Origin of the sequence: Bacillus sp. MRMR6 (genome assembly GCF_001940785.1) — a bacterium.
Lineage (GTDB): Bacteria > Bacillota > Bacilli > Bacillales > Cytobacillaceae > Neobacillus.
In genome coordinates this window covers 57,672-114,100 of sequence record NZ_MSLS01000001.1, presented here as the reverse complement: position 1 = coordinate 114,100, position 56,429 = coordinate 57,672, and the positions used below count along the sequence as shown (strand labels likewise).

Here is a 56,429-nt window from a genome sequence, read left to right as displayed (position 1 = left end):
ATCCCTCCCCACAACTTAGGCACGTTCAATTATTTAGATTCTTGCAAGACAAATAGATCCTTTTTCTCCATTAAAATGTCCATTAGCTGTTTTACTTGCACATCAGAAGAACCCTCAATCCTTTTTCCACCTTCTGGACGTGGAGGAGTGAACATCTTACCCACAATAGTTGGAGAACCTTTTAATCCAAGTTGAGTACGATCAACATTTTCTAGGTCACTTACCGCCCAAATGACTGGTTCATATCTAGCGGCCATAATCATATTTGGCATAGGCGAGTACTCAATGTCATTAATTTCCTTTTCGACTGTTAATAAGCAGGGTAATTCAGCTTGAATCAATTCATAGCCGTTGGATAATTTACGTTTAATTAATACTGTTTTTTCCTCCAAATTGATCTCAGGTACCTCTATTACATTTGTAACAGGAGGTATATCCATCCTTCTTGCAATTCCTGGACCAACCTGTCCAGTGTCCCCGTCTATGGCATGCTTACCACAAATCACCATATCCACAGGCTCCTCCTTGCTAATCCTTTCAAGCGCTTTGGCTAAAGCATAACTAGTCGCAAGTGTATCTGCACCAGCAAAGGCACGGTCAGAAATCAAATAGCCCCTGTCTGCCCCAATTTCAATACTCTTCTTAATAATAGCAGTAGCTTGAGGCGGTCCCATCGATAATACGGATATAGTTCCACCTGTCTTTTCTCTAATCCTTACTGCCTCCTGTACAGCGTGAGCATCATATGGATTTAAAATGGCTGGTGCGCTGCGACGGTCTAATGTGTTTGTTTTGGGATTAATCTTAATAATTTTTGTATCTGGTACTTGTTTGACACATACGACAATGTGCATGTAGGATTTTCCCTCCCCCATATTTTCTATCCGTGATTGAAAGCGTTTGCTGATTTGGTTATGAAAAATGCTTTTTATTACGATATATGACTCGCAACACAAGCATAGTACCAAACAAAGATAGTTTTCTGGATTTTTAATGATTAAATTTGATAATGAAGTAAAATCTAGAAGTAATTGTTGAAGGTAATTTGTTGGATTTCGTGAGGTATGCACTAATTTAACTATAAGAAATATTCAGATATAAACAATGACAATTATCACAGTTTGTCAAAATTTGCAGGGGATAGGTTCGTTTTCTTCCATTATGAAAGGTATGAGGTCTGAATGAATGAAGTATTTATAGGCAGTGTTCTTTCTGCATTAGCAACTGGAGCTGGTGCGTTGATCATTCTTTTCATCAAACAATCAGTCACACATCGATGGAAGGACATATTATTAGCTTTTAGTGCAGGTATTATGATGGCTGCCTCCATGATCGGTCTTATTCCTGAGGCATTAAAACTCGGAGGGTTTATTCCACTTGCAATCGGGATATGCTCTGGGGTCATGGTACTTACTTTATTGGAGAAAAATATTCCACATCTCGACTTAGAGCACAATCAGTATGGAATACAGTTTGATGAAAAAGCGATGCTAATCATTGCAGCAATCACACTGCACAATATTCCAGAGGGTTTATCAGTTGGCGTTAGTTATGCATCAGGCTCTGGTGATACCGGTAATATGATTGCACTGGCAATTGGGTTTCAAAATGCACCTGAAGGCCTTCTAGTTGCACTATTTTTAATCAATCAAAAAATCAGCAAGTTCAAGGCCTTCGTTGTGGCAACTTTGACAGGAGCAATAGAGATTGTCTCGTCATTAATTGGATTTTATTTAACATCATTTGTAAGAGGGCTTGTCCCATATGGGATATCGTTTGCAGCTGGTGCGATGTTATTCATCATTTATAAGGAATTAATTCCAGAAAGTCATGGTGATGGAAATGAGCGGGTTTCAACATATGCTTTTATTATTGGCTTACTTTTAATGATTTTCATTATTGAACTTTTCTAATCCTCTCTTAATTATGCTGTTAAACAAAAACCTTGGGCCAGATCATCACCATCTGGTTAAAGGCAAATCTAATTTCTTCCTTTGGCTCTGGAGATTGGCTTGAAACTTTATGATACTCATTTATCAGTACATCCAGCTCTTGGCTGTATTTAATGGTTTCTTCACTCGTAAAGCCTTTCTTATTTGCACAAGTTATCATTAGTTCCCTTTTCATTTTTATTGCTTCAAGCATCTCAGAAGGGACAGTCTCGTTCGTGTACACTTTTCTCCACCTACTCCTTACTCTTTTGCACTAAATCGTTAAAAATTTTGATTACTTGATGAATTATGACAAGAATTTATTGAAAAGTAAATACTTTCGCAAAAGTAGACAAAACAAGCATTTTCTTTGGTTTTTCGACATTTTTCTTCTTTACTTTTTAACATTTACGACAATTTCCTATATGATTGAAATAAAAAACTGGTTGGGATTAAAATATCCCCAACCAGTTTTTTATAGCTTTACTTCTTCTATTTCGTAAATAGGCACCCAGCCTTCAGTAGTTACAAAAATACGGATTGCGACTACTTTTCTATCTTCCTCGAGGGTAAAATAGTGTCTAGTATTTTCTGGTACTGAAATTAAATCACCTGGTTCTAAATGGACTTCAAAAAATTCTGCGTCTTTTCCTTGAATCACAAATACACCGTGACCACTTACAATAAAACGGACCTCGTCATCAGTATGGTGGTGTTCGTTTTTAAAGTTCGTTAATAGTGTGTCGAGGTTTGGTGTGTTTTCAGATAAAGAAATGACATCTTGGGCTTTATATCCGCGTCTTGTTGAAATATCTGCAATTTCTTTACTAAAGGTGTTAAGTATGTCATTTTTATCTTTATCAGATAATAGATATTTGTCTACTAATAACTGAGGTAGCTTAGAAATATCCCAATTTTCATAAATTACTTCCTGGCTCTCTAGGAAACTTCCTACTTCTTTTTGATCTTGAATTTTAGCTTCACTGCTTTGAAATGTAATGTATGCCACAGTAATCTCTCCCTCTTGGTATTTTTATACTACTTTAAATAATTGGTATGGTTTGTGTTCCAGTAAACGCAACTGATATTTAAATAAGAACTCTGAGGCCTCGAGAATCTTCTTAGCCTCAAAAGCCGTTTTCCCCCAAACGGTTATCCCATGATTACGGATAAGCACAGCTCCTGTATCACTTGAAATATGCTCTGAAAACTTATTTGCCAGAGTAGGGATATGAGCATAGTTTTTGATAATAGGAATTTTTAAAACTGCATCTTCTTCCCATTTATCAAAAGCTTTTATCAATTCTTGCCCTTTAAATGTTACCTCGCCTTGATCACCATAAATTTCTGAAATCACATTGTTATCAATTGTATGAACATGTAGGCTGCACCCTGCATTGGTATTTCGATATATTTCTACGTGCAGAAGTGTTTCAGCTGAAGGTTTTAGATGGGTTTCCTCCACTGCCCGCCCATATTCATCAACAAGCAGAAAATCCTCGTCTGTTCGCTTTCTCTTATCCTTGCCACTTGCCGTTACTAAGAATTGCAGTGGATGATCACTTACCTTAATGGCCAGATTACCACTGGTCCCCATAAACCAATCTCTTCCAGACAATTCATCCTTTACATCCGCTAATTCAAGCCATTTCTCTTTTAACATGACAGCTTCTTCACCTCTATCCGATTTTTTATAGCATCTATACAGTCATAAAATGTTGTAAAGCTTTTGTAAGATAATCCCCACTCTTCACATTTTTCCTCTAACATGTCTCTTGCCAGTACAAAGTCAGCCTGCTTTGCTGCCTCTAGGTCTGTAACGGAATCTCCAACGACAATATTGTCATACTCTTCATTCTGTGATAGTTCTCTTATAATGCTTGGCTTACAACAGCCACAATCATTCTTACATAAAGCATCACATCGATACGGCCATAGAATTTTTATATAATCTCCAGAAAAGTCGGCTTGATTACAATAAACCCCTGCAAATGGTCCGAATTTTTCAATTATTGGGACCACAAAGAAATCAATTCCTCCGCTTACAATGTATAGCGGGATCCCTTCATTCCGCAGATAGTCGACAAAATCCTCGAATCCTTCACGAATCCTCGCGTTGTCAACTGCAAACCGGGTAATTTCCTCTTTCATTTCACTTGGGAGCATAGCAAATAATTTGCCAACACCCTCATTAATTGAAATTTCACGAGAGAGAATTTGATCCTTAATTTCCTCCCAATTAGGAGGATTGAATTTTTTCATAATGGCAATTATATTATCTCTTTCCGTAATCGTCCCGTCAAAGTCACAATAGATAATTGGCGTTTTCATCTAGGCTCTCACCTCTGGATTTCCCCACAATTGGAGCGCCTTCATTAATTCAGGGTGGTTTTCTGCTCCTTCAGCCAAGCTTTTTCCTTGTAAAGTAACATCAATTGCTTGTCGGAACGCTAAACCTCCACCACGTGCACCATCTGGATGGCCGTGGATCCCACCGCCTGCATTAATAACAGAATCAATTCCAAAATCCCTCATTAACAATGGCACCATTCCAGGATGAATTCCTGCTGAGGGAACAGGGAAAGCACGATTTAGAAGATCTTCGGTTGTTAGTTCATTAGCAATTGAAAGTGTAATCAATTTTTCTAAGGCTACTGTTCCATAAGGCGATGGAAATAATGACAAATCTGCTCCAGCGTAGCGAAGAAGCTTTCCTAGTAACAAGGAATGAGAAATTCCATAATGGTTAGATGAAGTAAAAGCCCCACTGACGGCAGGATGAGCCATTAACGGCAGTGCTATTTCATCATCCTCACGTAACTCTTGCAATACATCAAGCCCATAGGCAAATACATTAAACAATAGTAGGTCTGCACCCAATTCTGCTGCTCTCCTGGCTTTATCCTTTAACTGAGAAGTTCTTCCTGATAAATTCACAGCATATAAAGTCCGGTGACCTGTTTGTTCATACACTTCTTCTAATACCTTTCGACCATCAATAATTCGTCTCTCAAACGGGGTTAATTCATTTTCAAATAGTATTTCGTCATCTTTTACAAAGTCTACTCCCCCGAGTGCCTGCTGCTTCAATTGCTCTGTTAAAAAAATAAGGTCCTTACCGAGAACGCCTTTAAAAATGCTCATCAACAATGGTCTATCATGAACGCCAAGTTTATTCCTAAGAGCTTCGATACCAAAGCGTGGTCCAGGAAATTGGCGTTTTAAGGAATCAGCAAACTGTAGGTCTAATAATTTTATTTTCCCATCTAAGGAAAGCTTTCCAAAGACTGTTGTTAGGATTGCTGGTAAATCTGTCGAGAAATTAACTGTAGGATAGGCTATTTGAATCAGCGCTTTGTCGTCTTGTTTAGCAGGGACTCCTTCAACCTGAACAACTCTCCCTTTATGTTTTAACAATTGACTTTGCTCAAGCTCTGGCAAGTTTGTCCAGGAACCAACTGTCAAGCCTAAGGCAATTTCCTCTGCTTTTTTCTCTGGATATTTTTCATCATGAATTAGATAGGTTGCAATGACTTCAGTCACAAATCTTCATCCTCTCAAGTCAAAACTAAAAAACCTCTCCTAATAAAAGAAGAGGTTAGCATCAAAAAAACTAACATCTTCTCATCTTTCAGCAATTAGCTGCAAGATTTAGCACCGTGCTTAACTTAATGGTTAAGTCGGTTGCCGGGCTTCATCGGGCTTTTCCCTCCACCTGCTCTTGATAAGAAAACGATTCGTAGTATTTACTTATTTGTACGTTGTTAAACTTATTTTGGATTATCCCAAGAAATTTATTTTTTGTCAACTTTATTTTTTAAAAATTTCCAACTTACTAATTCTTTCAACTGCTTCTGTTAATCTGTTCTCAGAGGTTAATAACCCTACCCTCACAAAACCTTCACCGTACTTACCGAAACCAATACCCGGAGCCACCATGATGTGAGCCTGCTCCAGAAGAATATTAGCAAATTGTTCAGAGTTATATCCTTCTGGAACTTTGAGCCATGCAAAAAAGGAACCCTTTGGAGCTGTGACCTTCCAGCCTAGTGATTGCAGTCCATCTATTAACACATTCCGCCTCCGCTCGTAAAGAGCATTTAACTCTCTTACGCAATCCTGTGATGATGTTAAAGCAGCTGCTGCAGCCTCTTGAATAGCTCCAAATAAACTAACATACATATGGTCTTGGAGCAATTCAATGGCAGAAATAACACTAGGATTACCGATCGCAAATCCAACCCGCCAACCGGCCATGTTGTAGGTCTTTGATAAGGTATATATTTCAATCCCTACCTCTTTAGCACCTTTCAGTTGTAAGAAACTTAGAGGTTTTTCCTCATCAAACCCAATAGCTCCATAGGCAAAATCATGAACGACACAAATATCATTCTCCTCAGCAAGTTTAATCGTTTCTTCGAAAAACTCTCTAGTTGCCGTGGCTCCTGTAGGATTGTTTGGGTAGTTTAGTAACATTAGTTTAGCCTTTTTGACGATCTCTTTGTCTAGTTCACTATAGTCTGGTAAGAAACCATTTTCTTCTTTTAATGGCATCGTTGCCATTTCGGCCTTTGCAAGAGCAACCCCTGACCAATAGTCTGGGTATCCCGGATCTGGTACAAGCATCAGATCGCCAGGATTCAGAAGACATTGGGGAATTTCAACTAAGCCTGCTTTACCCCCAAATAAAATTGCTACTTCCGCCTTAGCATCAATCTTAACCCCATACTGTTTGAGATAAAAATCTGCAGCTGCCTCTTTCAAATAGGCATGTCCTTGGAAAGGTGAATATTTATGATTAAGGGGACTCTCAGCGGCTTCCTGCAGCTTTGCCACAATATGTTCTGGTGTAGGCTGGTCTGGATTGCCTTGTCCTAAATTAATAACATCATATCCTTGTTCAATATATATTCCTACTTTTTTTACCAGTGAAGCAAAAAATTGTTTGGGAAGACTATTTAATAATTCTGACGGTGCAAATTGTTTCATCGCTCTCACCTGCTTTAATTAATTCATATTTTAGTTGAAATTCTAGTCACAAATGATATAACTTTTATAACAGCTTGTAAAGTTAAAATTCAGAAATTCCAAATGAGGTGAAGATTTTGAAATTAAAAATTGCCTGTCTCCAGATGGATATTGTCTTTGGTAAACCTGACAGGAACTATAAAACCGCAGAAAAACTTATTCAAGCTTCAATCCATGAGCAGCCAGACGTGATTGTTCTTCCTGAATTATGGACAACTGGATATGATCTGACACGCCTTGATGTCATCGCTGACCATGAAGCTAGTAAAACGATTCATTTCTTAAAGAAATTAGCTCAAAAGTATGGAGTCCACCTTGTTGGGGGTTCAGTTGCAAATCAAACAGAAAATGGTGTAAAAAATACATTGCTTATCATAAACAAAAAGGGAGAACTCATTCATCAATATAGCAAACTGCATCTCTTTAAACTAATGGATGAACACCTCTATTTAGAAGCGGGCACTGAAAAAGGATTATTCGAAATTGATAATCTTCCGTTTGCAGGAATGATTTGTTATGATATACGCTTTCCAGAATGGGTCCGTACTCATACCGCAGAGGGGGCAAAAGCATTATTTGTTGTTGCCGAATGGCCTGCAGCACGCCTGTCACACTGGCGGGCATTGCTTATTGCCAGAGCCATCGAAAATCAATGTTATGTAATTGCTTGTAATCGCTCTGGGAAAGACCCGAACAATCAGTTTGCAGGTCATTCCATGATTATTGACCCTTGGGGTGAAGTCATTTCCGAGGCTGGAGAGAATGAGGAGATTCTAACTGGTGTGATTGATTTAGATTTAGTTACACAAGTGCGTAAGCAAATTCCTATTTTCACAGATCGAAAACCAGAATTCTATAAATAGTTGCTGTAAATATAATTTTCAAAAAATATTGACAGCATCTTTCCCGCTTGTTATGATACTTTTCGAAATTAAAAAAATATAATGATTACTCTTATCACGAGCTGGCTGAGGGATTTGGCCCTTTGAAGCCCAGCAACCGACCAAGATGCCATTGAAAAATGGGGTGCATGAAGCACTAGGGATACCTCTTCTTGGCACGGTGCTAATTCCAACAGAAGGAGACCCTTTCTGAGAGATAAGAGGTGCGACAGACTATTTGTCTTCTAGCCTCTTTCAGAAAAGAAAGAGGCTTTTTAGTGTCATCATACACTAAAGCCTCGCAAATTAAGGAGGATTATCATGAGTCTATTAAATGCAACTACTTACCATCCATTAACTGAAAACTCAGCCGTTGAACTTGCCCTAAGTTTAAAACTTTTTTGTAACAACACCAAATTAAACTGCAAAGAAATCGGTGACGGAAATCTTAATCTAGTCTTTCATATCGTTGATGAAGCTACTAATAAGGGAATCATTATAAAGCAAGCACTTCCATATGCTAAAGTTGTTGGCGAAAGCTGGCCCCTTACGTTAAAAAGAGCTAAAATTGAAGCAGATGCATTAAAAGTCTTTGGTCATATAGTCCCAGATTACGTCCCAGAGGTATATTACACAGATGATGTGTTGGCTGTTACGGTTATGGAGGACCTTTCTCATTTAGCCATTGCAAGAAGCGGATTTATAAATGGCGAGACCTACCCTTTATTATCTAAGCATATCGGTGAATATCTAGCTAAAACATTATTTTTCACATCAGACTATGCACTAGGTCCTCAATTAAAAAAAGAACAGGCAGCAAAATTTATTAATCCTGAACTTTGCAATATAACGGAGGACCTTATTTTTACCGATCCCTATTATGATGCTGAAACAAATGATTTTGAGGAAAGTTTACGAAGTGAAGTCCAATCGATTTGGAATGATGGTGAATTAAAATATCAAATCTCTGTTTTGAAGAAAAGCTTCTTAACCGAAGCTGAAGTTCTTCTCCATGGAGATTTGCATACAGGCAGCATATTTGCAAGCAGCACGGAAACCAAAGTGATTGATCCTGAATTTGCTTTTTATGGTCCAGCCGGATTTGATATCGGTCAGGTATTTGCAAATCTGCTCTTCCAGGTAATTGCTTCTTCTGAAAAGAAAGAAATTTTTATCCATCATATACAAACGGTTTGGAATGTATTTGACGAACAGTTTACCGTCTTATGGGAAATTGCAAACAAAGATGATTTATCCAAATCTAGGCTGTTTCTCGACCACTTAAAGTCCAAATATTTCGAGGATGCTGTAGGCTTTGCAGGATGTGAATTAATCCGCCGAACAATCGGGCTGTCCCATGTGGCCGATTTAGACAAAATCGTAGACGACCAAACCCGAATCAACGCAAAACAAAATTCCCTTAAACTAGGTAAAACCTTAATCAAACAAAGAAAAGGAATTAACAGATTAGAAATATTGGTCGATACAGTCAAAAAAGCACTTCAATAAATGCTAGAAATTCTACACTTTCCATTGACAAAAGCAATCCATTTGGATTGCTTTTGTCATTCGATTTTCGCCCACATTTCGTGAGGATTTAACTCATATATCCCATTCTCACGAAACATATAATGATTAATAATAAACTCTCTCCTTATCGTTGCATAATCATCATGGAACTGTTTAATATACTCATTGATTTCCTTCTCCTGATATTTCTTTCCAACCTTCATCCCCTGAATTATATGCTCAAACACCATTAACTTCTTTTTCCGCTGTGCAGGGATATTCTTCAGTTTTCCTTCTTTGGTAAAAAAATTGTCAATAACCTTCTGCCTTTCTAAGCTTACCTTAACCATATTCTCCAGTTCCTCCTCTTTTTTATCCAGTAACTGTGTTAGAACCAGCGCCTGCTGCTTAATCATCGATTCATTCAGATAGAAATAAATCATATTTTTGTCCCGCCTTTCATAGACAACAGAAGCCTCACGCAATTTCTTTAAATGATGAGTTATAGTCGGTGGGGTTAGACCGAGCTTCCCCGCAATAGCCTGACCATGAAGTGGTCCTTTCGCCAACAGTGTAACAATTCGAACCCTCGTTGGATCCCCCATCGTTTTATAGAAAGTGACTAACCTGTCTAATTGCACCTTTTTCCGCCCCTTTAATTTGATATATATCTAATTAGATGTATATCAAATTATACAGTTAATGTCAAATAAAAAGTTAAGGCAAAGTGGTACTAACCACTTTGCCTCAACTTTTTATAAAAATGGACTTTCGTGCTTTGCTTTTAGTCGCTGCCATCTTTTCTCGACTTCTTCACAAAATTCATCTAATAAATGCAAGTTTTCTTCCCTCAGCAGGTGTTTCGTTTTACCCATATAATTTAACCAATCAGACAGAGGAATACGTTTATTCTTTGCTTCTGGATCGTATGTTATGGTCGTTACACCCTGCTCTATTTCATAAAGCGGGAAGAAACATGAGTTAACAGCAGCAGCTAAAATCGTTGAACCATACCGATCTTCAGACTTCCAGTTTAGCGGACAAGTAATAAGGATTTTGCCGTAAACCGTTCCTACATTTTGAGCATACCACTGTGCCTTAGCACCTTTCTTGATTAAATCCTGAGGGAACGCTTCTGCACCAGTAAAAACATAAGGAATATTGGTTGCCGCCATAATTTGTGCCGTATCCTTATGGTGGAACGTCTTGCCCTTTTGTGTTTTTCCAACACCAGAAGTACTGGTCATATGACCTAAAGGAGTAGAGTAAGACATCTGTGATCCAGTATTCATATAACCCTCGTTATCATACTCAAGCATTATTAGCTTGTGGCCACGAAGAGCAGTACCAATGGCTGACCCCATTCCTATATCCATACCGCCATCACCCGTTATCATAACAAATGTTGCCTCATCGGAGACTTCTATTTCGCCCCGTCTTTTTAGTTCTAAGAACGCTTCAAGAGTTCCTGAAAGAGTCGCGGCACCATTTTGAAACAGGTTATGAATCATCGTTTGTTTATGTGAGCTATGTGGATAAGAAGTAGTCGTTACATACGCACAGCCAGTCTGGAATAATGTAACGATATCCCCTTCAATCCCTTTAAAGAAAAGTTCCAAACCAGTAAAAATTCCACATCCCGGACATGCTCCATGTCCGGATGCAATTCGCTTCGGCTTAGTGGTAAGCGCACGAAGCGGCGGAATTTTTACTATTAACTTATTCGTTTCTTCATCCAGCTTGATATCAATCAAACCAGTCTTATAAACATCCCCATGCTGAGGTGTAATAACCGGTTTCAAGATGTTTTCTGGATTACCCGGTACATGACCGTAATAATCAAAAGTTTTTTCAGCATAGCCTTTTTCCAAAGCAGCAACCGTCATTTCGAAGAAGTTTGAAGCATCATCTGCATAAAAGTCCTTTCCTCCAAGTCCGAAGACACGACTTAGTACGATTGTCTGATTATGACGGTCCTCTTGAAGGGCAGATTTGACTTCATGTGTTAAGTTAGGGCCGTTTGCACCGTAAGAATCTGCACGTTCACCTACCAATAATGCTTTTACATTTTTAAGTGCCGCACGAATTTCCTTAGCTGGGAATGGACGGATGATATTAGGACTAATTACACCAGCCTTAACACCCTTTGCCCGTAGCTGATCGACAACATCCTTTGCAGATTCTGCAGCCGAATTTAATAAGAATAGTGCTACTTCGGCATCTTCCATTTTATACAGGTCCAATACAGGATATTCTCGACCCGAGATTCGAGCATATTCGATGGCCACTTCTCTAAAAACTCCCCCTGCCGCATAAATGGCTTCCGATTGCTGATAATGATTATTGATCAGGTCATCCCCATTCATATGTGCACCGATTGTTACCGGTTTCTTTGGATCTCTGGCAAAATGGTAATCTGTTGGACATTCCCCTACGAACTCTTGCACCACTTTCCGGTTCTTAAAAAATTCTACACGACGCTTTTGATGCGAGGTGAAAAATCCGTCGTAGGCAACAATAACGGGAAGACGCACCTTAGAATGTTCAGCAATTTTGAGTGCCAAAATATTCATATCGTAAACAGCTTGAGGTGTTCTTGCTGTAAGAATAACCCAGCCTGTATTTAGTGCATAATAAAGATCCGAGTGATCTCCTCTAATATCAAGCGGTCCACTGACAGAACGAGTCACAAGGTTCATAACCATTGGAAAACGTGTACCCGCTTGAACAGGAAGTTGTTCAATCATGTACAATAAACCGTTTGCACTTGTAGCATTAAAGACTCTTGCACCTGTTGCTGCTGCCCCGTAGCAAATAACCGCAGAACCGTGCTCGCCGTCGGCTGGTATTAAATGAATATCATGCTCTCCGCGAGCCTTCATTTGGTCTAAATACTGAGCTACTTCCGTTGAAGGAGTAATCGGAAAATACCCCATGATATGATAATTGATTTGTGCAGCTGCCATCGCTGCCATTTCATTGCCAGATTCAAAGGTGGATAGCTGCTCTGCAATGTTTTGACCTGTTAATTTTTCTTCTAAGGTTGCCATTAGAAACTACCTCCTTCTAAATAGGGAAAGTTTTGCTTCACACGGTTAGCATCTGCATAACCAATCATCTCTCTAAGCTCGCCTAGGGCCTCGGTAGGGCAAGCTTCGACGCATTTTAAACATCCTTTACAATACTGGTAATCAATACCGTTAAGGAACATTTGCTTTCTGCCCTTTTTATCTTCTCCCGCTTCCCAAACAAAGCAATAATCAGGACAGGCGTTATCACAAGCAGCACAGTTAATGCATTTTTCTTTATTGAACTGTGGCAGGAATCCTTGTCGTGACCCGCTAAGGTCTTTTAAAATACTATTGGCTTGTGTGGTGATTACGCCGCCAATTTCTTGAGTCTTATAACCCAAGAGAGGTAAAGGACGAATAAAGCCTTTGCCTGCTGCATCGCCAGGGACTTCATAGGTTTTAAATTGAACTTCATTGTAGCCTCGGTCAAATGTTCGGATATTTGGTTCTACAAGATGCGGATATTTTTTCTCAAACGTTTTCCGAATAATATTTCTCATTGCATCGGGATCTAAGAAATCACAGATTCGGAACATAGCACCCAGCATAGCAGTGTTTACTTTCGTCTTCTCCTCAACTGCTATCGTTAAAGCGTCAACAATTGCCAAGGTTCCATATTCAAGAAGCAAGTCCTTCTTTACATCATCAAATTCTCTCACTGTATTAACTAATACGATCCCATCTGCATGCAAACCACTAACAACATTTACCATTTTATATAACGCCTCATGAAAAACGGCAATAATATGCGGTTGTTCAATTGGACTATGATCCCTAATTTCTACTTCAGGATCACAGAAGCGGATAAAACTTTTAACGGGTGACCCCTTTTTTTCAGAGCCATAGGATGAGAAATTCGATCCGTTTAAACCTAGCCCTAACACACCGGCCTCAGCCAGCATCTTCCCTGCGAGATTTGCTCCAAGACCTCCAATAGATTCCAGGCGTATTTCAAAAAAACCAAGATCATTTTTCATTGGTAAAATTGACATTTGTTTCCTCCCCCACTTTCATTCCCATAATCAAATTGTTACAACTTTAAGAATTATTGTAGGGTAATTCTACATATTACGCTGTGACAAAAATCAAACATCCAAGAAAAATTTTTATAACACATTTGAATTAGTATAAAAAAGGTTCATTTAGAGCCTTTAGTTTCCACTTTTTGATATAATACAGATTACATCCTGTAATATAACAGGATTACAGGTTTATATTTACTGGTTCCATTAATGCTATCGAATTAATGGAAATTGGGATATAATATAATATTGTTTTTATTTTTTCAAAGGAGATTTCTTATGAAAGTAATTTGTAGTACTTTAAATGCGAAATATATCCATACCAATCTTGCTATCCGCTATTTAAGGGCATATGCGGCTCCAGAATTTAATGTCCAATTGAGGGAATACACGATTAAGGACCCGATCATGAATATTGTGACTGACTTGTATCAGCAAAAACCGACTGTTATTGGCTTTAGCTGCTATATTTGGAATATTGAAGAGACCATAAAAGTTGTTAATATGATAAAAAAGATTGATCCTTCTATCTTAATTGTTTTAGGGGGACCCGAAGTAACCTATGATACCACCGAGTGGATGGAAAAGGTTCAAAATGTCGATATCATTGTTATCGGCGAAGGTGAACAAACCTTCAAGCAGCTGCTGTCTGTAATTGAAGAAGGGGAGACAAGCTTTCAAAGTGTTCCTGGCATTGCTTATCGAGACAATGGACAGATAAAGGTTACAGCCCAAATGAACAAGCTTGATCTAAAAGAATTGGCTTCTCCATATCGATTTACAGAGGATCTGAGTGGATTAGGCAAGCGGGTTACTTATATCGAAACTAGCCGTGGCTGCCCCTTTAGCTGTCAATTCTGCCTCTCATCCATTGAAGTGGGTGTCCGCTATTTTGACCGTGAAAAAATAAAAGACGATATTCGTTATTTAATGGCTAACGGTGCTAAAACCATTAAATTTGTTGATCGGACTTTCAACATAAGCAGAAGCTATGCAATGGAAATGTTTCAATTTTTAATCGATGAACATCTTCCAGGGACTGTCTTTCAATTTGAAATAACTGCGGACATTATGAGGCCAGAGGTTATTGAATTCTTGAATAATGAGGCACCAAAGGGTCTGTTTCGATTTGAAATAGGAGTTCAATCAACAAATGATTTTACAAACGAACTTGTAATGCGTAAACAAAACTTTGCTAAGCTAACTCGCACCGTTACGATGGTGAAGGATGGTAACAAAATCGACCAGCATCTTGATTTAATTGCAGGATTACCTGAAGAGGATTACAACTCATTTAAAAAGACATTTAATGATGTTTTTGAGCTGCGTCCTGAGGAACTTCAGTTAGGATTTTTAAAAATGCTGCGGGGGACAGGTCTACGCCTACGTGCAGCAGACCATCAGTATGTATATATGGATCATTCACCATATGAAATATTAGGAAATAACGTTCTCTCCTTTGATGATATTGTCCGGATTAAACAAGTTGAAGATGTATTGGAAAAATATTGGAATGATCATAGAATGGATCATACAGTTGAGTACCTAGTAACAAATGTATTTCCGACACCTTTTGATTTCTTTCAGGAGTTTGGTTCATACTGGGATGAGCAGGGATGGTCTAGAATCGGGCATCAGCTTGAAGATTTATACCGCAGGCTATACTCGTTCCTTGAGAAACGGGCGACTGAGCATTTGGACATAATAGCTGGATTAATGAAATATGACTATCTGAAGGAACATAAATATAAACCAAGAAAGCCTTGGTGGAATGCAAGTTATGAAAAGAAAGACCGTATGCAGGTTTACAAACTAATAGCTGAACAACCTCAAATTTTAGGAGCAGCCTACACACCCTTAAAATTAGATGAGAAAGATCTTTTCAAACACACAATGCTTGAAGAAGTTTCATTTGATCTAAATGTTTATCTAAATACTGGCGAAGTTAAGGTCCAATCCACAAATATATTAGCATATTTTAACCCTGCTAATGAAGCGACACAGATTTTCCCATTTTCCCTAAATAAATAGCCGGCTAATTAGCCGGCTATTTTTCTTTAGATGATTTTTTCTTATCGCCTTTCGCCTGAAGGACCTCATAGAGCTTTACCCCGTTTACATCCCCAAATTCTATGCTGAATTCTACACGTGGAATCTCTTTTTTCTTTTTGTCTTCCATTACTGTCTTCCTTTTCTCCCCAACTTTGAATTACGGTTTGCTCCTTTTAATTCATCTTCTCCATGTGTGAATTCAGCTGAAAATTCACTTTCCTGAACATTCTTATGGGGCGTTTTTGAATATTTTTCAACAGCATTAAATTCCGCTTTACGTTTTGCCATCGTTTATTCCTCCCATCAATATGTGTTACATATATAGTGTTAAACAAAAGCAAAGAATACATCACTTCCTTATTTTTCATAAAATAAAAAAGCTTTATTGTAAAAGAATAAGGTAAAAAGAGGAGTGAGTTTCTAATGAAGGATAAGAAAAAAGCACAGGCTACACCGAAGGTAAGTATGGATGAAACGATGCCTCATCAAATTAATGCCCCCAGCTTCGAAGGGACTGGAATTAAAATGCAGGAACCCTTTATCAATGAGCATGGTGTAGTCATCGGAGACAGCTTGTACTCCTCCCCAAATTCTCCTTTAGAAAAATGGTCTGATGAAACGGACCCTGCAATAATGGCAGGTGACGAATGGGTTCACCCTACAAATGATATCGGCTGGAATACAGCAGAGAACCGAGAACTGCTTGAAAGTAAAAGAAAGCCCCAGGCATACCCATTTATGCACCCAACAAAGGATGTAAGTAAAGGAACAGATTAATTAAAAAAATTACTATGTCATCCAAAAACGAAAAAGATTACCACTTATGAAATTCATCTTATTTATAAACAATAATGATACAGAGAGTAAATCTCTGTAACGATTACAAGGAGTTGAAAATGATGGCAAACAGCAGTAATAAGTTATTGGTTCCTGGTATCGAGCAATATCTGGACCAGGTAAAATATGAAATTGCCCAGGAATTCGGTGTTACACTTGGCTCAGATACAGTTTCTCGTGCTAATGGCTCAGTGGGCGGAGAAATTACTAAACGACTAGTAAAGCAAGCTCAAGCACAAATGTCAGGCCAGTCTTCTGAACAATAACTTCATAACATGGAAAAAGTCCGATCTTTATGATCGGACTTTATTTATTTTTATTTTGTTGCTGAGATTGTTTATTAGTTGAATTGTTTTTTTCATTTGATTGTTTGTTTTTCTGTCCATTATTTTGCCTTAATGTTCCAGAAATATTTTCATCTGTCTTTTTCTGTTGTCCAGGGGCAAGCTTACTCTCTTCTCTGCTGTTTTGCTGGCTATTCTTTTCTACATTATTAGAGTTTTTATTATTAGGCTGACTATCCTCTGTTTCCTTCTTTAATTGACCTGGTGCTGACTCTTTACCTGGTAATGAAACAGAAGGGGTTGTCACTTTATTTGAAGGATTCTCGATTTCTAATTGCTTGGGTAATTCATTTGTTTCCCCATCTTGTAAAGACTTGTTCTTATCTTTATAGTACTGACCAATAGGTATGCCTAAGTCTCGTGCCGCCTGAACATCCTCTTCTGTTGCTATATACGTTTTGACTTCAACAGATTCAGTATTAGCCTTGATTTCTTCTATATTTGCCTGTAGTTTTGCCCCGAGTTTACTATTAAGGTCTTCAGTCTCAACAGTAGATATTACAATTGGTCCGTTGTTTGCTAAGCCCTTTTCTTTAAGCTTACTAACAATTAGAAGAGCCAAATCTGAGACATCGGTTTTTTCCCAGTCAGAAAGTTGAGAGATGAACTTATTTGTATCTTGATTAAAACCGTTGATTTCAACAACCTGCATTCGCTTGTTTAACCCAAGTTCAATACTGGAATTCGCATCTATTGACATGTAGGCATAGGCTTTATTGCTTTGATAAATTGGTATGATGGCACTCATACAAATAAAAAGAGCAATCATCGACACCCAAACTGACCTTTTAAATATAACACTTCTTAGTGAATAGGGAACTTTCCCACCCTGATGAGCATTAATAGGAAAAAAGTCAATCTCTTCACCGATTTGGTAGCTGTTACCATGCTTATGTGCACGTAAGAACTCTCCTTCAGAGGTTAATAACGTTAAATAAGAATTATTCATATCCATTATAATTCCCTTTTTCATATTTCGAGCACCCCCTTAAGATATTCTTTCATATACACATAATCACTAGATAGGATTAAGGCAATAGCAATAATATATTTCCTATTCCGTTCAATTGTTTTTCTACTTATATCTACCATTTTTTCTAACTCTTTTATTGGCAAACGTTTTTTTTCAAGCAATTTATTTTTTAATTCTGTATCTTCCACTAGTTTTCTAGCTACTAATATGGCATTTTCCCTCGCATCCGCATGCTTGGGAGAATTTTTTACAAGGTCACTAAAACTTAAGTCGAAGGAAGTTAATAATAGTTGAAAATGGATAATTTCTTCTCGTCGAAGTTCTTCATCGGATTTCTTCTTGAATTCCTCTAATGAAAGATCATTAATAATACCTATACCGACTGTATTTTCTTGAAGGGAGGAAAAGGTTAAATCCATGCTAATATGATTGTTTTTTGATTGCTTCCTTATATAATCAATAACTCTTCTTTTGATTAATACTTCTGAAAAGCTTAGCAGTGATTTCCCCTTTTCAGGAGAGTATTTTTCAATCGCTTCATTAAACGCTATAAGGCCGATGCTAAATTCATCATCTGTTTCGTAAATATATCTTTTACATACTGATGAAACAGTTTTCGCAATAAAGGGTTTATAGGCATCAATAGTTTCATTTAGTAGTGACCTGTTTCCCTGCTGTATTAGAATCACTGACTCTTCTAGAGTTCGTTTTTTACTTTTAGTCATAAACAATAAACCTAGCATTGCTTCACCTCTCTATTGACCCAATTATAACATACGAATGTTACCTTGGACTTTTTGGGGGTAATAGCATGCTAAAGAAAAAGCACCATTAATGGATATCACTTCCTGTGGAAGTATGAGAGGTCTATTCCAACTTTTTCATTAAAGAATTTCGTAATAACCAATACCCTTTTTGGGGGCATATTGAACTTTTTTTAAAAAGCAAAAAGGCTTCAAATTAATTGAATTAATTTGAAGCTTTCTTCCGTTTACTATCTTTCATTAAGGTCTTAATGAACAACTGGATAATAAAACCTGCGAGTAAACCGGGTATTAGGAAAATCATAGGCAAAAAAACTGGCCCAGGGTGAATATGCAAAATATTTACCTTAGGTGAAACCATTAAACCAACAGTTACAAAATATGCACCAAAAACAAACGGTAAATAGGAATGTTTCTCCTCTGCTGGCATTGCTGATCTGTAAGCATCCCACATGGCAAACATATAGACACAGGGATAAAACATAAGCCATTGGTAATCAATCACTCTTTCCGCCTTTTCAATCTCCCCTAAGAAACTGTACATAATTGCTGAATTAAATCGACTGTTAACATTAATAATAAACTCTAAAATTACAAACAAAAGCCCTTTAATATACTGGTGTATTAACAGCTGACTAAACCCAGGAAAAGCAACACTCCATAAAACTGCTTCTAATTTACCTAATTTTTTCATCTTTCAATCCCGCTTCTAGTGGCTTTTTTTATACTGATGAGGGTTACTCAACTTATTTTTACCAGTATTTTGCCAAAAAAACTAACAAGATTTAATTTTTTTCATTATAATATTCTAATTTGATAATTTGGATTATCCTTCTGTTTTAAATAAAATGCGGTCATCGGCCGAATTCCTTCCTTAAAATCTGGACAGCGAATTCCTGAGCCCTTTAAATCATTGGCTGCTAGTGTATTATCAAACTTACCCATCCAAGTAAAATAATCCAATGCCTCTTTTTCAACCCCGAGATACCTTCGTATAGGTTTAATTGATAAAAACCATTTCCCAAGTGTTAGAGATACTAGGACATAGATAACACCCTTTAATTGATTCCTTTTTAAAACCTCACGAATGAGTTGATTACAAATAAATCCAGGAAACCCTGTAAAAAAATAACCCTTTTCCATCATTTCCCTCCTCCAACAAGAATCGTACTAATTGTAAGGGGTTTCATAAAATTTCATCAAGCTATAATCTGAATTTTCTGTAAAACAAAAGAGATGGCGAAATATTCGCCATCTCTTTTTACTCATGCTGGTCCATCGGGTTATATAACTTGACTTGTGGGTTTTTCTCCTGGAACCACCGAAGGGCAAAGTCGTTTTCAAACAAAAAGACATAATGGTCAAAACGGTCTTTTACAAGCAGACTTCTAGAGCTTGATAAATTCTCGTCCACGCTATCGCCTTCAATCCATCGTCCAATCTTTGAACCCATACGTTCCATTAATACTTCAGCATTATATTCATTCTTCATTCTATGCTCGAATACCTCAAACTGTAATTGTCCAACTGCTCCTAACAAATATTCATCTGTTTTTACAGTTTTATAAAGTTGGATAGCACCTTCTTGAACAAGCTGCTGAATCCCTTTATAAAAGGATTTTTGCTTCATAACATTCTTAGCAGATACCCTTACAAAAAGTTCTGGAGTAAATTGCGGCAATTTCTCAAACTGGAATTGATCCTTACCAGTTGTAATGGTATCACCAATTTGGTAAGTACCTGTATCATATAAACCAATGATATCCCCACTGACTGCCTCGTCGACTGTGCTGCGCTCTTCTGCCATGAAAGAGGTAGATTGCGCCAATTTCAATTGTTTGCCAAGCCTAGGGATGTTGACGGTCATCCCTCGTTCAAATTTCCCTGAACAAATACGTATAAAAGCAATACGGTCACGGTGGGCAGGATTCATATTTGCCTGAATTTTAAAAACAAATCCTGAGAAACTTTCCCCAAGAGGATTAATTTCGCCATTGGAAGAATTTCTGGCCTTTGGAGGAGGTGCAAATTGTAAATAGGTTTCAAGAAAAGTTTGAACACCAAATGTGGTTAAAGCACTTCCAAAGAATACAGGAGTTATTTTACCTTCAGCTACTTTTTCTTTGGTGAATTCATTTCCAGCCTCATTAAGCAGCATAATCTCCTCTAGTGTCTGGTCATAAAGACCGGAAGCCTTTAATGGATGGTCTCCCTCAATTTCTCCTTCTTCATTCAAAGGAATGAAGCGATTTTCCTCGCTTACCCGGAATTGTTCAACACGTTTATAATAACGATCGTATATCCCAAGGAACTCTTTACCCATTCCAATCGGCCAGTTCATTGGATAAGACTCGATTCCAAGTACCTCTTCTAATTCTGCGAGCAACTCAAGCGGTGCTTTTCCTTGGCGATCAAGCTTATTGATAAAGGTGAAAATAGGAATTCCACGCATCCGGCACACTTTAAATAGCTTAAGGGTTTGTTCTTCAATCCCTTTTGCAGAATCAATGATCATGACAGCACTGTCGACAGCCATCAGCGTTCGGTACGTATCCTCACTAAAGTCTTGGTGCCCTGGTGTATCTAATATATTGACACGGAAATCATCATAATCAAATTGCATAACACTGGACGTTACAGAAATTCCACGTTGTTTCTCAATTTCCATCCAGTCACTGGTTGCAAATTTCCCTGTTTTTTTTGCTTTTACCGTTCCTGCATCACGTATTGCACCGCCGAATAATAATAATTTCTCGGTAAGCGTAGTTTTTCCGGCATCCGGGTGGGAAATAATTGCAAACGTTCGACGCGATAATACTTCTTGTTTAAAATCGTTACCCATTTTTAATTCCTCTCTTTGAAAATCATTAATTTTTGCCCATAATTTCAATCTTATCTCTCTAACGTTAACTTTGCAATTATTTTATTTAATCTGGAAAATTTCTTCCACTCATTCCCACACCCATTTTCATAATTTCCTTTTATAATAGAATAAGACCTTATAAAAAAGGAGATGACTCCCCTTGAATCGCAGTAAAAATACTATTTTAAAAATCACATTGTTTCTAACAGCATTTATTATCATTATTTCTGCAGTCATTTGGGGAATATCTACTGCACCTACCAAAACTGAGACCCCTTTTAAATCAATTGAAAAAATCATTCAAAATCAAAATGGTCAAGCTGTATACCTGACTGAACACGCTAATGGCCGTCTTCAACTTATAGCAGATGGTCAAGTTTACCTCTCCCACGTTCCCCCGAATAGTCTAATGATTGGTAAGCTTGTTGAAAAATATAATATACAGTATTCCTATTCACCTAGTAGCCGCTACGGCAAATGGATTGCAGTTGGTATTCTCCTTTCTCTTATTGCCGCAGGATTGATCTTGCAAAAAAAGAAAGGTGGATTTGGGGCCACTGGCACAATGAAGAGCGGTGTATCAAAAGCTCGGCCTCGTCCATCCATACGTCTAAAGGATGTCGGCGGACTTGGAGAAGAAATGAAAGAAGAAATCCTGCAAACACTGTCGATTCTTAAAGAACCCGAAAGAGCATTAAAGCTTGGAATTAAACCACCAAAAGGGATATTATTATACGGACCGCCTGGAACAGGAAAAACCTTATTAGCTCAAGCAATTGCCCATGAATTGAATACAGCCTTCTTCTCAGCAAGCGGTTCGGCCTTTAATGAATTATTCATTGGGGTAGGTGCAAGTCGTGTTCGTTCCTTATTCCAAACAGCAAGGAAACAAGGTCCAGCCGTTATTTTTATAGATGAAGTTGATGCACTTGCGGGAAAAAGAAAACCACATGGCGGCGAAGAGGCAGAAAAAACCTTAACCGAACTTCTAGTCCAACTGGATGGAGGACAATCGAATGATGGTATTCTATTTATTGCAGCAACCAATAGAAAGGATATGTTAGACGAAGCATTTCTTCGCCCAGGTCGAATTGACTTTTCATTCCAGGTTCCTCTTCCCGATACAAAAGGAAGGCGGGAAATTATTGACCTCCATGTCAAGGGAAAGGCAATTTCAGATGAGATACACAATTCATTAGAAAATTTAGCTGAAAGCACCTCAGGCTTTTCTGGAGCAGAATTACAATCATTGTTTGAAACAGCCAGTAGACGAGCGGTCCGAAATGGACAGGATGTAATACGTAAAGATGATCTAGATTATGCACTAGACCGTACCATTCTGGGAAGTACATCACGGACTTTACAGGATCCCGAAACGAAGCGAAGAGTAGCGATACATGAAGCCGGTCACGCCATTGTTGCTTCTTTAACCAAACCGGGATCTGTTCGCAAAGCAACCATTATCCCACGTGGGGATGCGCTCGGATATGTGGCACCTATTCAAAAGGAAATTCACTTATCTACTTCCAGTGAACTCCTTGACCGCGTGTCAATGGTTTTAGCTGGCGGTGTTGCAGAAAGATTATTTCTGGGAGAACATAGTATCGGTGTAAGTGGTGATGTCCAACAGGCAAAGCAAATGATCGAGCAGATGGTGGATACAGGTATGCTTCAAACCGGATTCACGTTGACCTTCAGCAAACTAGATAAAGAAGCTAAAATGCAAGAGCTATTCGACAAAGGCCTCGAAAATGCAGTAAGGCTCATAAAAGAAAATGAAGCTCAATACTACCTTCTTGTAGATACTTTACTTAAACTAGAAACACTTGAAGGCTCTGATGTGGAAAGTATTGTTTGGGGTAAATAGAGAGATAACCTCACTCACTCATAATATGTAAAATGGCTCTTCACAAAATTGATGTAAGTATAAAATAAATCAAGCATATTGAGGTAAGCTATTCATATGAATTTCCCAAAGGAAGTGAATGTTCAGTTGGGCTCTAAACACCTAGATTTCCAAAAAGAAGAGCTTAAATATGTAAATAGTGCAAAAGAGTATCTTACCCCCTCGCATAAGACAGAGGGACTGTTAAAAAAAGCATTAAAAAAGGCAATGGTTAATAAAGTAAGTTTAGGAGAAGCCTTTGGAAAGTTGCAGTTGTTTCTTGAATTAGCCGGAGCCTATACAAAAGGAGAATACCGAAATGTCTCCACCAGTACAATTCTATCTGTATTAGGTGCCATTATTTATTTCATTTCACCATTAGACGTTGTCCCAGATTTTCTAGTTGGGATCGGCATTCTAGATGATGTAGCCGTTATAGGCTTTACCCTGAAGAAAATCTCGGGAGAGCTTGATGACTTTAAACTATGGCAAAAGAATAATTCCATGATGAAAAGCCCTCAGGATTAACCGAGGGCCTTTTTCTATCCAATATTAGAATCTAAAGCAAGCAGCACCAACAATAATCAATAGAATGAACAGAACAACGATTAAAGCAAAGCCGCCGCCATAACCAGCACCAACACCAGCTACAGGCGCTGCGTAACCACAGCCGTAGCCTAATCCTCCATATCCATACATAGATATTACCTCCTCTTTAATTTAGTAACCGTAACCCCAAGATGCACCGATAATAATTAACAAAATGAACAAAACAACTAGAAGCGCAAAACCGCCTCCATAACCAGCTGCTACACCTGACATTTACATTACCTCCTTTTTTTGATTTCCATATATCCTATTCATTATTATAAAATGTGCGATAGACATATATCCAAATTTTCCATTTTCAAAAAAAAGAATTAGCCTATTATTGTGACCCTAGCAAAAGGAAATTATCCTTTTGGGTCAATAATCGGAAGCAGACGGTCAACAAGCTTCGGTGATAAAGGCTGTAAGGTGCAAAAGCATGTTAAGTCCACAATAATGCAATTATTTGTTCTTCTGAGTGCAAATAAGTCGTCACAAAGATCAACTGGGAATCCATCAATATCAACAGGCTCAAGAAGGGACAAGCTAGCACAACAATTCCGCTCGTCCAGTGATTCTAGCCGAAAGACAGATGTTGTAAAAAAGTCACCTCGTTTGGTCCAGCCCCAAGCTTCAAACTGGCACTTGCCATTTGAAAGGATAATTGGGATCGTGTCAAAACCTAGCTCCTCGCATATAAATCGAAAGCCTTCAAACGATAACTTGTTTTGTTCTTCTAACAGTTGCCTCATATCTTCACAAATACAGTGTTTTTCGTTCATCTTCCTCATCACCCCTTTAGCTTTCTATTCACAAATAAGTAACGATGTAATTTTAATTATTTAGCACCTTCCCCCTACAAAATTACCTGTTAGAATAAAATATTCTTGATACGTAAGTTGGTGTAGGCATGTTCCTAACAGAAGGTTAGTTATTTCACCAAGTCCATCCATAGCTTAAAATAAAAAGGCAGCTTACCTTTGAATGGTAAACCGCCTTCAATATGTTAAATATAAATAAGGTAGATGATAAGGGCCAGGATGATTCGATAAATTGCAAAAGGTACTAGCTTTATTTTGTTAATTAGCCTCAAGAAGAAGCGAATTGAAATTAAAGCGAAGACAAAAGCACTAATGAATCCCACGATAAAAAATGGCAGTGCATCCATTGTCATATACTCAAGGTTTTTTATTAAAGATAAAAAGCTTGCCCCTGCCATTATTGGAACAGCCATTATAAAAGTGAAATCCGCAGCTGCCCGGTGACTCATACCGATTAAAACTCCCCCAGAAATCGTTGATCCAGAGCGAGAGAAGCCCGGCCATAAAGAAAAACATTGTATTAGTCCAACAGTTAGAGCTTGTTTATAAGTTATTTGATCTACACTTTCAATTTTTGGACTTTTAGGTCGAAACTTGTCCGCAATAATCATAAAAATTGCCCCGATGACTAAACCAATTAAAACTGTTTCTGTTGAAAATAAATATTCATCAATATAATCTTCAAATAGAACCCCAAACACACCAGCAGGAATTAGACCAACAATTACTTGAGAAAGTTTCAAGCGGCTGGTTCGTCCAGCGGACAACTTAGAGCGAACTTTGCCAAATCCTAATAAATCAATAAATCTGTCTTTAAAGGTTACAACAACAGCCAGAATGGATCCTAGTTGAATGACCACCTTAAATGTATTAGCACCATATTTACCTAAAAACTCCTCTGACTGCAGCCACATATCGTCTACAATAATCATGTGACCAGTTGACGATACAGGAGCAAATTCTGTCAGACCTTCCACTAAACCTAAAATTAAAGCCTTAATAATCAAAATAAAATCCATGCTGTTAACTTCTCCTAACCTTTCTTCTTCAACAAGAAATTGAATAACCTAATCATTTTACTCAATACGATCATTTATAGCAAATTCCTTTTTCACACCTAAACATCTAATTTTCCCCATATAAAAAGCGAGGCGATATGCCTCGCAAGTCCTTATTTAGAAATAATTCGGTTGACTCTGCCATTAAACGTTTGTTTCCAGTATCCGCTAGTCATATCTGCAACTGCAACACCTGTTGATGATTGAGAACCTATAAATTTCCCTCCGCCAATATAAATTCCAACATGACCATCTGTTTTATAGGTATTAAAGAAGACAAGATCACCAGGTTGCATCTGACTTACAGTAACGCGCGTCCCACTATTTTTAAGAGAATCTGTACTAGCTCCAACGTTTATCCCAGCTTGGGAGAAAGCCCAATGTACAAAACCAGAACAGTCAAATCTCCCATTGGCAATATCATATGACGATCTACCGCCGCCAAAAACATAAACTGAATTACCAATATATTTATAGCCTGCTAAGATAACATCATTAATTGATCCAGTTAATTTAGGAACAGAAGTTGAAACCAAACTCTGTGAATTAGTAGATTGTGCAGTGATAATTGGTGTGCCAATATTGTTACCTGTTTGAGTAAACGCTGCCAAACCTGCTTCTTTTTGCTGCTGTAATTCTAGTTTCTCAGAAGTTTTCTCTTGTTTCTTTTTTTCTAATTCTGTTTTTAACTGATCATTTTGCATTTTTTGTTCAAGAATTAGAAGCTTAATTCCTTCTAACTCAATTTTCATTTCTTCTAGTTCAGAAAGTTTTTCTTCAACCGATACTTGCTTTTTTTCGACTTCTTGAATGTCCGTTTCATGCTGTTCTACCAAACTTTGGTCTGCCTCTACGATCGAAACAACGGCCGTTGCCCGATCAATAAAATCACTAAGACTTGAAGAACCAAATAATACATCTAAGTAGCTAATTTTCCCACCCGTTTGTTGCATAGAAAGGGCACGTTTCTTTAATACTTCATGTCTTTTTGCAATTTTGTCTTTTATTGAAGATATTTCTTTATCAAGTTCATGTATTTCTAATTGAGATGATTTGATATTTTCTTCTGTTTGCTTAAAGAGATTATCGTTATCTGTTATTGCTTGATTTACTTTATTTATTTGGATGGTTAATTTATCGAGCTCACCCTTCACTTGCAAGATTTCCTCGTTAGCCCTATTAATTTTAGAATCTAGTTGTTGGTTATTTTCTTCAGCTTTTACATTTGGTAACGCTACCGTACTTCCAATACCAAGCATGATTGTTGTTAAGAGCAATGTGATTTTCTTTTTCAATCTATTCCCTGCTTTCCTTCATAGCTAAGCGATTGGAAGTCTTAGTCTACGAACCAAATAATTTAGACATTATTTTTAGAATCTAGTCATATTTCACTCTATCAATCTTAAATATTCTATTCTATAAAAAAATAATTTGGCTGATAATAGCTTATATTGTTGCAAATAGAAGTATATCATCAAATCTTGTCATTTAAGTAATAATTAGATTACAATTATGTTTCAAATTACTTATTCGCACGTAATTTAACAAATTGTTCAAGAATACAAAAAAAACAGACCATAAACTGATCTGTTTTTAAATGTATACTAGATTTCCTTAATATTTAGTTTTTCACTAACACTTTAAGGCTGTTTTTCCCACGTTCAACAATCTCACTATGAGTATTTCTAGCCATTTTAACATATTCATTTGTTACCTGCTGCCACGCATTTCTACGTTCACGGGCATAAGCAATATTTGATTCTGTACTCTTCTCGAAATTATCCTCTAGCTGGTCAATGATTCCAATGATTGATTTAACAGGAGTTAATGCAAGATTTTCTAGTTGCTTTGTGACTTCCTTCAATTGGTTTTTAAGTTCTTCACGCTCGGTAACCAATTCTGCTTCCATTTTTTCTTCTGCTTTTATTAATTCGTCTTTGCGTGTATTCAATTGCTGAAGCAACCCTGTTATAACTTCCTTGTTAGTCTTTCTTGTTTGATCATAGAGGCCGGCAAGAGATTTTCTGTATTGTTTATTGAACTTAACAATTTCCTTTAAGGCATTCATATAAGCATCCTCACGTGCTTCACGCAGTTTGCGGGCTCTTTCAAGTGACTGCTCATACTGATTCCAAAGTGTATCAATAAATAAACCTTCAGTCTTATGCTCTTCCAATACAGGAAGCTTTTTTTCTTCAGCCGGAACTGCTTCACTCTTCTTCTGTGCCATGATCCTTCCTCCTCGTACTATTATTTACTTTCTCTATGGAATCCTTCTTTTGGAAAGAAGGGATATAGAGCTCAAGGAAACTAGAATACATTTTGAAAAATTGATCCAGCATTGATTGATATGATTCAAGTTGATTGGCATAGCCTTTTAAGTATGTAATTCCAGCCTTCGTTATAGAGTATCGTCTTTTAGCAGGACCACTTCCATTGGTATCCCATTCTGAAGTAACTAGTTCGTCTTTTTCTAATTGTCTTAGCAATCTATAGAGATTCCCCTGATCAATCGATTTAAAACCGAATGCCTGTAATTTCTGACTTAGCTCATAACCGTGAAGAGACATTCTGCTAAGTAGTAATAAAATAAATGGCAATACAAAATTTTTTGATGGATTGACAGATTGATTGTCTTGATTTACCATTTTTATATCACCTCACCTATATGTATTTTACACCTATAGGTAATATTTTGTCAAGTTGGCAAATACATGTTACTATATGATGTAACATCACGTTTAGAATACCCATATATTGGAAAATATTTTATAAAACGAATAAGTAGGTGTACAATGAAAAAATCGAAAGTAAGTAAATTTGGGACTCCTTATTTACATTTTGGCAATGGAGAACCATTAGTTCTTATTCATGGGTTAGGTGAAGTAAAGGAGGGGTGGCATAGTCAATTTGAATTTGCAGACCAATATGAGTTAATCATTCCGGATCTTAGAGGGCATGGTGAGTGTACCAAAACCGAGGGGATTTCAATCCAACATTTCGCTGAGGATATTATTAGCCTATTAAAGGAGTTACAAATTGAAAGCGCTCACATTCTTGGCTTATCTATGGGCGGCGCTGTTGCACAAGAAATTTACCGTCAATCACCAGACCTCTGCCGATCACTCATTCTAGTTAGCACGTTCCACTATATCCCAAAGAATTTAGGAAAAGTAGCGTTTAAACATATGGCTTCAAAATTTAAAAAACTTTCCAACGAAGGAAGATTTGAAGAAAGGGCAGGTAAAATGGCTCTATACAGCTGGAAAGATGAGTTAGTCGAGCAATTCCATCTATATTTTCAGCCTAAAGGGGAAATTTTTAAACAATCATTGAAATCTTGTTTAGAGGTTAATAATGTGTCTTTACTTCCAAAGATAAAAATACCTACGTTAATCATCAGCTGTCAATATGACTCTGTGCTGCCTTTTTGGCTGCAATTGTGTATGCATAAGAGTATTCCAAATTCAGAGTTTATCATCATGAGGAACACGGGCCACTTAGCAAAACTAGAAGCAACTGACCGGTTTAATCTTCTGCTAAGAAAGTTCTTAAACCGGTATATGGCTGCTGCTTAAAAAATATATCGGGAAGGATGGGGGTCCTTCCTGATTATTTACAGTTCATATTAGCTATAAGCTAATTCTAAGGCATCAGACCTTGAAGAAATCCACTTATCAACAAAAACAGCAAATTGGCCTGTTAAGGCGAGTGAAACATGTCCTGCATCAAATACTTCATACGTCTTGTCTTCACTTGAAACCAAATCTAAAACAGGTAGGGTTTGCTGCTCTAAAACAAGTGCATCCCTTGATGTAGAAAATACAAATAGTGAACATTTTATATTCTTCAAGTCTACTTTTTTGCCGCCAATCATCAATTCACCGTATAAAAGTTTATTATCTTTATATAAATTATTAAACATTTGCTTAAATGCAGCTCCTGAAAATGATGCCGTATCTTTTGTCCATTTGTCCATACGGCGCCATTTCGTAACATATTCATAATCATGTGCACGTGTGACCAAATTTATCATGGGACTGCCGTAGATTGGTGACAGCATCCTGAACATCAAGTATAAAAACTCTGAAGGCAGCGTTCCATACGCATCTGCAAAGCGATCAAAAGAGAGCTCACCATTTTGCAGACTGTCCAGCCACTTTTGCGGGACAATTCCGATACTAAAATCAATGGGAACTGCAGCAATCACTAAGTTTTTAATTGGCAAATCCGTAATAGATGTAAAGATAGCAGCCAGCGTACCGCCTAGGCAATATCCGACCATTGATATTTCATTTGCTCTAGAATGTCTTAGTGCACGTTTTACAGCGCTTTCTAGATAATCAAGAATATAGTGATCTAGTGTTATTTCAGCATCCTCTAAGCCTGGGGAACCCCAATCAAGTAGATACACATCATAGCCACGCTCCGTCAATCCGCCTACTACACTGCTCCCTTTGCCTACATCCAAAATATATGATTTATTTAGCAGTGAATAAACTAGAAAGATAGGAGTTTTGTATTTTTTTTCATCAGCAGGGTGATACCATAGAGTGGTCTTATTTTTTTTCCAGACACATTCTCTTGGTGTGGATTCAATTTCTGGTTTTGGTTCCGTATACACTTTATACACTTGATTCCACCTATATATTTCCCTTCCAATATCTAAACTAGGTATTATGCCTTTTCCCATTATTTGTGCACACATTATTAACGCCCCCTCTCATTCAATATTTTGCAGCAACTAATTCCTTATCCTTCTCTTTCCCCTTACCCTTTGTTGCTTCTTTATTCATTAGTCCTTTTAAGGCTGTAATTTCATTCTTTATGTCTGATAATTGGACCATTCCCATTTTTACTTCCTGTAAATCGTGTTGAATTAACTTTGTTTCGGAATAATTATTCATATCCTTAATTTCCACAAGCTCTTTCTGAACCTCCTGAATGTTCACCTGAAGAATCTTAACATCAACTAGACCTCTCCTCAATTCTTGAAGCTCTTCCCTAACTTTTTTGATTTCAGAAGCTTCTTGAGCGGTTTGCTGAAAGTCTAACCTTAATTGTTTTACTAGGTTTACCATTTCCTGAAATAATCCAAGGTTATCTTTTTTGATTGTGCCTAAACTATCTTGCAGATTCCAGATTTGTTCTTCTAGAATATCAATTTTCGCTTCTGCTTGAATGGACAGTTTTGCCACATTGGCAACATCCTTTTTAGTAGGAATATTCATCAACCCTGCCATCAGCTCTTGATTTTTTCTAAGAAGGTCCATATAACGGGAATGACTATCTAATCCAGTCTTAGCCAGTCGTACAAACTCTTTATTATCTGTCATCATATATAACATACCGTTTAGTTGTTTTTCCCACATATTACTAATTTGTTTGAAAGCTTCAAATGGTTCGTACCCTTTTTCACTGGACATCATTTATCACCCTTATTTTATTATTTAGTAAGCTCTTCCGTTTTTTCCATATACTTATTAAATGGAAGGATCAAGGATTTGAGTTGATTGGTAAATAAATCAACAAAACCTTTCTGGCTCTCATAGATAAGACCTGCAGCTTGTTTGATAGTCTTAATATATTGTTTCCTACTAGCTTTTCTCAATGAAATATATTTTTCTACCATTGTTAAATATTGATCCATCAGCTGATTATTTTCGATTACCTGACAAGGGGCTCTTAAAATAGACATCGCTTTATTTTGAACCTGATCGATTTGTTGATTTATTTCTTCATAGGATACTCTTGGTAAAAAGTGCTGCAATGTGGTAGTTGACATCAATATTTCTTCTCTTGCGTTTCTTTCCCATTCAGCAAGCTCTTTAGTAAATTGCTCCGTCACTACACTAATATTCTCTTGGTTTCGTTTAATACGCTCTGCAAAAAAAGCTGCTTCTTTCAAAAAAGTATCATCGCGGAAATTGGCATGGTTTACCCATTCATCCAGCTCACGAAATGCCTGATTCCAAAGAATATCTAAACTTGTTTGTCCTACCGTATTTTCTTCTATTACTAGTTTTTCAGGTTCCGAACCTTGTCCTTCATTAGTAGAGTTGAGTCTCTCATCCTGTTCTACATATTCCTTTTTTTCTTTGTCAGCCATCCTATTCACTCCCTTTATTGGTTGATTGGTACAGATGAATATTCCTTGGTATTACTTTTTACTTCCTAAATCCCCTACACCTTCATATGCACTCTTATATATTTCCACTAGCTCTGAAATGAGCGGCTGCTTTGGGTTGGCAATTGTATCTTGGTCATCAAAGGCATTCTCTGCTAAGCTATTAATTTTCCTTTCAAATTCTATTTTACTAACTCCCACAGCCTCAATACTTAAAGGCATATCTAACTCCCCGGCAAGCTTGATGACAGCTTGAATCAGGCTTTCAACTCCCTGCTCTACAGTTGCAGCTGGCAGTCCTAGCATTTTGGCAATTTCCGCATATCGTTGGTCTGCGATAAACTTCTCGTATTTAGGGTAAGTCATGAATTTATTAGGTTTAGCTGCATTGTAACGTATCACATGAGGCAGCATGATTGCATTTGCCCTGCCATGAGCAATATTAAATTCTGCACCAAGTGCATGTGCTAGACTATGATTAATTCCTAAAAATGCATTTCCAAATGCCATACCTGCTATTGATGAAGCATTATGCATTTTTTCTCGGGCAAGCTCATCACTGCCATCTCGATACGCTTTTGGTAAATAATTAAATACTAATTGTATTGCTTTTAATGCCAATCCATCTGTAAAATCATTTGCAAGCACAGAGACATAGGCTTCTATTGCATGTGTCAAAACATCTATGCCCGTATCTGCAGTCACCAGTTTCGGAACGGTCATAACCAAATCTGGATCGACTATTGCAATATCTGGGGTAAGCTGAAGATCAGCCAGTGGATATTTAATATTTGCTTGATTATCAGAAATAACAGAAAAGGATGTTACTTCTGATCCAGTACCTGATGTTGTCGGAATTGCGACAAAAATAGCTTTGCCTCTTAGAGATGGAAATCTTACTACCCTCTTAATAGGATCAAAGAATTTAAGCTTTAGACTATTGAAATCTGCATCGGGATGTTCATAGAATAGCCACATCGCCTTTGCTGCATCCATAACCGATCCTCCCCCTAGCGCAATTAAACAATCAGGCTGAAACTTTCTCATTCTGTCTGCACCATTCATGACAGTATCAATATTTGGTTCAGGTTCAATATCAGATAAAATCTCATATCGGATATTGCCTGGATGTTTTTTTAGTTGATAGAGCACACGGTCGACAGATCCATTTTTAAGTTGACTTTGACTTGTTACAATCATTACTTTTGAGATATTTGGTATCGAAGCTAAAACCTGAATAGAGTTTCTCTCAAAAAATACCTGCGATGGGACCTTAAACCATTGGGTCATGTTTCTTCTTTTAGCTACCTTCTTAATATTAATTAAATTAGCTGCTCCAACATTTTGTGACACTGAGTTCCCTCCATATGTTCCACATCCAATGGTTAGAGACGGTAATGATGTGTTATATATATCACCAATCGCTCCATGTGTTGATGGGGTATTAACCATAATTCGTCCTACCTTCAAACGAAGGGCAAAGGTGTCGATTACATTTTGGTCGGCCGTATGAATAGCCGCAGAGTGCCCTAAACCGCCATATTCGAGAGTCTCTTCAGCGATAAGCAAACCTTCAGCAAAGCTATCTACCTTATAACAGGCAAGGATGGGACTGAGTTTTTCACAGGAAAGCGGGAACTTTGGTCCAACACCATTTAATTCAGCGATGAGAATTTTCGTGTTTACTGGGACATTAACACCAGCCATTTTCGCAATTACAAAGGCTGGAAGACCAACAATCAATGGGTTAAGAGAAGCACTCTTTTCATCTATAACTGTACGTTCAATCATTTGTTTTTCTTCATTATTTAGGAAATAGCAACTATTCTCGAGCAATTCGTTCTTAACTTCTTTATAAATCTCTTTATCAATAATTAAAGCTTGCTCTGAAGCACAAATCATACCATTATCGAATGTTTTAGATAATATTAGATCGTTGACGGCTCTCTTAATATCAGCGGTCTTTTCGATATAACAAGGTACATTGCCAGCCCCTACGCCAAGTGCTGGTTTACCTGAACTGTAAGCGGCTTTTACAAGGTTTGGCCCCCCTGTGGCAAGGATGAGGGAAATTTTTGGATGCTTCATCAATGTCTGAAAAGCTTCATGGGATGGAATTTCAATCCATTGAATACAGTTAACTGGTGCTCCCGCTTTTATGGCTGCTTCTTTAAGCAGGGTTGCGGCTGCCGTACAGCACTTCTGAGCATATTTAGGAAATGCAAAGATAATTGGATTTCTGGTCTTAAGTGAAATGAGTGACTTGAAAATAACAGTCGATGTTGGATTAGTAATTGGAATTACACCAGCAATAACACCCACTGGCTCAGCCATCTCTACCATTCCTTCATGCTCGTTTTCACTAATGACACCAACTGTTTTTAAATCTCTTATGTTATTGTAGATAAACTCTGTAGCGAACATATTTTTAAAAACCTTATCCTCATACACACCTCTCCTTGTTTCCTCCACAGCAAGCTTTGCCAGGTCTTTATGATGACTAAGGGCAGTGTGGGCCATCTGCTTAACGATTTCATCCACCATCTCTTGGTTATAACAACGGAATTTTGCAAGTGCGACAGCGGCATTCTTTGCTAAAACATCAATCGCTGAGGCAATGTCTTTCTTTTCCTGAATCATTCTTTCTTCTACAGCCACTTCAATTCCCTCCAAACACTTTAATTCTAAAAATGTGATGAACATGCTAGAGATCCTGATGATGTGAATCTGGCTAAAATATATCATGTTAGACAATGCGTATTTTGTCGATTTTTGCGAGAAAACGAATGAATACTCATTCACTTTTAAAATATTCACAGAAATTTCAAAATTGATATTTAAAACCTTGTAAATAGCAAAAAGCCACAAACTCATTTGTATAGAGTTTGTGGCTTTTTACTATTTTCTTTTGTCAACCTGTATTCCTTAAACCAGCAGAAATTCCGCTAATGGTTAGTAATACCTCGGTTAATAACTCCTCATCAGGCTCTTCCTGGCTCCGAAGTTGTTTAATCAGCTCAACCTGTAAGAAATTCAAAGGATCAACATAGGGGTTTCTCCGATATACTGAGTCTTTGATGTTTGGAGTATGGTCAAGCAATTCTTGATCCTGTGTAATTTTAAGCAAAATCGCTTTTGTCTTGTTGTACTCATCAAGAATGTTTGTAAAGATTCTTTCTGCGATTTCTTGATCTTCAACAAGTAATAGATATTCTTTTGCTGTTGTAATATCTGCTTTCATTAAAGCCATTTGTAGGTTATTAATGGTCGATTGGAAAAATGGCCATTTATTATACATTTGCTGCAGCAGCTGTAAATTATCTTCGCTTTTTGAAGCAAAGCTTTCTAGGCCAGTACCTGCAGCATACCACGCTGGCAGCAACTGCCTGCTTTGCGTCCAAGCGAATACCCAAGGGATTGCCCTAAGATCTTCAAACCTGCCGCGATTTTTACGACTCATTGGTCTTGAGCCGATATTTAAGTCTCCTAATTCTCTTAAAGGTGTAGCTTCATTAAAATAAGTTAAGAAATCTGAATCTCCAAAAACGAGAGATTGATATTTGGTTAATGAAACTGCAGAGATTTCTTCTATAACAGTTTCCCAAACTTGATCACGTAAATGTCCTTCCTCAGACTCTTTCGAAACATGTGCAGCAGCCTGAAGTAAGGTTGATGTAGCCTGTTCTAAACTGCGATAAGCGATATCTTCTAGAAGGTAACGAGAACTCAATACCTCTCCCTGCTCAGTGATTTTCACTCCATCACCAATTGTTTCAGCAGGCTGCGAGAGCAGGCTCTTATTTAAAGGACCGCCTCCACGTCCAAGTGAACCGCCACGACCATGGAAGAACTTTAAGCTAATTTGATACCTTTTGGCCATCTCATGGATTTCGAGCTGTGCCTTATACAATTTCCAGTTAGCCGTTAATGTCCCGCCATCTTTACTTCCATCAGAATATCCAAGCATAATCTCCTGTTGATTGTTCATTTTATTCAGATGGTTGATATAGACTGGCATCTTAAATAAAGTTTCCATTATTTTAGGTCCTGCCGTTAAATCATCAATTGTTTCCAGTAAAGGAGCAACATTCAAATGACTTTCTACTGTACCATCAGCATGCAAACGATAGATTCCAGCTTCCTTTGCTAATACTAGGACTTCAAGTAAATCACTTGGAGATTTTGTCATACTAACAAGATAGACTGAAATGGATCGTTTTCCAAATTCTTTGTGTGCATTCCTAATCATATGGAAAGTTTGAATCATTTGTTGTGTTTCTTTTGAGTAATCTTCATTCAATAACAGCAGGGGTCTTGGATCCAGTAAAATATTCTGCAGAATACTAATTTTTTCTTCTTCAGAAAGTTCGGCATAATTTTCAGAGATGCGAACTTTGCGTAGGATTTCAGTAATCGCTGCCTCATGTTCTCCGCTGTGATTCCGAATATCTAGTGTAGCCAAATGGAATCCAAACAATTGAACTTGTCTTATTAGCTTTTGGATAGTTTTTAGCTCATGTTCAGCCGGGTGATGTTTTTTTACACTTCTTTTAACTACGTACAAATCTTCTAATAATTCTTCTGCGGATTTATAACCTGCCTCGGATTTTTCAACCTGTTTGACGCGCTCAAGGATTACCGCAAATTTGCGACGGTATACTTCATTTTGTACCGGCCATTTTTTCTCCGCTGTTAAGAACTTGTCCTCTTCTAATTCTAGTGATTGAACTAGTTCGTCACTAAATTCTACCCTAGTAGATGAATGACTATAGCGTTTCATTAGCTCTACTAAAACCGACTGGTATTTTTTTAATACGAGCTTCCGCTGCAAATGTAATGTGTCCCAAGTTACGTCCGGCGTTACATTCGGGTTTCCATCGCGGTCTCCACCTATCCATGAACCAAAACGAAGGAAATTTGGCACGGACCAATTGATATTAGAGTAATTTTTTTCAAGACAGTATTCTACCTCACGATGAATCTCAGGTAAAACCTCAAATAGTGTTTGATCAAAGTAAAACAGGCCATTTCTAACCTCATCTAGAACGGTTGGCTTAGTTTGTCGCAATTCATCTGTCTGCCATAGGATTGTAATTTCATTGAATAAGCTATTTTCTAAATTCCTGCGCTCTCTTGTCGTTAACAGTGGATGATCTAGATTTTTTAGTATTCCAGCAATCCGCTGTTGGATTTCAAGAATAGAACGCTTTGTTGCTTCAGTAGGATGCGCTGTTATCACTAGCTCTAATGAAAGCGAATTTAAGACATTTTGAATAGTTTCTTCATTAATATCGTGTTCTTTCAATGAAAGTATCGCACTCTCAATTGAATCGGGTTGAACAATGGTATCATCTTCTAGGTGGTATTGTCTCCGTCTGCGAATTCGGTGATTTTGCTCTGCTACATTGATTAAGTGGAAATACATTGAAAATGCTCGAATAACCTGCTTTCTCATTGGTGAGTTCAAACTGCTAATCTCGTTTTTCAACTCCGCATAAATTTCTTCATCAAACTGTGTCCGAAGAGACTTACACATCATTCTTATTTTTTCAACTTTGTCTAATAACTCAGTTCCACCATGATTAACCAGGATCTCGCCAAGTATTTGACCAAGTAGCTTAACATCACGCCGCAGTGGAAGACCGCTGTCATTTATTCTAAGCTCTGTTTTCATGCTCTCACCTTCCCCTTTTTCAGTTAATTCAATAAATTTTATATATAAATATAACATAAAATGAAGGAATTTGTCATAGATTAACCAACTTTTTTATAATTTAGCAAAGTAAAGAAAAATAAAAAGCCGCTAAACAATTGATAAGAGTCAGCGGCTTTGGTTATTATTTTCTTTTAAATTCTTGTAGCTTAGAAGAAATGGCGGCAGCAACTTCTCCAGTCGATTTAGGAATAGCAGTTTTGAAAAGTGAATTTGCTAAAGACCCTATCGGCCCTTTTGCATTGATATCAAGAAACGCTCTAACAAATGTTTTTTCCTTGTTAAGGGCCTTTGCTTCAACATACCCCTTACCCAGGTACTTTTCATTCGAAGCTCTTATTAGGTTGAAATCCACTCTAGTTGGCTCGTTCCACTCTGTAATTTTAATTAATAAACTAACTTTTTTCTTCATTATCCCTAGATCACTTTTGAACTCCCAAGTAATCAATTGGGAATTTAGCTGCTCGTGCTGGATATATCCCGGTACAAGCGGTGCCCAATTATCTGCATCCCTTATAAAATCCCAAACCACATCAATGGGGATCGCTAACTCTACTTGTTGTAACTCACTCGGCATATGTGAATCCCTCTTTCTTCTCGATGTAAAAGACCTTCATGATTTGAAGGTCTTTTACCATTTATATGTTCAAAATCTAACTTATAGAAGAATGTTCTACACATATGACTGCCTAACCTTATTACTTATTGCTATATTAAAAAGACGTGTATAAAAAATACACGTCCCTCATGCTCAAGTTATATAACTTCTGTATTAAACTCTCGGTAATATTTAGGATGTGACATATCTTTGATATGCTCTGGGTTCGGTTCTAAAAAGTATGAAGACAGTTTTCCTTCGTAGACCAATTCTAGGGATGTAGATTTCTTTATATCATCGGGGGTTACAAGTGACAACGGCTTCCTTTTATTGATTTCCACACCGCATTCTTCAAGAAGCGCTGCCACAAAATGGGAACAAAAGAACGCATTTTTTCGGTCAAACTCCATATTGAACATAACAGCAAAAAGCCCTAGGAGATTATACCTGTAATCACTCTTATTCGCTTCAATTTCACGAATTTTCCGACAAACAGTTTCATACTGTTCTTCAGAAATCGTACAGCAGTATATTGCACAATCTGCTTTCCTAAATATACCTCCGCGGATATTTTCACGAACAAAACCGGCCAAAAAAGGATTACTAGGTCTTTTACGCCCAAAACTGTATACATCCCATAATTCGTCATCAAGAGCAATTGAAGCGTGGTTATGCTGCTTCTTCGTATATAATTTTATGATTTTTGTTAGAACGGTTCCAGTATCAGTAAGAAGTACGTAAACCTTCCTCATTATTTACTCCCCCTACATCTTTTCTACAGGAAGGGATTAATTTTATATCTTATCCCTGCATTATATTATTGCAGTCTAAATAACTAGACTTTTAGCAATTTCCATCTCTCTGTTCATTATAACTAAATGACCATATTGAAAAAACTTGCTAGAGGTTTATTTTTATCTACGACTAAAGACTTATGCTAGAAACACAAATTTCATTACCAGAAATATTCATATAATCTAATGTACTAAATTTAATTCCTCAAAGAAACACATTTTTCCTGTTTTTTTATAAATTTTTTCCCATCTATTGTAAAAGTCGCATAAAATATTACATTCTTGAAGGATAGGAGTGAAGAGTCCAAATGGGATTATACATCAACAATAACCAGCATCCAGGTGTATTTAAGGCCCGAAAGCAACTTAATGAACCGAATCAAGCAGTTATTATAAAGAACTATCTTACAGAAATAGTAGACGAACAACAACAAGCAAATGTTTCACTTAGTAAAACTTTAGAGGAACTAAAGCAAAGAACTATTGAGTATGAAAATGTACAAGCAATTCAATGGGATGATGTCAGTGAAAAGCTTAATGAGCTGAAAACACATACTCAGAAGAATTCTGAGTTTGAAAGTCTTGTTATTCAATGGCTGGCAACATTAGATGAAAGGATGGAAAAACACGAAACGGCTAACAATCAAATACACATGCAAATAAGTGACCAGTATTTGCTACAGAAACAGATGTCTGAAAAAATTTCAGGACAAGAGGAGTTCCAAAACGGAGTAATCAGCAGGTTAGACAAACAAGAAGCACTAACGGAAAAGATTTCACGCCAAATAAACCATATTCGATCCATTCTATTTGAGAGAACAAATTACTTGGCAGAAAAAATTGATGATGGGTACAAATTAACCTCATCGTATGTATATAACTTAATGACTGGGTCGGATCAACCAATCTCATTTTACTTGCTAAATAAAAACAAGAAGGAACAAAAACTAGAAGATTCTAATTGACGAAAATGCTTAGAAAAAAATATTTACAAGTCATAAAAACAAAAGAAGCCCTATTCATGAGAATGGGGCTTCCATTTTTGTAAATAACCTCTGAGTATATACTTATGATATTTTCTTTAACTCCTCTGTTAACTGGAGAAAGGCTTTTTTATTTCTATCTGCTAATGATTGGTCGATTTCCTTACGGATTAGTTCCTTTTGAAATTCAAGCAGGGCGTTGTTTAATAACATTTCAGCAATGACAGAATCGTTGTTTGTATCAGCTTGTTGTGGTGAATTTAATAATCTCTTTTCCATGGAAATCAACTCCTTGAGCTTTTTCTTATTATACTGTGAGTTTTCTAAAAATTCAAACATTTTATTTTATTTTTTTAAAAAATATTTTGGCTTGTGGTTGTAAAGTGTGATTTTAACAAGGTAAATATTTAAGAAAAATTTAATATTTACTTTAGATGGGATTTATATCTTGGGATTAGACTGGGGTTGTATCATAATAGTGAATGGAGGAACATGTGATGAATAAGAAAATCTTAACTGTTATCGGGGTAAGCGGTATGCTAATGTTAGGCAGTGTTTATTCGATATCAGCAAATACATCTGGTTATGAGCTTTATAAATCGGCTTTGAAACAAACACACACTGCAAATAGTGCAACTATGGAGGTTAAGCTTTCGATTACGGACAATCAAACGGATATCTTTTCAGCAGATTCCATCTTTAAATCTGATTCAGTAAACCAAGTGAATGCCCTAACAACTACCTTAGCTAATGAATCCGAAACAAGTACGATGAACATGTATAAGCAGGAAGGTAATTGGTTTGTGATGAAGGATGGTGTTGACAGCATCTATAAAATGGAAATCTCCAAAACTCCTCATCATAAAAATACTGCCGAGCTAAAAGATGACCTAGAAAACTTAATTGATGTTATGACAAAAAATCTTCAACAAAAAATTACTGTTGAAGCAACACAAAATGGGAACCATTCCATTGAACTCGATTTAACAGGCAAGGAAATACCACTAACTGCGAATGCTCTAAGCACCTTGATGATTAAGCATGCTGTGATGATCGAAGATAACAAAGAAAAGGATAGTACAGACTTCCACCTACAAGCAACAATGCCTGAACTTGATCATGATATTTCAGTTAAGCAAGTAAAACTTACAGCGCAGGTTAATAAAGAAAACTATATTGAAAAACAAGTAATCAAAGCGGTCGTAACTGGAAAAAACCAACAAGGTAAAATCCATGAACTTGTCTTAACCATTGATATGAGCGTAACTGATTATAACCAAACTTCCGTAAGTCCAATCGACATTCCAGCTGAAAAGGTTATTCATTTTGAGCATGGAAAAAGCGGGAAGTAAATTTTATAGAGGGTGACTATTTTGGAAAATGCAGTGGTTATATCCGGATTGAATAAGCGGTATTCAAATGGTAGAGGAATTATGGATATTAATTTATCCATTAAACAAGGGGAGATCGTTGGGGTCCTTGGACCGAATGGGGCTGGTAAAACTACTTTATTAAAATGCATGACTGGACTTGTTTTACCTGATAACGGCGAAGTCGAAATATTTGGTTTTCATTTACAACGCCAATATAAGGATGCAATTAGGTCCGTCGGAGCTTTGATAGGTCCTGCTGTCGCATATGAAAATATGACTCCTTATCAGAATCTAAAAATGATATCACGATTTTATTCTGTCGTTTCAAACTCAAGAATTGAAGAAGTTTTAGAGCAGACAGGATTAAGCAGCTTTAAAAATGAGAAAATTTCATCTTTTTCAATGGGTATGAAGCAGCGGTTTGGTATCGCTAGTGCCCTCATTTCTGAACCTAGGTTGATCATTTTAGATGAACCGACGAATGGCCTTGATATTGATGGCCTGCTTATGCTGAGAAAGATCATTCAAGAGATTGCTACCATGTCCGGTGTAACCTTTGTTATTTCCAGTCACCATATTTCTGAACTAGAGAAGATTTGCAATCGTTTCTGTTTTCTTATTAATGGGAAAGCATCTGTTTATGAACCGAGCAGCCAAACTTTAGAAGAAATTTACATCCAAAAAATAAGGGAGAAAAGCTTATGAACATGATCCTTGCAAATAGTATGAATGAAATACAAAAGCTATTGGCAAAAAGGGTGACAAAGCTTTTTCTTGCCGCATCGGTTCTCTTTCCTATTTTAACAAAGATTCTAGTTAATAAACTCTTCCTGACTAACTGGATAACGTTTCCTGCTGAAAATATCAATTATCTGCTTTTGGATTTATTTAATACTTTTTTACTTCCTTTATTCATCTTTATAGCTGCAACTGACCTTTTTACCGGTGAAGGAGAAAAAGGAACTTTATTTCAAGTGCGACCGATACTCCGTATCGAAAGCTTCTTTTCCAAAGCGGCCGCCATTGGAATTTTCACCCTCCTGCACCTCTTGGTACTCTGGTTCTTCACGGTGATTAGCAGTATATTATTTGACAAAAGTTTTGATTTTTCTGCATTACTAGGTAGTTTCACAGCGTATGCTATATCATGGTTTCCATTAATGGTCCTTGCTGCCTTCGCTGTCATGGTGGCTCTTTTAGTAAATTCAAGTGTACTCGCTATTTCTGGTATGATTGTTCTATTTCTAGTCATGCAGCTTTTGCCCTATGTACTGCCAGCTTCCTATTATATCCTGCCTGCCAGTTATCTCGGCTGGTACATGCATTGGACCCAGGATGTGTCTATTCGATGGATGCTTCAAACTGTCACGTATTTGTGCTCAGCCTTCACATTGTTTTTGGCGACGGGATATTATATGTTTAATAGAAAAGAAGCATAACTAAAAGGGTGTATTTACTATGTCAATCAAACTCCGGCTGGTATTATCCAATATTGCGATGATTACCATACCGATTATCTTATTTTTCTTTGCCTCGCTCTTATTAACAATAGTATTCCTGGGTGATTTTAGAGAAATGGCTAGTTTTCTCCCAGAAAGTCATAACTATCACAAATCCAAGCAGCAGGATACATTGTTGTTTCTAGAGTTGAAAGAAAAATCTGTAGTACAGCCGGATGATTTGTTGAGCATGGATTACCTAAAATCCTTGGATGAAAGATTAAACGACTTAGAACTCGGCTTATTAATTCGTATCGATGATAACATCTATTATTCAACCGCTGACCTTAAGAAGGTAAATACTCAGGAGCTCCCAATGTTTGGTACGGAGAAAAGCTTTCGAAGTTTAGAGGAGGTTGGCGAAAATACCTATGCAATCAAGCAACATGATTTTTTCCTTTCCGATGGTAGTGAAATCTCCCTTTTTTTAATGCGGGATGCCAGTCCATGGAACCAATTTGTTAAAACCTTTTTCCCCATTCTCTTTAGCCTATGCCTCCTCATTTTAATCGTCACGAATGGGTTATTAACCTATTTTGTTTCAAAAAGTATTATCGGGCCCATCAACCGCTTAAAAAAAGCGGCAAAGTATATTGAAAGCGGGAACCTAGAACATTCCATCAGCCTGACTCGAAATGATGAATTTGGACAATTAACTAAGGCCTTTGAGGAAATGCGCTTACAACTTAAAGCGTCTCATATGGTCCAAAAACAATACGAAGAAAATCGTAAAGAGTTAATTGCCCACATCTCACATGATTTAAAAACACCAATAACCTCTATAAAAGGATATGTTGAGGGAATTAGAGATGGTATAGCCGATACTCCTGAAAAAAGAGACCTTTATTTGAAAACCATCTATACGAAAGCAGTTGACCTTGATCATTTAATTGATGAATTATTTCTATTTTCAAAGCTTGATTTAGGAAAGGTTCCATTTGATTTTGAAAAAGTAAATATGAAGGATTATTTAGCAGACTACTTCGAGGAACTAAGCTTTTTACTTGAAAATCATTCTGTAGAAGCATCTCTTAACTTTGCTTTTAAACAACATGGCAACTATGAAGTATCCATTGATAGAGATAAATTTAAACGCGTTCTCGGAAACATTATTGATAATAGCTTGAAGTATATGGATAAGGAGAAGAAAGAAGTAACCTTTTCACTCTTTAACACACTAGATCATATTCAAATTGTCATTGCCGATAATGGTCCTGGTATACTAGAAGAAGACATTCCTCTCATTTTCAATCAATTTTATCGTGCAGAAAAGTCAAGAAATAAATTAACCGGCGGCAGCGGTCTCGGTCTCTCTATCGCGAGAATGATTGTCGATGAGCACAAAGGTACAATAAAAGTTGAAAGTAAACCTAAAATTGGCACAAAAATAACCATCTCATTACCGCACAATACCGCAGGCGAGGTGAAAACAGTATGAAAAAGATTCTTATAATTGAAGATGAAAAAAGCATCGCAGAGTTAGAGCAAGATTATTTAGAAATCAATGGTTTTCATACAGATATTGTGTTAACAGGAGATATTGGGCTTCAGAAAGCATTAACTGGTGACTACGACCTAATTTTACTTGATGTCATGCTACCGAATATTGATGGATTTGAAATTTGTAGAAAAGTCAGAAACAGCATTGAAATTCCGATTATTATGGTTACCGCCAAAAAAGAGGAAATTGATAAGATTAGAGGCTTAGGCTTGGGTGCAGACGATTACCTCGTCAAGCCCTTCAGCCCAAATGAGATGGTTGCAAGAGTTAAGGCACATCTTTCGAGATATGAACGCTTATCGGTAAAACAGCATTCAGAAGTTCAAGAAATATACACTCGTGGTCTTTATATCGACCGCTCATCAAGACGAGTTTTTGTAAACAATCATGAGGTAACCTTTACTACAAAAGAATTTGATGTACTAACCTTTTTAGCAATGAATCCAGACCAAGTTTTCAGTAAAGACCATTTATTCGAGCGAATATGGGGCTATGACAGTGCTGGTGATATTTCAACCGTTACGGTCCATATACGTAAAATAAGAGAAAAGATCGAGCAAGACCCATCGAACCCGGAATACATCGAAACCATTTGGGGTGCAGGCTACCGGTTTCGCTAGGAGAAACCACTTCTCCTAAAAATAAGGTGTCATGCTGAGCATGACACCTTTAAAGTTTAGTGGATTTGGCTTTGAAAGAGTGTGTTTCTCTGATTAAATTTCGCAACTAATTTTAACAAGAAAACATTTGCGATTAATAGTACTAGGCCAATTATAAATAATATGATCGGGCTAAGAAAGAATAGTCCACTCGCTTGGCTAATGACAATACCTACAATAGGCAGGACCAAGATTCCCCCGAATTGTTGTGCTTCTTGGAACGATTTAACCTTAGCGGAAATTAAAACATTTAAAATGATATTAAAAAGAACTAAGGTTGGGATTACCCAGAACATCAAGGTTAACCATGTAGAATTTATAAATAATATCTCACCAAAGTATGGATAAGTGATGATATTAACAATAATAAGATTAATAAGAAAAGCAATAAAAGATATTGCTAGGGTTGGGACAAGTGAAGCAAGGACTTTGCCTATAAACAAATCCCTAATTGATATTGGTGCAAATAACAACGTTTCTAAGGTGTTCCTCTCTTTTTCACCCACAAAACTATTTGAAGAGGTGACCATTGAATTAATAATAGCAACCATTAGAAAAAAGGGAATCATCATAAAGTTCAAGAAGAAATAAGTAAATTTATAGCCCATTGTCGGCAATGCGGCAAGAGTATTTTTCATTTCATCAACAGGAAACTTTTCAATAAATGCATTGATTGGTTTCTCAATATCTTCACCTGATTTTCCAATTAAATCAAAATGCAAACCAAAATATGCAAAGCCTGATGGTACAATCACACATAAAATGATCGCAACAATCATCATTGGGACCCATATCTTTTTTGACGAAAAAGTTGCCTTCATATCCTTCCTTGCAATGGTTAAAATGGTAGCCTTATTCACCATTGTTCCCTCCTCTTATTTTAAAATAAAGGGCCTCAAGACTTCTATTGATAATTTCACAGTTATGTACCCATGTTTCATTAAGAATCGTTTTCAATAACGGTGTAATCTCTTCTTTAGATTTCAGAGTAAACTCTAATCGGTCGGACGCCCTTCGCACATATGTATATCCCTTAAAACGATTTTCCTCGACAGGTTTGAGACCTGTCTCGATTAATAATTTTATCTCAGATAAATACTTATCCTCTAACTCTCCTTTACCTCCCTTTTCAATAATTCTTCCATTATTTAAAAACAAGTAGGAATCACACACGGTCTCCAACTGATGAAGCACATGGGAACAAATAAGGATTGTTACCCTTTCCTCTTGGTTTACCTTTTTCAGATAATGCATGACATCATTAATCCCTTCTGGATCCAAGCCGTTTGTCGGTTCATCCAGAAATAACAAACTTGGCTTATGCAGCAAAGCCTTTGCCAAAGAAATTCTTTTCTTCATCCCGGTCGAGAAGCTGCCTACTTGCTTATCTTTGTGTTCAAGCATGTCAAACTGCTCAAGTAAATAAGTTATTCGGTTAGAATCATAGGCATAATATAATTTTGCAAAGAATGCAAGATTATCCCACGCAGTCATATCATGGTATAGGCTGGCACTTTCCGTAACAATCCCTGATTTCTTCCTTATTTCATTGCCTTCCTTATTAGGATCAAAACCTAACACCTTCATGTTTCCGCTCGTCGCATCGATTACCCCATTTAGTAAACGAATGATAGTTGTTTTTCCCGCTCCATTTGGTCCAAGTAAACCATTAATACTTCCCTCTTTTATTTCAAAGGATACATCTTTTAATATTTCACGGTTGCTAAAATGCTTACTCACTTGGTCTAATTCAATAATATTAGGCATATTGCTCCCCCTTTAAATACATTCATCTCTCATTTAACGACTAGATTAACTAATTCGTTCATTGTCTCTTAAATTTATGTATAAAATCTAACTGTTCCTAAAAGGAGGATTATGCAACCGGGTTGTGGAAAAAGGATATAGTTATTTGTATGACAATTTGATAGGAGGTTCTTCATGGAAAAAGGATCGATTTTGATCGTGGAAGATGAAGAAAAGATTGCAAGAGTATTAGAACTGGAACTGGAATTTGAAGGTTATTCGGTAACTAAAGTTCTAGATGGTGTAAAAGCTCTTGAAGCGTATCGAACAAGAGACTGGGATTTAATATTATTGGACGTTATGCTGCCTGGATTTAGCGGGATAGAGATTCTTCGACGTATTCGAGCAAGTGACCTTCAAACTCCAATCATTCTTTTAACCGCTAAAAGCTCCGTCGAAGATAAAGTTTCGGGTCTTGACCTCGGTGCTAATGATTATATAACGAAACCATTCCAAATTGAGGAGCTTTTGGCGAGAATCCGTGTTGCATTAAGATTAAAGCAGAACGCCAATTGGTCTAATGAACCTGATTTTTTGCTGTTCTCTGATTTATCAATTAATCTAAAATCTAGGGAAGTTAAAAGGTCTGAAAAGACAATTGAATTAACCCCAAGAGAATATGATTTACTCGTCTATCTGATGATAAACAAAGGACAGGTCCTAAGCAGGGAACAAATTTTAGAAGCCGTATGGGGTTATGACTTCTTCGGTGATACCAATGTGGTTGATGTTTATATTAGGTACGTAAGGAAGAAGATTAACCTGCCTCATTTACCAGCTTTAATCCATACTGTCCGAGGTGTTGGATATGTATTGAAGGACACACAATGAAACTGAAGAACAAAATTAACCTATATACAGCTTTTTTGTTTGCAATCTTATTAATTGTGATGAATCTGTCTATTTATTATTCATTTAATAAATTAATACTCGATAGCGAGTTAAATACTGCAAAGAATGAAATGGCCCAAATCTCGAATAATATTGGAAAAACAATAGGTTCAGTACCGGATGCCGTACTTCTAAGAGCTTATGTACCCCTTAACGGCATGATTCAAATCGTTACGGAGGATAACACAAGCCTTTCTACTGTCACTAGTTCTGATGAGCAGCAACTAATTAACAAGAAAATCCTCTTTTATGTAAAGGACTTAAGCCAAACTATTTCTTATAATCAAAAATTATATACTTTTATTTCAGCTCCCATTATTATGCAAGATGGTAAAGTCGCCAATCTCCAGATAATAAAAAGCCTAGAACCAGCACGAGATATATTAACTACTCTCCGATGGGTATTAATAATGGTCACGCTCATTACTCTTATTCCTGTATTAATCTCAAGTAAGGTACTTAGTAATCTGATTACAAAACCAGTCTCAACCATGATTAAGACTATGACGGATATAAGACAAAGCGGCCAATTTAAACGTTTAGAACTAGACGGCAAGTCAATGGACGAGCTTTATCAAATGGGTGATACGTTTAACCATATGATGGAGTTAATAGAAGTTAACTTTGAGAAACAACAGCAGTTTGTTTCCAATGCTTCCCACGAGCTAAAAACCCCTTTGACAATAATTGAAAGCTACTCTAGTTTATTAAAAAGAAGAGGCTTAAAGGAACCTGAACTCTTCGCCGAGTCTATTGATGCGATTCATTCAGAGGCAATCAGGATGCAGGAATTGACCGAACAGCTTTTATTACTGGCTCAAAATCATGAACAGTGGAATATTGAAATAAGCAAATTAAATCTTCCTGAATGGTTAATTCAAATCGTCTCTACCTTTGAAACTGCCTTTAATCGCCGGATTGAATTGGTGCAAGATCTCACAAAACCAATGATTATTACAACCGACGAAAAAAAACTGAAGCAGCTGTTATTTATTTTCTTAGATAACGCAAGGAAATATAGTCATAGTTCCATAACGATTTCAACCGGATTGACGAGTGATAGCACTTTTATAAAAATCATTGACAGTGGAATAGGAATTCGCGAAGAAGAATTACCAAAGGTGTTTGACCGCTTCTATCGGGTAGATAAGGCGAGGAGCAGAAAGCTGGGAGGAACTGGTCTCGGTTTGTCAATCGCAAAGGAGATTTCCGCTGCTATGGGAATCAGTCTGCAATTAGTGAGTCAAGAAGGTACTGGAACCACTGCCACTCTTTATATTAAAAATTAGAAAATAAAGCTGATTCTCATCTATTTCTAATCTTCGTATTAGAAAATAGTAAATATAAAGGTGGGTTGTAAAAGTGAAAAAATTCCCTTGGTTTTGGATTGTCATTTGTGCTTTGGCTGCCATTGTCGTAATAGTCGGCTGGAAGCAATTTACTGAATCAACCTCTCCCTCCAAGATGATAACTGAACAGAAAGCAATACTGCTTGTTCAAGAAAGGTTTCAGGGCGAAGTCACAAATTTCGAAATGAAGGATTCGCACTATCTGATCGAATTAAAAAAACAGAATAACCTTTATCACATTAATATGGATATAAAAAGTGGAAAGGTATTATCCATCGCAGCAAAACAACTCTCGACTGAAAAAGACCCTAAACAAACCAATAATGAGCAACCAGAAGAAGAGATTCCCCCCCCGGATAGCGAACAGCAGCCAAAATCACTATCCAATGAAGAAGCCATACAAATTGCCTTGAACCAAGTTCAAGGTGAGGTTGATTCTATTGTGTTAGAAACGAAGGATGGGCAAACCTACTATCTTGTAGAAGTCGAAACTCCTAATGACCAAGAAGCTGTCGTACAGGTACATGCCATTACAGGTGAAGTTATGTCGGTAACATGGGATGACCATGATGACGATGATTAAGCAGGATTTTAAGCAGGATGCAAATATAATCTTATACAAAACATGAATTTCTCATGAATTTCTAATGTTTCTATTCCTTTCTTCTCATTTTCACTGGATATACTGAAGATGTGAAATGAATCGTTATCGAAACGGAGGAAAGTAAAATGAAAAATAAGTTCGTCGTAGGTGCTATATCTATTGCACTAGTATTGGGTGGTGCAGCGGCAGTAGGTGCTGCAAAGAATTATTCATCACAGGATGATTTCAACGGTAACAAAGGAGCATCTAGCACTGATCCATTACAAACTTTTTCTTTAACAGAGGGACAAAAAGTAGAGCTGGAGAATGAGCACGGTAAGACCTTTTATAAGGTTGAATCGGATGATAATGATGATCGCCTTAATACAGACGATGCTGTTGACTTAACCGTTTTGTCACTTGAAGAAGCTTCAAAGATCGCAACAAACACCGTAAGCGGTACAATCACTGAAGTCGAAAAAGAAATGGAGCATGGCAGACTTGAATATACATTTGAAATTGAGTCGAAAAACGGCGAGGTGGAAGTTAGAATTGATGCTCAAACTGGTGAAGTAACGAGAATTGATTTTGATGATGTTAACGATGATGATAAATACGATAACAGTGATGATTAAATAAATAAACAAGAGACAATCTGCCCTGGATTGTCTCTTGTTTATTATTAGGATTTTCACCTATAAACCTCTTTTACCTAAAACTCTTACGCTTTCCTCATACCGTGCAAGTGCATTTTTTTGATTATCTCTGGCAGCTTGTACATATCCAGTGGTTACATTTTTCCAAGTATTACGACGTTCCCTTGCAGCACGGATCAGATTTTCATTTACTGCCTCAATACTCTGATCGATACGGTCTAAGTAATTTACCGTTATTCTGATAGGAGCTTCTGTCATTTGTTCAATCCGATTGGATGCTTCACGAATTTGTTCTTTAATAACTGGACTAACAGTCTGTGATTCTTCAACTCTACTTTTTAGGTCTTCAGAAACGCCCTTCACAATAGTAGTGTTTCTCTGTTTCGTTGTTTGATAAAGATTTATAAATGTATCTCTGACATTCCTGTTGAAAGCTATAGTTTGTCTAACTGTTTGAAGATAAACATCCTCTTGCCTTTCACGTAAATTCTCAGCACGATTTAATGTCATCTCAAATTGATTCCATAATGTGTCTACAAATTGATTCGTTGTACTAGTTTCTAATGTTTCCTTCGTCATTATTTACACTCCTCCTCAGTATTCGGATAAATATTTATGTAGTAGTTCTCTGCTTGTCTATATATGTAATTTACACCTACATGTAATAATTTGTCAACTTATTTATATAATGGTAATACTCAGCACATTACGTAGGTATATACCATACAAATATTGGAAACAAAGGTTATAAAACCATGGAGGGATGAAACTTGGAAAAAGTATTCACTGTCTCTGGAATTCCTTATTTACGTCTTGGTGCAGGTGAACCGCTAGTTTTTATTCATGGACTTGGAGAAGTGAAGGAAGGCTGGTCTAATCAATTTGAATTTGCTAATCAATACGACTTAATTATCCCAGATTTAAGGGGCCATGGAGACTATCTGTCACCAGGTGAGATTTCAATTAAACACTTTGCCCTTGATGTGATTCATTTATTGAAAGAACTAAAAATTGAAAGCGCACACATATGTGGTTTATCAATGGGTGGAATGGTGGCACAGGAAATTTATCGTCAAGCACCTGATATGTGCCGGACTTTAATGTTAGTAAGTACCTATCACTATGCACCCAAAAGGCTGGGAAAATGGTTTTTAAAATATCGCCAAGCAAAGGCAGACATAAAAACACAAGAGGAAATGCGCGAAACGGCAGCAAAGGTATGTCTATACTCTTGGTCCAAAGAAAATTTCGATAAATTTTTTCAGTTCTATAAGCCAAATAGAGAATATTACTTTAAATCAATGGAAGCATGCCTAAAGGTAAATAATCTATGTTTACTCCCACAGATTAAAGCCCCAACTTTAATCATTGGCGGGCAGTATGACTCTTTAACACCGGCATGGATCCAGTTGTTGATGCATAAGCAAATCAAACATTCGGAGTTTGTTATTTTCAGAAATACAGGACATATTGCTAAACTCGAAGCAAAGGATGCCTTTAATAACGTTCTTCGTAACTTCTTAAATAAGCACAAAATGGCAAGTTAGAGGGAAGGGAGTCCTTCCCTCTAACTTATTTCCCATACTATTAATATGTTATTGTACTGTCATATATAACCATTAGATGGGGTTAGAACGGCTCGATGCCCACTGGTCGACTATACCCGCAAAAATGCCCGTTAATGCAAGACTAACATGTCCTCCTTCAACCGAGATGTATGTTTTGTCTTCACTTGAAACCAGTTCCATAATGGGTTTACTTTGATCTTCCAAAATCAAGTTATCTCTAGCACCTGAAACTACAAACAGATTAGCTTTTATGTTTTTTAAATCTACTTGTTTATTTCCAATTACTAGCTCGCCTTTAATTAGTTTATTGTCTTTAAAGAGATCATTACTTAATTGTCGATATGCTTCACCAGCAAAAGGAACTTGATCGAGAGTCCATTTGTCCATTCGGCGCCACTTCTCTACGTATCGCTGGTCATACGCTCTGCTTAATAGCATTGTATAATTAGTAAAATAGATAGGCGCTCCAATAGATCGGAACATCGCTGTTACATACTCTGGCGGAATCACTCCATAAACATCGACAAAACGGTCAATATTTATAAAACCTTTTCTTATACCCTCAGCCCATTTATCAGGACCGACGAAAGGTTCAAAATCAATTGGTACTGTAGCAACTACCAAATTCTTAATTGGCTCTTCGGCAACCGCTGCATACATGGAGGCAATTGTACCTCCTAAGCAATATCCAACTAAAGTAATTTCTTCAGCACCAGAGTGACGGATGGCCCTTCTTACAGCGGTTTTTAAATATTTATCGATATAAGTGTCTACTCCTATTTTTCGATCTTCATAACCCGGGGAACCCCAGTCAAGTAAATACACTTCATATCCCATATTTGTTAGATTCTCAATCACACTCGATTTTGGTGCAATATCTAAAATATATGGTTTATTGAAAAGTGAATACACGAAGAATAATGGAATTTCGTATTTTCTTTGTTTAGCTGGATAATGCCATAAAACAGATTTATTCTTTTTCCAAACTTCATTTCTAGGTGTAATACCTACCTTAGGTTCAGGATCATTGAGTACTTTTAGCACATGCGTCCATCTTGCCTTTTCTTTCTCATAATCAAACGTTGGAATGGTATCTTTAAATGGTGCCTCTCCTGCCACCGCTAACCCCCCTATCCTTATTATTTAGATGTACTTGATCCTGCTGCAGCCAATAATTCCACTTCCTGATCTTTTTCTATAAATTTCTTAAGGATATCAAACTCTTCTTTAAAACTATTTAATTTGGCTAATTCATATTTCATTTCTTGCAGCTCTAAATGCAAATCATTGGTATCTGCAAGTTCCTTTTTTGTTTTCACCAACTCTGTTTTAAGCTGCTTAGTTAATTTAATTATTTCCTTTGAAACCTCAACAACACTTTCAATTTCTTTACTCTGAGTTTTCATAGAATCCTGCAGCTGCCAAATTTGTTCCTCTAGCGCATCCATTTTTTCTTCTGCTTGAATAGTCAAAGCAGCAACGTTTTCTACATCCGTTTTGGTCGGTATATTTAAAAGACTGGCAAATGCCTCTTGGTTCTTTTTAAATCTTTCTAGATTGCGGGAATGAACTTGCGTACCAATATTAGACATCTTGAGAAATTCATTGTTATTTGTCCAAAGAAAGAAAAGATCATTCAACTGTTTCTCCCATAATAAACTAAACTTATGCAGAGATTCGTATGGATCGTAATTTTTATTATCTGACATTTCACTCACTCCATTATGATTTTGTGGGTTCTGAAGGATTTTTCATATACTTTTGAAATGGGAACATGGCTGATTTCACCTGGGTAGCAAATAAATTCACAAATATCTTTTGGTTTTCATAGAGTACACTGCTCGTTTTCTTTACGCTATCGACATATTTGGCTCTTCCGTTTTTCCTAAATGCAACGTATTGTTCTACCATATCTAGATATTTATCCAATCCTTGCCCGTTTGTTAATGTACGAATTGGGGTTGCTAACAGAGCCATTGTTTTCTTTTGAATATCATCAACTACCCCATTAATTTCTTCATAAGATTTAATAGGAAAAAAATGTTGCAGAGTAGTCGTTGACATTAATAATTCTTCCCTAGCGCCCTTCTCCCAATCTCTTAGTTCCTTACTAAATTGCTCAGTAATCGCTATTACATTATCTTGATTTCTTTTAACGGTCTCAACATAGTGCCTGGTTGCATTTAAAAACACTTCATCACGGTCATTTAAGCGCTTTACCCAAGCATCTAATTCATCAAATCCAGCCTTCCAGATTAGCTCAAAACTTGAGAGGGATTCGTTTTGGCTGTTACGTGGTTCTTGATTGTTTTGTTCAATATTTTTTTCGGTCATATGATTGGCTCCTTTAGTTTCTTATTTATTGGCTTTGTTCATATGGATTGATGTTTCAACTCCGGGCATTCGCTTTCCGCGGGCGTGCCGGGGAGCCTCCTCGGCCCCGTCATCCCGCTGGAGTCGAATGCCCTCCGCTCCATCACCAATCCTTTTAACAGAGCTTATTTATTAAATAAATGTTTCAATTTAGCTAGTTCTATTTCGAGTGATTGAATCTTTTGTTGATGAAGGTAGCTTGCTTCTTTGTTTAACTCAGCTAATAAATCTCCCATATCTAATTTGATTTTACTTAACTGAAGTATGTTCTTTTTTTGGGCTTGGTTTAGCCCATAGATTGTTTCTTCTAAGTTATCTACTTTCTCACCACAATCTACTAATCTAATAGCGATAACAGAAATCTCTTCTTTGCTTGGAGCATTAAGGATATCGAGATGTTTTTTTATGATTTCTCTATAAATCAACACACGGTTTAAATGGTGTTCCAGTTCAGCACCAAAAGCTTTGGTAAACGTTAGACAATTGGTACTGGCATGAATACTTCTATTAATGTCATTTTCTAAATTTTTGTAGAAGGTACTTGAGTCAAAGCTGCTAGTCTTCATGCACTAAACCTCTTATCTAACCGGTTGGTATGTTGATTTAAGGATAAATAATTTTACGTTATTAGTCAATTCAGAATTGATTAATAACGTTATTTTGTCACTTTTAACATGAACACCTATTGAACGCTGGCACTAGTTCCGCCGTCTACCACTAAAATATGCCCAAAGACATAGTCAGAAGCATTTGAAGCTAAGAAAAGTGCAGGGCCCTTCATATCATCATCGGATCCAAAACGACCAGCAGGGGTTCCTGCAAGGATCTTCTCACCTGAATATTTCAATATTGGGCTTGCCATTTTTGTTGGAAAGAACCCTGGTGCAATGGCATTCACATGAACATTATAAGGTGCTAGTTTCACAGCCAGATCCTTTGTAAAAGCAATAACGGCTCCCTTGCTTGTAGAATACCCAATTGCGTCCATAACCTTAGGATCCTGGCCACCAATTCCTGCAATCGAAGCAATATTAATAATTTTCCCAGCACGTTGCTCTACCATAATTTTGCCAACTGCCTGAGAAAATAAGAACACTGCCTTAAGATTAATATCCATCACTTTATCCCATTTATCAATGGGCATTTCTAACGCCGGAGCACCCCAGCTAACTCCGCTGTTATTAACTAATATGTCAATGCGGCCAAATTCTTTAAGGGTAATATAGACAACATTTTGAATATCATTAGGATTAGATACATCACATTTAATCGCCAGTGACCTTACTCCCTTTTCAGCTAAAGAGGTACTTATTTGCTGACAAGCCTCAAGATTTCTTGAGCAAACCACTACATTTGCTCCGGCCTCCGCGTATGCAACTGCAATTTGTTCTCCTAACCCCCTCCCGCCACCAGTGACAATAGCTGTTTTGCCTTGTAAACTAAATAAATCCTTCGTATTCATTCGTGCTCCTCCTATTGTTTAGATTATTACTTTTGTTCTCTCTTGGTCTCTTAAGACTCGTCTTAGTAGTTTTCCAACTGAGGATTTGGGAAGTTCAGCAAGGATATCCACTTCCTTTGGAGCCTTGTAAGCTACTAGGCGTTCGGCACTATATCGCATTATTTCCTCTTCAGTAATGCTATATCCTTCTTTCAGTTTGACAAACGCTTTGACTGTTGGTGCTGACTCAGAAAGGCCGTAGCCATCAAGCAGCATGGCTCCTGTTCTTCTTTCAAACTTAAGTTTTAAAATTAGTAGATTTACAAAAGTTTGGCAATCTTCATCAACCAACTCGAAAAAAATATTAATATAATTCTGATTATTATAATAAAAATTTAATTTGTAAACCTTCCATTTTCGACAAAATATCCCATATTAACCGTTTGTATTTACTTTTTTTTGAAAAACAGCAACTGAACGTGTAGATAAGGATAGTTCTTTACATTCTTACTTTCTGTAAAAATCAAAAAAACAGAAATATGTCGAAACTTCTTTGTGTCGTTTTTCCGAATTTTCACCTGTATAATGAATGTCTTTTGACTATAACAAGAATAATTAATATTTTCCTATAAGACTTCTAGAGGATGATTAGGTCATAGGATTGAGGCTTAGAATTCTATGTTCTTTATAGGTACAACTTTTCATATAATTTACAATATATACTAAAAAGGAGATGTTTCGTTTGCCCAAAACCAATGCAAATGGTATTGATTTGTATTACGAAGTCTATGGAGAAGGTGAACCTTTACTATTAATCATGGGGCTATCGCTTACCTCTAAATCTTGGTTTCGAACTATCCCTGCTTTAAGTGAGCAATATAAAGTGAT

At 37.1% G+C, this 56,429-nt stretch carries 62 protein-coding genes and 2 riboswitches (1 of these 64 only partly in view); of the genes, 21 read left to right on the top strand and 41 right to left on the bottom strand.

Annotated features, from left to right (window positions below; genetic code table 11):
* Window positions 1-29: 29 nt before the first annotated feature.
* Window positions 30-854: an electron transfer flavoprotein subunit beta/FixA family protein gene (locus BTR25_RS00605; RefSeq protein ID WP_075685093.1), complete on the bottom strand. Its 825-nt coding sequence runs from the start codon at window positions 852-854 to the stop codon at window positions 30-32.
* Window positions 855-1,181: 327 nt separating this feature from the next.
* Between BTR25_RS00605 and BTR25_RS00600 the strand changes: the two genes are divergently transcribed.
* Window positions 1,182-1,913, top strand: a complete 732-nt coding sequence (locus BTR25_RS00600; protein WP_075685091.1) for a ZIP family metal transporter — start codon at window positions 1,182-1,184, stop codon at window positions 1,911-1,913.
* 19 nt (window positions 1,914-1,932) lie between these two features.
* On the opposite strand, the gene BTR25_RS00595 is transcribed toward BTR25_RS00600, so the two are convergent.
* The 6 genes from BTR25_RS00595 to BTR25_RS00570 all read right to left on the bottom strand — a co-directional run bounded on the left by BTR25_RS00595 (window position 1,933) and on the right by BTR25_RS00570 (window position 6,920).
* Complete coding sequence (locus BTR25_RS00595) at window positions 1,933-2,175, bottom strand: aspartyl-phosphate phosphatase Spo0E family protein (RefSeq protein WP_254842606.1); 243 nt, start codon at window positions 2,173-2,175, stop codon at window positions 1,933-1,935.
* Between the two features lie 231 nt (window positions 2,176-2,406).
* On the bottom strand, window positions 2,407-2,940 hold the full coding sequence (locus BTR25_RS00590) for a 1,2-dihydroxy-3-keto-5-methylthiopentene dioxygenase (protein WP_075685089.1): 534 nt from the start codon (window positions 2,938-2,940) through the stop codon (window positions 2,407-2,409).
* 24 nt (window positions 2,941-2,964) lie between these two features.
* Window positions 2,965-3,594 (bottom strand): methylthioribulose 1-phosphate dehydratase, encoded by a 630-nt coding sequence (locus BTR25_RS00585; RefSeq protein WP_075685087.1) that lies wholly within the window; start codon window positions 3,592-3,594, stop codon window positions 2,965-2,967.
* A complete protein-coding gene (locus BTR25_RS00580) occupies window positions 3,588-4,262 on the bottom strand; it encodes a 2-hydroxy-3-keto-5-methylthiopentenyl-1-phosphate phosphatase (RefSeq protein ID WP_075685085.1) in 675 nt (224 codons plus the stop codon). The genes BTR25_RS00585 and BTR25_RS00580 overlap by 7 nt, the downstream gene beginning before the upstream one ends.
* Entirely contained in the window at window positions 4,263-5,474 is a 1,212-nt protein-coding gene (mtnW, locus tag BTR25_RS00575; protein ID WP_075685083.1) for a 2,3-diketo-5-methylthiopentyl-1-phosphate enolase, read from the bottom strand.
* 78 nt (window positions 5,475-5,552) lie between these two features.
* Window positions 5,553-5,662: riboswitch (SAM riboswitch) on the bottom strand.
* 79 nt (window positions 5,663-5,741) lie between these two features.
* The gene (locus tag BTR25_RS00570; protein WP_075685081.1) at window positions 5,742-6,920 is read right to left on the bottom strand and encodes a pyridoxal phosphate-dependent aminotransferase; all 1,179 of its coding nucleotides are present in this window, start codon (window positions 6,918-6,920) and stop codon (window positions 5,742-5,744) included.
* A gap of 116 nt (window positions 6,921-7,036) precedes the next feature.
* Between BTR25_RS00570 and BTR25_RS00565 the strand changes: the two genes are divergently transcribed.
* Window positions 7,037-7,822 carry a carbon-nitrogen family hydrolase gene (locus tag BTR25_RS00565; protein ID WP_075685079.1) on the top strand — a complete coding sequence of 262 codons (786 nt, stop codon included), beginning with the start codon at window positions 7,037-7,039 and terminating at the stop codon, window positions 7,820-7,822.
* 88 nt (window positions 7,823-7,910) lie between these two features.
* Window positions 7,911-8,064: riboswitch (SAM riboswitch) on the top strand.
* 97 nt (window positions 8,065-8,161) lie between these two features.
* Window positions 8,162-9,349, top strand: a complete 1,188-nt coding sequence (gene mtnK / locus BTR25_RS00560) for an S-methyl-5-thioribose kinase (RefSeq protein ID WP_075685077.1) — start codon at window positions 8,162-8,164, stop codon at window positions 9,347-9,349.
* A gap of 56 nt (window positions 9,350-9,405) precedes the next feature.
* Here mtnK and BTR25_RS00555 read toward each other — a convergent pair whose 3' ends face one another.
* From BTR25_RS00555 to BTR25_RS00545, 3 genes are all read right to left on the bottom strand, one after another.
* A complete protein-coding gene (locus BTR25_RS00555; protein ID WP_075685075.1) occupies window positions 9,406-9,990 on the bottom strand; it encodes a DUF2087 domain-containing protein in 585 nt (194 codons plus the stop codon).
* A 114-nt stretch (window positions 9,991-10,104) separates the two neighbouring features.
* A complete protein-coding gene (locus BTR25_RS00550) occupies window positions 10,105-12,399 on the bottom strand; it encodes a thiamine pyrophosphate-dependent enzyme (protein WP_075685073.1) in 2,295 nt (764 codons plus the stop codon).
* Window positions 12,399-13,412 carry a 2-oxoacid:acceptor oxidoreductase family protein gene (locus BTR25_RS00545; protein ID WP_075685071.1) on the bottom strand — a complete coding sequence of 338 codons (1,014 nt, stop codon included), beginning with the start codon at window positions 13,410-13,412 and terminating at the stop codon, window positions 12,399-12,401. The genes BTR25_RS00550 and BTR25_RS00545 overlap by 1 nt, the downstream gene beginning before the upstream one ends.
* 309 nt (window positions 13,413-13,721) lie before the next feature.
* On the opposite strand from BTR25_RS00545, the gene BTR25_RS00540 reads away from it, so the two are divergent.
* Complete coding sequence (locus tag BTR25_RS00540) at window positions 13,722-15,473, top strand: B12-binding domain-containing radical SAM protein (RefSeq protein WP_075685069.1); 1,752 nt, start codon at window positions 13,722-13,724, stop codon at window positions 15,471-15,473.
* Window positions 15,474-15,489: 16 nt separating this feature from the next.
* Here the strand turns inward: BTR25_RS00540 and BTR25_RS28375 are convergent, their stop codons facing one another.
* Together BTR25_RS28375 and BTR25_RS27385 are read right to left on the bottom strand one after the other, a co-directional pair.
* The gene (locus tag BTR25_RS28375; RefSeq protein ID WP_303046806.1) at window positions 15,490-15,621 is read right to left on the bottom strand and encodes a hypothetical protein; all 132 of its coding nucleotides are present in this window, start codon (window positions 15,619-15,621) and stop codon (window positions 15,490-15,492) included.
* Window positions 15,621-15,782 carry a hypothetical protein gene (locus BTR25_RS27385; RefSeq protein WP_175596675.1) on the bottom strand — a complete coding sequence of 54 codons (162 nt, stop codon included), beginning with the start codon at window positions 15,780-15,782 and terminating at the stop codon, window positions 15,621-15,623. The genes BTR25_RS28375 and BTR25_RS27385 overlap by 1 nt, the downstream gene beginning before the upstream one ends.
* A 135-nt stretch (window positions 15,783-15,917) precedes the next feature.
* On the opposite strand from BTR25_RS27385, the gene BTR25_RS00535 reads away from it, so the two are divergent.
* On the top strand, window positions 15,918-16,271 hold the full coding sequence (locus tag BTR25_RS00535; RefSeq protein WP_075685067.1) for a DUF3905 domain-containing protein: 354 nt from the start codon (window positions 15,918-15,920) through the stop codon (window positions 16,269-16,271).
* A 122-nt stretch (window positions 16,272-16,393) separates the two neighbouring features.
* Window positions 16,394-16,597 carry an alpha/beta-type small acid-soluble spore protein gene (locus BTR25_RS00530; RefSeq protein WP_075685065.1) on the top strand — a complete coding sequence of 68 codons (204 nt, stop codon included), beginning with the start codon at window positions 16,394-16,396 and terminating at the stop codon, window positions 16,595-16,597.
* A 40-nt stretch (window positions 16,598-16,637) separates the two neighbouring features.
* On the opposite strand, the gene BTR25_RS00525 is transcribed toward BTR25_RS00530, so the two are convergent.
* The 5 genes from BTR25_RS00525 to BTR25_RS00505 all read right to left on the bottom strand — a co-directional run bounded on the left by BTR25_RS00525 (window position 16,638) and on the right by BTR25_RS00505 (window position 21,254).
* On the bottom strand, window positions 16,638-17,648 hold the full coding sequence (locus BTR25_RS00525) for an anti-sigma factor domain-containing protein (protein WP_075685063.1): 1,011 nt from the start codon (window positions 17,646-17,648) through the stop codon (window positions 16,638-16,640).
* Complete coding sequence (sigI, locus tag BTR25_RS00520; RefSeq protein ID WP_075685061.1) at window positions 17,645-18,391, bottom strand: RNA polymerase sigma factor SigI; 747 nt, start codon at window positions 18,389-18,391, stop codon at window positions 17,645-17,647. The genes BTR25_RS00525 and sigI overlap by 4 nt, the downstream gene beginning before the upstream one ends.
* Window positions 18,392-18,617: 226 nt before the next feature.
* A complete protein-coding gene (locus BTR25_RS00515; protein ID WP_075685059.1) occupies window positions 18,618-19,106 on the bottom strand; it encodes a hypothetical protein in 489 nt (162 codons plus the stop codon).
* Between the two features lie 104 nt (window positions 19,107-19,210).
* Window positions 19,211-19,558 (bottom strand): hypothetical protein, encoded by a 348-nt coding sequence (locus tag BTR25_RS00510; RefSeq protein ID WP_139311148.1) that lies wholly within the window; start codon window positions 19,556-19,558, stop codon window positions 19,211-19,213.
* Between the two features lie 115 nt (window positions 19,559-19,673).
* The gene (locus BTR25_RS00505; RefSeq protein ID WP_075685703.1) at window positions 19,674-21,254 is read right to left on the bottom strand and encodes a peptide chain release factor 3; all 1,581 of its coding nucleotides are present in this window, start codon (window positions 21,252-21,254) and stop codon (window positions 19,674-19,676) included.
* A 181-nt stretch (window positions 21,255-21,435) separates the two neighbouring features.
* Between BTR25_RS00505 and BTR25_RS00500 the strand changes: the two genes are divergently transcribed.
* Window positions 21,436-23,142 carry an AAA family ATPase gene (locus BTR25_RS00500; protein ID WP_075685055.1) on the top strand — a complete coding sequence of 569 codons (1,707 nt, stop codon included), beginning with the start codon at window positions 21,436-21,438 and terminating at the stop codon, window positions 23,140-23,142.
* Between the two features lie 96 nt (window positions 23,143-23,238).
* A complete protein-coding gene (locus tag BTR25_RS00495; protein WP_083652212.1) occupies window positions 23,239-23,688 on the top strand; it encodes a YkvA family protein in 450 nt (149 codons plus the stop codon).
* 24 nt (window positions 23,689-23,712) lie between these two features.
* Here BTR25_RS00495 and BTR25_RS00490 read toward each other — a convergent pair whose 3' ends face one another.
* The 7 genes from BTR25_RS00490 to phaQ form a co-directional block, all read right to left on the bottom strand.
* Window positions 23,713-23,859: a YjcZ family sporulation protein gene (locus BTR25_RS00490; protein WP_075685053.1), complete on the bottom strand. Its 147-nt coding sequence runs from the start codon at window positions 23,857-23,859 to the stop codon at window positions 23,713-23,715.
* 21 nt (window positions 23,860-23,880) lie between these two features.
* A complete protein-coding gene (locus tag BTR25_RS00485; RefSeq protein ID WP_075685051.1) occupies window positions 23,881-23,982 on the bottom strand; it encodes a YjcZ family sporulation protein in 102 nt (33 codons plus the stop codon).
* 131 nt (window positions 23,983-24,113) lie between these two features.
* A complete protein-coding gene (locus tag BTR25_RS00480; RefSeq protein WP_075685049.1) occupies window positions 24,114-24,530 on the bottom strand; it encodes a CotY/CotZ family spore coat protein in 417 nt (138 codons plus the stop codon).
* A gap of 224 nt (window positions 24,531-24,754) precedes the next feature.
* Window positions 24,755-25,588, bottom strand: a complete 834-nt coding sequence (locus BTR25_RS00475; RefSeq protein ID WP_075685047.1) for an undecaprenyl-diphosphate phosphatase — start codon at window positions 25,586-25,588, stop codon at window positions 24,755-24,757.
* Window positions 25,589-25,740: 152 nt separating this feature from the next.
* Complete coding sequence (locus BTR25_RS00470) at window positions 25,741-26,922, bottom strand: coiled-coil domain-containing protein (RefSeq protein WP_254842605.1); 1,182 nt, start codon at window positions 26,920-26,922, stop codon at window positions 25,741-25,743.
* A gap of 326 nt (window positions 26,923-27,248) precedes the next feature.
* Window positions 27,249-27,857: a hypothetical protein gene (locus tag BTR25_RS00465; RefSeq protein WP_075685045.1), complete on the bottom strand. Its 609-nt coding sequence runs from the start codon at window positions 27,855-27,857 to the stop codon at window positions 27,249-27,251.
* Entirely contained in the window at window positions 27,838-28,275 is a 438-nt protein-coding gene (gene phaQ / locus BTR25_RS00460; RefSeq protein WP_075685043.1) for a poly-beta-hydroxybutyrate-responsive repressor, read from the bottom strand. Before phaQ ends, BTR25_RS00465 begins: the two co-directional genes overlap by 20 nt.
* 147 nt (window positions 28,276-28,422) lie before the next feature.
* Between phaQ and BTR25_RS00455 the strand changes: the two genes are divergently transcribed.
* Entirely contained in the window at window positions 28,423-29,205 is a 783-nt protein-coding gene (locus tag BTR25_RS00455) for an alpha/beta fold hydrolase (protein ID WP_075685041.1), read from the top strand.
* Between the two features lie 50 nt (window positions 29,206-29,255).
* Here BTR25_RS00455 and BTR25_RS00450 read toward each other — a convergent pair whose 3' ends face one another.
* From BTR25_RS00450 to BTR25_RS00420, 7 genes are all read right to left on the bottom strand, one after another.
* The gene (locus BTR25_RS00450) at window positions 29,256-30,335 is read right to left on the bottom strand and encodes an alpha/beta fold hydrolase (protein ID WP_083652210.1); all 1,080 of its coding nucleotides are present in this window, start codon (window positions 30,333-30,335) and stop codon (window positions 29,256-29,258) included.
* A gap of 19 nt (window positions 30,336-30,354) precedes the next feature.
* On the bottom strand, window positions 30,355-31,056 hold the full coding sequence (locus BTR25_RS00445) for a hypothetical protein (protein ID WP_139311147.1): 702 nt from the start codon (window positions 31,054-31,056) through the stop codon (window positions 30,355-30,357).
* 17 nt (window positions 31,057-31,073) lie between these two features.
* A complete protein-coding gene (locus BTR25_RS00440) occupies window positions 31,074-31,736 on the bottom strand; it encodes a hypothetical protein (protein WP_075685037.1) in 663 nt (220 codons plus the stop codon).
* A 51-nt stretch (window positions 31,737-31,787) separates the two neighbouring features.
* A complete protein-coding gene (gene adhE / locus BTR25_RS00435) occupies window positions 31,788-34,412 on the bottom strand; it encodes a bifunctional acetaldehyde-CoA/alcohol dehydrogenase (protein ID WP_075685035.1) in 2,625 nt (874 codons plus the stop codon).
* Window positions 34,413-34,665: 253 nt separating this feature from the next.
* Complete coding sequence (gene ppc, locus BTR25_RS00430; protein WP_075685033.1) at window positions 34,666-37,428, bottom strand: phosphoenolpyruvate carboxylase; 2,763 nt, start codon at window positions 37,426-37,428, stop codon at window positions 34,666-34,668.
* Window positions 37,429-37,591: 163 nt separating this feature from the next.
* Window positions 37,592-38,044 carry an SRPBCC family protein gene (locus BTR25_RS00425; protein ID WP_075685031.1) on the bottom strand — a complete coding sequence of 151 codons (453 nt, stop codon included), beginning with the start codon at window positions 38,042-38,044 and terminating at the stop codon, window positions 37,592-37,594.
* A 179-nt stretch (window positions 38,045-38,223) separates the two neighbouring features.
* The gene (locus BTR25_RS00420; protein WP_075685029.1) at window positions 38,224-38,817 is read right to left on the bottom strand and encodes a hypothetical protein; all 594 of its coding nucleotides are present in this window, start codon (window positions 38,815-38,817) and stop codon (window positions 38,224-38,226) included.
* A 350-nt stretch (window positions 38,818-39,167) separates the two neighbouring features.
* Between BTR25_RS00420 and BTR25_RS00415 the strand changes: the two genes are divergently transcribed.
* On the top strand, window positions 39,168-39,824 hold the full coding sequence (locus BTR25_RS00415) for a hypothetical protein (RefSeq protein ID WP_075685027.1): 657 nt from the start codon (window positions 39,168-39,170) through the stop codon (window positions 39,822-39,824).
* Between the two features lie 102 nt (window positions 39,825-39,926).
* Here BTR25_RS00415 and BTR25_RS00410 read toward each other — a convergent pair whose 3' ends face one another.
* The gene (locus tag BTR25_RS00410; protein ID WP_075685025.1) at window positions 39,927-40,121 is read right to left on the bottom strand and encodes an IDEAL domain-containing protein; all 195 of its coding nucleotides are present in this window, start codon (window positions 40,119-40,121) and stop codon (window positions 39,927-39,929) included.
* 218 nt (window positions 40,122-40,339) lie between these two features.
* Here BTR25_RS00410 and BTR25_RS00405 point away from each other — a divergent pair, with 218 nt between their 5' ends.
* Genes BTR25_RS00405 through BTR25_RS00385 form a run of 5 tightly spaced genes read left to right on the top strand, consistent with a single transcriptional unit; the run spans window position 40,340 to window position 44,835 of the window.
* On the top strand, window positions 40,340-41,194 hold the full coding sequence (locus BTR25_RS00405) for a hypothetical protein (RefSeq protein WP_075685023.1): 855 nt from the start codon (window positions 40,340-40,342) through the stop codon (window positions 41,192-41,194).
* A gap of 21 nt (window positions 41,195-41,215) precedes the next feature.
* A complete protein-coding gene (locus BTR25_RS00400; RefSeq protein ID WP_075685022.1) occupies window positions 41,216-41,920 on the top strand; it encodes an ABC transporter ATP-binding protein in 705 nt (234 codons plus the stop codon).
* Window positions 41,917-42,654 (top strand): ABC transporter permease, encoded by a 738-nt coding sequence (locus BTR25_RS00395; RefSeq protein WP_075685020.1) that lies wholly within the window; start codon window positions 41,917-41,919, stop codon window positions 42,652-42,654. Before BTR25_RS00400 ends, BTR25_RS00395 begins: the two co-directional genes overlap by 4 nt.
* 19 nt (window positions 42,655-42,673) lie before the next feature.
* Window positions 42,674-44,152, top strand: coding sequence for a sensor histidine kinase (locus tag BTR25_RS00390; RefSeq protein WP_075685018.1), 1,479 nt, complete (start codon window positions 42,674-42,676; stop codon window positions 44,150-44,152).
* Window positions 44,149-44,835: a response regulator transcription factor gene (locus BTR25_RS00385; protein WP_075685016.1), complete on the top strand. Its 687-nt coding sequence runs from the start codon at window positions 44,149-44,151 to the stop codon at window positions 44,833-44,835. Before BTR25_RS00390 ends, BTR25_RS00385 begins: the two co-directional genes overlap by 4 nt.
* A gap of 56 nt (window positions 44,836-44,891) precedes the next feature.
* On the opposite strand, the gene BTR25_RS00380 is transcribed toward BTR25_RS00385, so the two are convergent.
* Both BTR25_RS00380 and BTR25_RS00375 read right to left on the bottom strand, forming a co-directional pair.
* The gene (locus BTR25_RS00380) at window positions 44,892-45,737 is read right to left on the bottom strand and encodes an ABC transporter permease subunit (RefSeq protein WP_075685014.1); all 846 of its coding nucleotides are present in this window, start codon (window positions 45,735-45,737) and stop codon (window positions 44,892-44,894) included.
* Window positions 45,727-46,641 (bottom strand): ABC transporter ATP-binding protein, encoded by a 915-nt coding sequence (locus tag BTR25_RS00375; RefSeq protein WP_075685012.1) that lies wholly within the window; start codon window positions 46,639-46,641, stop codon window positions 45,727-45,729. The genes BTR25_RS00380 and BTR25_RS00375 overlap by 11 nt, the downstream gene beginning before the upstream one ends.
* Window positions 46,642-46,815: 174 nt before the next feature.
* Here BTR25_RS00375 and BTR25_RS00370 point away from each other — a divergent pair, with 174 nt between their 5' ends.
* The 4 genes from BTR25_RS00370 (at window position 46,816) to BTR25_RS00355 (ending at window position 50,138) form a co-directional block, all read left to right on the top strand.
* On the top strand, window positions 46,816-47,511 hold the full coding sequence (locus BTR25_RS00370; RefSeq protein ID WP_075685010.1) for a response regulator transcription factor: 696 nt from the start codon (window positions 46,816-46,818) through the stop codon (window positions 47,509-47,511).
* The gene (locus BTR25_RS00365) at window positions 47,508-48,860 is read left to right on the top strand and encodes a sensor histidine kinase (protein ID WP_075685008.1); all 1,353 of its coding nucleotides are present in this window, start codon (window positions 47,508-47,510) and stop codon (window positions 48,858-48,860) included. The genes BTR25_RS00370 and BTR25_RS00365 overlap by 4 nt, the downstream gene beginning before the upstream one ends.
* Window positions 48,861-48,933: 73 nt before the next feature.
* A complete protein-coding gene (locus BTR25_RS00360) occupies window positions 48,934-49,503 on the top strand; it encodes a PepSY domain-containing protein (protein ID WP_075685006.1) in 570 nt (189 codons plus the stop codon).
* A gap of 146 nt (window positions 49,504-49,649) precedes the next feature.
* The gene (locus BTR25_RS00355) at window positions 49,650-50,138 is read left to right on the top strand and encodes a PepSY domain-containing protein (protein ID WP_075685004.1); all 489 of its coding nucleotides are present in this window, start codon (window positions 49,650-49,652) and stop codon (window positions 50,136-50,138) included.
* A gap of 60 nt (window positions 50,139-50,198) precedes the next feature.
* Here BTR25_RS00355 and BTR25_RS00350 read toward each other — a convergent pair whose 3' ends face one another.
* Window positions 50,199-50,738 (bottom strand): hypothetical protein, encoded by a 540-nt coding sequence (locus tag BTR25_RS00350; protein WP_075685002.1) that lies wholly within the window; start codon window positions 50,736-50,738, stop codon window positions 50,199-50,201.
* 191 nt (window positions 50,739-50,929) lie between these two features.
* Between BTR25_RS00350 and BTR25_RS00345 the strand changes: the two genes are divergently transcribed.
* Window positions 50,930-51,706 carry an alpha/beta fold hydrolase gene (locus tag BTR25_RS00345; RefSeq protein WP_075685000.1) on the top strand — a complete coding sequence of 259 codons (777 nt, stop codon included), beginning with the start codon at window positions 50,930-50,932 and terminating at the stop codon, window positions 51,704-51,706.
* 72 nt (window positions 51,707-51,778) lie between these two features.
* Here BTR25_RS00345 and BTR25_RS00340 read toward each other — a convergent pair whose 3' ends face one another.
* The 6 genes from BTR25_RS00340 to BTR25_RS00315 form a co-directional block, all read right to left on the bottom strand.
* Window positions 51,779-52,846 (bottom strand): alpha/beta fold hydrolase, encoded by a 1,068-nt coding sequence (locus BTR25_RS00340; RefSeq protein ID WP_083652209.1) that lies wholly within the window; start codon window positions 52,844-52,846, stop codon window positions 51,779-51,781.
* 20 nt (window positions 52,847-52,866) lie between these two features.
* A complete protein-coding gene (locus BTR25_RS00335) occupies window positions 52,867-53,436 on the bottom strand; it encodes a polyhydroxyalkanoate biosynthesis repressor PhaR (protein ID WP_075684999.1) in 570 nt (189 codons plus the stop codon).
* Between the two features lie 13 nt (window positions 53,437-53,449).
* On the bottom strand, window positions 53,450-54,061 hold the full coding sequence (locus BTR25_RS00330) for a hypothetical protein (protein ID WP_075684997.1): 612 nt from the start codon (window positions 54,059-54,061) through the stop codon (window positions 53,450-53,452).
* Window positions 54,062-54,225: 164 nt separating this feature from the next.
* The gene (locus BTR25_RS00325) at window positions 54,226-54,666 is read right to left on the bottom strand and encodes a hypothetical protein (RefSeq protein WP_075684995.1); all 441 of its coding nucleotides are present in this window, start codon (window positions 54,664-54,666) and stop codon (window positions 54,226-54,228) included.
* Between the two features lie 116 nt (window positions 54,667-54,782).
* Window positions 54,783-55,562: an SDR family oxidoreductase gene (locus BTR25_RS00320; RefSeq protein ID WP_075684993.1), complete on the bottom strand. Its 780-nt coding sequence runs from the start codon at window positions 55,560-55,562 to the stop codon at window positions 54,783-54,785.
* A gap of 18 nt (window positions 55,563-55,580) precedes the next feature.
* On the bottom strand, window positions 55,581-55,817 hold the full coding sequence (locus BTR25_RS00315; RefSeq protein ID WP_075684991.1) for an AMP-binding enzyme: 237 nt from the start codon (window positions 55,815-55,817) through the stop codon (window positions 55,581-55,583).
* Between the two features lie 466 nt (window positions 55,818-56,283).
* Between BTR25_RS00315 and BTR25_RS00310 the strand changes: the two genes are divergently transcribed.
* Window positions 56,284-56,429, top strand: the start of a protein-coding gene (locus BTR25_RS00310) for an alpha/beta fold hydrolase (RefSeq protein WP_083652208.1). It continues 658 nt past the right edge of the window; 146 of the gene's 804 nt are visible here — the first part of the coding sequence; its start codon is at window positions 56,284-56,286; the stop codon falls past the right edge of the window.

What these genes read in the sequence shown, in the direction of transcription:
- BTR25_RS00505 (WP_075685703.1), bottom strand. Translation starts at nt 21,254, where the DNA reads ATGGGTAACGATTTTAAACAAGAAGTATTATCGCGTCGAACGTTTGCA.
- BTR25_RS00450 (WP_083652210.1), bottom strand. Translation starts at nt 30,335, where the DNA reads ATGTGTGCACAAATAATGGGAAAAGGCATAATACCTAGTTTAGATATT.
- BTR25_RS28375 (WP_303046806.1), bottom strand. Translation starts at nt 15,621, where the DNA reads ATGGAAGACAAAAAGAAAAAAGAGATTCCACGTGTAGAATTCAGCATA.
- BTR25_RS00350 (WP_075685002.1), bottom strand. Translation starts at nt 50,738, where the DNA reads ATGACGAAGGAAACATTAGAAACTAGTACAACGAATCAATTTGTAGAC.
- BTR25_RS00405 (WP_075685023.1), top strand. Translation starts at nt 40,340, where the DNA reads ATGAATAAGAAAATCTTAACTGTTATCGGGGTAAGCGGTATGCTAATG.
- BTR25_RS00605 (WP_075685093.1), bottom strand. Translation starts at nt 854, where the DNA reads ATGCACATTGTCGTATGTGTCAAACAAGTACCAGATACAAAAATTATT.
- BTR25_RS00390 (WP_075685018.1), top strand. Translation starts at nt 42,674, where the DNA reads ATGTCAATCAAACTCCGGCTGGTATTATCCAATATTGCGATGATTACC.
- BTR25_RS00445 (WP_139311147.1), bottom strand. Translation starts at nt 31,056, where the DNA reads ATGATGTCCAGTGAAAAAGGGTACGAACCATTTGAAGCTTTCAAACAA.
- BTR25_RS00420 (WP_075685029.1), bottom strand. Translation starts at nt 38,817, where the DNA reads ATGAGGAAGGTTTACGTACTTCTTACTGATACTGGAACCGTTCTAACA.
- BTR25_RS00370 (WP_075685010.1), top strand. Translation starts at nt 46,816, where the DNA reads ATGGAAAAAGGATCGATTTTGATCGTGGAAGATGAAGAAAAGATTGCA.
- BTR25_RS00330 (WP_075684997.1), bottom strand. Translation starts at nt 54,061, where the DNA reads ATGACCGAAAAAAATATTGAACAAAACAATCAAGAACCACGTAACAGC.
- BTR25_RS00585 (WP_075685087.1), bottom strand. Translation starts at nt 3,594, where the DNA reads ATGTTAAAAGAGAAATGGCTTGAATTAGCGGATGTAAAGGATGAATTG.
- BTR25_RS00530 (WP_075685065.1), top strand. Translation starts at nt 16,394, where the DNA reads ATGGCAAACAGCAGTAATAAGTTATTGGTTCCTGGTATCGAGCAATAT.
- mtnK (WP_075685077.1), top strand. Translation starts at nt 8,162, where the DNA reads ATGAGTCTATTAAATGCAACTACTTACCATCCATTAACTGAAAACTCA.
- BTR25_RS00480 (WP_075685049.1), bottom strand. Translation starts at nt 24,530, where the DNA reads ATGAACGAAAAACACTGTATTTGTGAAGATATGAGGCAACTGTTAGAA.
- BTR25_RS00475 (WP_075685047.1), bottom strand. Translation starts at nt 25,588, where the DNA reads ATGGATTTTATTTTGATTATTAAGGCTTTAATTTTAGGTTTAGTGGAA.
- BTR25_RS00375 (WP_075685012.1), bottom strand. Translation starts at nt 46,641, where the DNA reads ATGCCTAATATTATTGAATTAGACCAAGTGAGTAAGCATTTTAGCAAC.
- BTR25_RS00545 (WP_075685071.1), bottom strand. Translation starts at nt 13,412, where the DNA reads ATGTCAATTTTACCAATGAAAAATGATCTTGGTTTTTTTGAAATACGC.
- BTR25_RS00355 (WP_075685004.1), top strand. Translation starts at nt 49,650, where the DNA reads ATGAAAAATAAGTTCGTCGTAGGTGCTATATCTATTGCACTAGTATTG.
- ppc (WP_075685033.1), bottom strand. Translation starts at nt 37,428, where the DNA reads ATGAAAACAGAGCTTAGAATAAATGACAGCGGTCTTCCACTGCGGCGT.
- BTR25_RS00600 (WP_075685091.1), top strand. Translation starts at nt 1,182, where the DNA reads ATGAATGAAGTATTTATAGGCAGTGTTCTTTCTGCATTAGCAACTGGA.
- BTR25_RS00410 (WP_075685025.1), bottom strand. Translation starts at nt 40,121, where the DNA reads ATGGAAAAGAGATTATTAAATTCACCACAACAAGCTGATACAAACAAC.
- BTR25_RS00495 (WP_083652212.1), top strand. Translation starts at nt 23,239, where the DNA reads ATGAATTTCCCAAAGGAAGTGAATGTTCAGTTGGGCTCTAAACACCTA.
- BTR25_RS00385 (WP_075685016.1), top strand. Translation starts at nt 44,149, where the DNA reads ATGAAAAAGATTCTTATAATTGAAGATGAAAAAAGCATCGCAGAGTTA.
- phaQ (WP_075685043.1), bottom strand. Translation starts at nt 28,275, where the DNA reads ATGGTAAATCAAGACAATCAATCTGTCAATCCATCAAAAAATTTTGTA.
- BTR25_RS00320 (WP_075684993.1), bottom strand. Translation starts at nt 55,562, where the DNA reads ATGAATACGAAGGATTTATTTAGTTTACAAGGCAAAACAGCTATTGTC.
- BTR25_RS00535 (WP_075685067.1), top strand. Translation starts at nt 15,918, where the DNA reads ATGAAGGATAAGAAAAAAGCACAGGCTACACCGAAGGTAAGTATGGAT.
- BTR25_RS00485 (WP_075685051.1), bottom strand. Translation starts at nt 23,982, where the DNA reads ATGTCAGGTGTAGCAGCTGGTTATGGAGGCGGTTTTGCGCTTCTAGTT.
- BTR25_RS00510 (WP_139311148.1), bottom strand. Translation starts at nt 19,558, where the DNA reads ATGATGGAAAAGGGTTATTTTTTTACAGGGTTTCCTGGATTTATTTGT.
- sigI (WP_075685061.1), bottom strand. Translation starts at nt 18,391, where the DNA reads ATGCTAGGTTTATTGTTTATGACTAAAAGTAAAAAACGAACTCTAGAA.
- BTR25_RS00315 (WP_075684991.1), bottom strand. Translation starts at nt 55,817, where the DNA reads ATGCTGCTTGATGGCTACGGCCTTTCTGAGTCAGCACCAACAGTCAAA.
- BTR25_RS00395 (WP_075685020.1), top strand. Translation starts at nt 41,917, where the DNA reads ATGAACATGATCCTTGCAAATAGTATGAATGAAATACAAAAGCTATTG.
- BTR25_RS00465 (WP_075685045.1), bottom strand. Translation starts at nt 27,857, where the DNA reads ATGGCACAGAAGAAGAGTGAAGCAGTTCCGGCTGAAGAAAAAAAGCTT.
- BTR25_RS00335 (WP_075684999.1), bottom strand. Translation starts at nt 53,436, where the DNA reads ATGTCAGATAATAAAAATTACGATCCATACGAATCTCTGCATAAGTTT.
- BTR25_RS00455 (WP_075685041.1), top strand. Translation starts at nt 28,423, where the DNA reads ATGAAAAAATCGAAAGTAAGTAAATTTGGGACTCCTTATTTACATTTT.
- BTR25_RS00525 (WP_075685063.1), bottom strand. Translation starts at nt 17,648, where the DNA reads ATGAAAAAGGGAATTATAATGGATATGAATAATTCTTATTTAACGTTA.
- BTR25_RS00365 (WP_075685008.1), top strand. Translation starts at nt 47,508, where the DNA reads ATGAAACTGAAGAACAAAATTAACCTATATACAGCTTTTTTGTTTGCA.
- BTR25_RS00515 (WP_075685059.1), bottom strand. Translation starts at nt 19,106, where the DNA reads ATGAAAAAATTAGGTAAATTAGAAGCAGTTTTATGGAGTGTTGCTTTT.
- BTR25_RS00325 (WP_075684995.1), bottom strand. Translation starts at nt 54,666, where the DNA reads ATGAAGACTAGCAGCTTTGACTCAAGTACCTTCTACAAAAATTTAGAA.
- BTR25_RS00540 (WP_075685069.1), top strand. Translation starts at nt 13,722, where the DNA reads ATGAAAGTAATTTGTAGTACTTTAAATGCGAAATATATCCATACCAAT.
- BTR25_RS27385 (WP_175596675.1), bottom strand. Translation starts at nt 15,782, where the DNA reads ATGGCAAAACGTAAAGCGGAATTTAATGCTGTTGAAAAATATTCAAAA.
- BTR25_RS00570 (WP_075685081.1), bottom strand. Translation starts at nt 6,920, where the DNA reads ATGAAACAATTTGCACCGTCAGAATTATTAAATAGTCTTCCCAAACAA.
- BTR25_RS00490 (WP_075685053.1), bottom strand. Translation starts at nt 23,859, where the DNA reads ATGTATGGATATGGAGGATTAGGCTACGGCTGTGGTTACGCAGCGCCT.
- BTR25_RS00550 (WP_075685073.1), bottom strand. Translation starts at nt 12,399, where the DNA reads ATGGCAACCTTAGAAGAAAAATTAACAGGTCAAAACATTGCAGAGCAG.
- BTR25_RS00415 (WP_075685027.1), top strand. Translation starts at nt 39,168, where the DNA reads ATGGGATTATACATCAACAATAACCAGCATCCAGGTGTATTTAAGGCC.
- BTR25_RS00440 (WP_075685037.1), bottom strand. Translation starts at nt 31,736, where the DNA reads ATGGCTGACAAAGAAAAAAAGGAATATGTAGAACAGGATGAGAGACTC.
- BTR25_RS00580 (WP_075685085.1), bottom strand. Translation starts at nt 4,262, where the DNA reads ATGAAAACGCCAATTATCTATTGTGACTTTGACGGGACGATTACGGAA.
- BTR25_RS00380 (WP_075685014.1), bottom strand. Translation starts at nt 45,737, where the DNA reads ATGGTGAATAAGGCTACCATTTTAACCATTGCAAGGAAGGATATGAAG.
- BTR25_RS00425 (WP_075685031.1), bottom strand. Translation starts at nt 38,044, where the DNA reads ATGCCGAGTGAGTTACAACAAGTAGAGTTAGCGATCCCCATTGATGTG.